Origin of the sequence: Paenarthrobacter sp. NPDC057355, from assembly GCF_042667405.1 — a bacterium.
In the GTDB taxonomy this organism is placed as follows: domain Bacteria; phylum Actinomycetota; class Actinomycetes; order Actinomycetales; family Micrococcaceae; genus Arthrobacter.
Genome location: NZ_JBHVAL010000006.1, coordinates 113582 through 169137 on the forward strand (window position 1 = coordinate 113582; position 55556 = coordinate 169137).

The window sequence follows — 55556 nt, forward strand, 5'->3', positions numbered from 1 at the left end:
CCGGGTTGATGCCCAGCGCCGAGGCCACTTGCGCGGAAGTTTCCAGGGAGGGGCTGCTCTGGTTGAACAGGCGGGCAATGAACTCGCGTTGAATGCTCGATTCTTCCTGGGCCATCCTGACCCGTTCGGTCAGGTAGCTGGTGTGTGTGCGGGTGGCGAATTCATCCACGACGCTCCACACCTGGTCCACCCTGGTGGCCAGCAGGGCGGCGTCTTCGGTGTGCGCGATCTCCAGCAGTTCGGCCCACAGGATGCTGAAGTCCAGGCGAACGGCGGAGGTGAGGGACTCCGGCGGAATGCCGGCCCTGGCGCGCTTGGACCCGAGTGCGGAAGCGAAGTCGAGCAGGCCGTCGCGGCTGTCGATACGTCCATTCCTCAGGCCACTGATCAGCCGCCGAAAAGTCTCCCGTGCTGTCTCCTGGATTTCCAGGACCGTCACTTGGCTTTCGCCGTATTCGGGAATCTCGCGGACCCTCGTGGTGAAGGCTTGCGCCAGGGTGTCCAGCCTGCCCTCAAGCTGATCCACCAGCTCAGTCCACCGAGTGGCGTGCGCAGAAGTATCGGAATTGTGCATTCACACATTCTAGCGCCATGATTCCGTGGTGGATTGCTAGTCATTTTGGGAAAAACTACTGGCACTATGGATTGAGTCACACAAATTTGCCCGGGCACCCCCAACGTCCGGTCCCGTTCGCACTCATGGAGCAACAATGGCAAGCACGGTCAGCGGAGCCACGGACACCAGTCCCACGGCAGTACGCGTCGTCGATGAAAGCGTCACCAAGAAGGTGGCCCTGGCTGCCCTCGTGGGCACTGCGCTGGAATGGTACGACTTCTTCCTTTTCACCACAGCCGCTGCGCTGGTGTTCAACGCACAGTTCTTCGTCTCCCAGGACCCCTTCGTGGCCGCCATGGGTTCCTTCGCCACACTGGCAGTGGGCTTCGTGGCCCGCCCGATCGGTGGCTTCATCTTCGGCGCCCTCGGCGACAAGGTGGGCCGCAAGAAGATCCTCATGGTCACCATCGTGGGCATCGGCATTGTCACCGGCCTCATCGGATTGCTGCCGAACTACATGACCATCGGCCTGGCCGCCCCCATCCTCCTGGTGGCATTGCGCATCGTCCAGGGTCTCGCCGTCGGCGGTGAGTGGAGCGGTGCGGTGATTATCGCCGTCGAGAATGCTCCGGTGGAGAAGCGCGCACGCTACGCCGCCCTGCCGCAGATCGGTTCCCCGATCGGCACCATCCTGTCCTCCGGCGGCTTCTTCGGCATGCTGTTCCTGGTGGGACAGACCAACTTTGACGCCTGGGGCTGGCGTATCCCGTTCATCGCCGCCATCCCGCTGCTGGCCATCTCGCTCTGGATCCGCAGCCGCCTCAGCGAATCGCCTGAATTCGAAGCCCTGATGGAATCCGGCGAGACCGAACACGCGCCCATCCGTGGCGTGCTGAAGAACAGCTGGCGCCAGATCCTGGTGGGCATGTGCTCGGCGTTGCTCGGCATCGGTGGCTTCTACCTCATCACCAGCTTCGTGGTCTTCTACGGCACCAAGGTCCTCAAGCTGCCCTCCGAACTCCTGCTCCTGGGCACCCTGCTTGCTGCGGCGCTTGAGATCGGCGCCCTGATCTGGGCAGGCCGCCTGGGCGAAAGGTTCGGAGCCAGCAAGGTCATCCTGTGGGGCGGCGTGGCATCGGCGCTCATTGCCGTTCCCGTCTTCCTGGCCATCGACTCCCGCAACCCCGTCCTGGTGGTCCTCGGCATGATGATCGGCGTCGCCGTGCTGTCCATCCCTTACGCCGTCTCCGGAACCGCGCTGACCGCCCTGTTCGCCACGAAGGTCCGCTACACCGGCGTCGCCATCACCTCCAACACAGCCGGTGTCATCTCCGGCTTCGTGCCGCTGATAGCTACCGCCCTGGTGGCCGCCAATAACTCTTTCTGGCCCGGAGCCATCATCCTGTTGGTCGTGTCCGCACTGACCGCGCTCTCCGGCCTGTTCCTGCCCGCCCTTTCCATCGACGAAGAAGGAATGAAGCATTGAGCACAACCACCGCCGGCCACTTGATTGTGGGCCAACTCGAACGGGCAGGCATCAAGCGCGTCTACACCGTTCCGGGCGAGAGCTTCCTGGACGTCCTTGATGGCCTGCACGGCTCGCCGATCACCAACGTGGTGGCCCGCCAGGAAGGCGGGGCGGGGTTCATGGCGCTGGCCGAAGGCCGGCTGACCGAGCTCCCGGGCGTGGCCATGGTGACGCGTGGTCCCGGTGCCGCGAACGCCTTCATCGCCATCCACACCGCGCACCAGGACGCCACTCCGCTCATCCTGTTCGTGGGCCTGATCCCGGTGGCAGACCGTGGCCGCGAGTCGTTCCAGGAGTTCGACATCAACGCCTGGTTCGGCAGCACCGCCAAGAAGGTAGTCACCCTCGACGACGCCGCTTCCGCTGCCCGCGTTGTGGACGACGCGATCTTCACCGCCCTCAGCGGACGCCCCGGCCCCGTAGTGATCGGCCTCCCGGAGGACGTACTGGTGCACACTGTCGAGGACGTCACGGTGGAACCCCGCAAGGTGGCTCGTCCGGAGCCGGCCGCGGCGGACCTTGGCGCCTTGCAGCAAAAGCTGCAGAAGGCACGTAAGCCGCTGGTCGTCGTCGGCGGTGAAGGCTGGACGCAGGAATCCGGCGAGCAGCTGGCCGCGTGGGCGAGCCGCAACAGCGTCCCGATGGTGGCCGACTTCCGCGCTTACGACGCCGTTCCGCACCGCAGCGACGCCTACGCAGGCTACCTTGGCTACGGCCGCAATGACGCCAACGCCCAGCGCCTGGACGACGCCGATCTGCTCGTCTTTGTTGGCTGTGTCCGCGGCGATGTGCTGTCCGATGGCTACAAGCGCGGGCTCGACGCCGAAACAGTTGTGGTCAACGCTGACGCCAACCTCCTGGGCCACTTCGGCCGCGTGGACCAGCACATCATTGCTGACGTCACGGCGTTCGCGTCTGCTCTGGCCTCCACCAACGCTTTGGCCTCCACCAACGCTTTGGCCTCCACCAACGCCGCCGGCGAGCGCGAGGAAGGCTGGTTCGCCAGCGCCCGCGCCGAGCAACTCACGTTCTCTACGCCGCAGCCCGACGGCGGCATTGGCGTCGACCTGGGCGTCGCCATGGAGGTCCTCAAGAAGGAAATGGACCCCGATGCCGTCCTTACGTTCGGTGCCGGGAACCACGCCATCTGGCCCGCCCGCTATCTGGATCACAACTCCGCGAATTCCCTGGCCGCTCCCCGCAACGGTGCCATGGGTATGGGCATCCCCGCAGCCGTGGCGGCATCCCTGGCGTACCCTGGCCGCCAGGTGATTTCCGTGGCTGGCGATGGTTGCTTCATGATGAACGGCCAGGAGATCGCCACGGCCATGGGCTACGGCGCCAGGTTCATCGTTCTGGTAGTCGACAACGGCATTTTCGCTACCATCCGCGAGCACCAGGAAGCCCACTACCCGGACCGGCCTTCCGGCACGCACATGACCAATCCGGACTTCGCCGCGCTTGCGCGTTCCTATGGCGGCTACGGCGAGCGCGTGGACCGCACGGAGGACTTCGCAGCCGCGTTCCGCCGCGCCGTCGACTCCGGCCTCCCGGCTTTGCTGCACCTGCCGCAGGACCCCACCACGCGTTCCCCCAAGACTTCAACGAACTGACCGGAGCCTCACTGTGATCCAGCTTCAGAACATCATCAACGGCGAGTCCGCGGAGACCGCGGCACGCTTGCCGTTCTTCGACCCCGCCACGGGCCAGCAGATCGGCACCGCTCCGGACAGTGACGCTGCCGCCGTCGACTCAGCCTTCCAAGCCGCTGCCGCAGCTTTCAAGAGCTACAAGCGCACGACGCCGGGAACACGCCAGTCGCTGCTGTTGCAGCTTGCGGACCTCATTGAGGTCAACGTTGACCGCCTGCTCGAGGCCGAGGTCGCCTGCACCGGCAAGCCCGCGGCCCTGACCCGCGAGCTGGAAATTCTTCGAGGCGCAGACCAACTGAGGTTCTTCGCAGGTGCCTGCCGGGTTGTGTCAGGGACGGCGCAGACAGAGTATGTGGAGGGCTTCTCGTCCACCATCCGGCGCGAGCCCCTTGGTGTGGTCGCCCAGATCACGCCGTGGAACTACCCGTTCATGATGGCCATTTGGAAGATTGGTCCTGCCCTCGCCGCGGGCAACACGCTGGTCCTCAAGCCCGCTGACACCACTCCTTGGTCCACCGTGGTCCTGGCTGAGCTGGCCCAGCAGGTTTACCCGGCAGGTGTGGTCAACGTGGTCTGCGGCGGGCGTGAAACCGGCGCCGCAATGGTGGATCACGACATCCCGGAAATGGTCTCCATCACCGGTTCCACCCGGGCCGGCGCACAAGTCATGTCCGCGGCCTCGAAGACGCTCAAGGATGTCCACTTGGAGCTCGGCGGCAAGGCGCCCGCTGTGGTGTTTGCCGACGTCGACATCCAGCAGACCGCCAGCGAAATCGCCCTCGCTGCGTTCTTCAACGCCGGGCAGGACTGCACGGCGGTAACCCGTGTGCTGGTCCACCAGGACATCCACACGGAATTCGCTGCTGCTTTGGCTGATGCTGCCGCGGCCTTGCGCGTGGGTGAGGACCTGGGGCCGCTGAACAGCGCCGCGCAGCTGGAGCGGGTGGAGGGCTTCCTGTCCCGTCTCCCGGCCAACGCCCGGGTCCTGTCCGGCGGCAAGCGCACCGGCACGGGCTTCTTCTTTGAGCCCACGGTCATTGATGGTGTGTTCCAGACCGACGAAGTGGTGTGCGACGAGATCTTCGGCCCAGTGCTGACAGTCCAGCCATTCGCTACCGAGGAGGAGGCCCTGGAATTGGCCAACGGCACCAAGTACGCCCTGGCCTCCAGCGTGTGGTCCGAGAACCACGGCGTGGTGACCCGTGTGTCCAACGAGCTCGATTTCGGTGCCGTGTGGATCAACTGCCACCAGGTGATTCCGGCTGAAGCGCCGCACGGCGGCTTCAAGCACTCGGGCACCGGCAAGGACCTCTCCGTCTATGGCCTTGAGGACTACACCCGCATCAAGTCCGTCACCACCTCCCACCGCTAGAACCTGACATGAAACTCGACCTCCTCCTGCGCAACGCAGAGATCATCACCATGGATCCGGCCCGCCCGGTGGCCAGTTCGCTGGGCATCTGGCAGGGACGCATCGTGGGCCTCGACGACGAACTGTCCGGTCTGGACGCTGTTGAAGTCCTGGACCTCGGTGGCGCCACCGTCACCCCGGGTTTCATCGACGCGCATTGCCACACCACGTGGTTCGGGCTGGGCCTGGCGGAACTGGACGTCTCCGGAGTCCGCGGCCTGGAAGCGCTCTATGTGTTGCTTGCGGGCGCCGTTGCCAACGCCGGGGCCGAAGATGATGCGTGGCTTTTCGCCACCGGTTTCAGCCAGACCCAGCACGGCGGTTCCTTCCCGGACATCGCTGAGCTGGACCGCATCACGGGGGAGCGGCCGCTGTTCATGCGCCACAACTCAGGGCACATGGCCGTGGTTAACACAGCCGCGCTGCGGCTGGCAGGTGCCGAGTCGCCGTCGTTCCCTGATCCCGACGGCGGAGCCATAGTCCGCGATGCCGCTGGCCAACCCACGGGACTTGTCCAGGAGACGGCGCAGGAACTGATCCAGCAGCTGATCCTGCCGTATTCGCTGGAGGACATCGAGGCCGCCCTTGAACGCGCCACGTCGTACTACGCTTCCGAGGGCATCACGAGTTTCACTGAAGCCGGGGTGGGTGGCGGGTGGATCGGGCATAGCCCGGCTGAGCTTGCCGCGTATCAGGGGGCTGCGGCCAGTGGTCGGCTCCACGCCCGGGCACAGGTCATGCCGGTGCTGGACGTGTTGCATTCCCTCGAAGGACATTCCTCGGATAGCCCCGGCGCGGCTCCGGTCGGACTGGATTTGGGCATCACCAGTGGCTTCGGGAACGAGTATTTGTCGCTCGGTCCCGCGAAGGTCTTCATGGACGGCTCACTCCTGGGTGAAACCGCGGCCGTGAGCCACGAGTTCTGCAGCCACGGCCACAAGGACAACCGCGGCAACATCGGCTACTTCCAGGCAGACCCCGCCCAGCTGCGGAAACGCATTGAGGCCGCCTACGCCGCCGGCTGGTCCATCGCCGCGCACGCCATCGGAGACCGGGCCATCGACCTCGCCGTGGACATCATCACCGAATGCCAAGCCACCTACGGGCCGCGCAGGATTCCCAACAGGATCGAACATGCCTCCATGACCCGGCCTGAGCAACTGGTTCGCCTGGCTGATGCCGGTATCGCCGTCACACCTCAAGCAAGCTTCTTCCGCGACGGCGGCGACGGCATGACAGCGTCCCTGGGCCCGGACCGCCTGCCGTGGGCCTACCGGGCAGCCACTTTCCTTGATGCCGGAGTTGTTGTGGCAGGCAGCTCCGATCGTCCCGTCGCCGACGGCAACGTCCTGCGAGGCATGCAGGCTTTTGTGGACCGCCGAACAGGGTCCGGAGCGGTCTTTGGCAACCCGGATGAGCGACTCACCCCTCAACAGGCGCTTGCCGCCTACACCAGCGGCGCCGCCGCGGCCACGGGGTCACTCGGTGAGAAGGGCACGTTGGAACCGGGCAAACTGGCCGACTTCACCGTCCTTTCCGCTTCACCCCTGACAGCACCCGCCATCAGCGAACTGCAGGTCCTGGCCACCGCCGTCGGAGGCCGCTTCACGTATCAATCAACCGACTTCCACGCTGCAACCCATTTCCACACTGCGCAGTCGCCCCTCGTGACGACCGGCCAAACCCATCAGAGCAATTAGGGGAAACCATGACTACCACCACAAGTTTCACCGCCCGGGACACCGCCTTCGTTCAGGACTTCCGGACCATGAGCGTCTTCGGTGCCACCGGGAACGGCGGCGTGGACCGCCAAGCCGCCACCGTTCCCGACGGAGAACAGCGTCGCTGGCTCACCGGCTTGCTTGAAGAGCACGGCTTCACAGTGAAATTCGACCATGCCGGCAACCAATGGGGGCTCTATGAGGCCGTGCCCGGAGCACCGTTCGTGGTGGTCGGCTCGCACATGGATTCACAGCCGACGGCGGGACGTTACGACGGCGCGTATGGCGTCCTGGCTGCTGCCCACGCCGCGTTCCGCCTGGCAGCCCGCTGGGAAGCCGGCGCCCCGGCACCCAAGTTCAACCTCGCCGTCGTGAATTGGTTCAACGAGGAAGGCAGCCGCTTCAAGCCGTCCATGATGGGGTCCTCCGTGTACACCGGCAAGCTGGAACTTGAGGACGCCCTCAACACCAAGGACGCCGCCGGGGTTACTGTCCGCGACGCGCTGGACTCGATCGGTTGCCGTGGCACGTTCGAAGGGCCGGAGGCTGCGTACTGCGCGGAAATCCACATCGAGCAGGGCCGCAGCATGGAACGCGAGGGCATCACCATCGGCCTGGTCAGCTCCAACTGGGCAGCGAACAAGTACGAGTTCGTGGTCCACGGAGAGCAGGCGCACACCGGTTCCACGGTGATCGCCGACCGCAAGGATGCCCTCCTGGGAGCATCCATGCTGGTGGTTGCTGCCCGTGAACTCGCCGATCGCTTCCCGGGCGTCCTGCACACCTCCGTGGGACAGCTCAACGTATATCCGAACTCACCTGTGGTGGTCCCCTCCCGGGTGAACCTGCTCCTGGACCTGCGCAGCGCTGATGAAGCAGTGCTCGCCGAAGCAGATGCACTGCTGCACGCCCGCATCACGGACATCGAACGGCTCGCCAACGTCTCCGTGGAGAAGAACCACTCACACTCCTGGGCAGTCACCCCGTACCAGCCCGAAGGCGTGGAACTCGCAGCCAAGGTCGCAGCCGATCTGGGACTGTCCAGCAAGGAAGTCATGACCCTCGCCGGGCACGATTCCACCAACATGAAGGACCTGGTCCCCACAGTGATGCTCTTTGTGCCCAGCGTGGATGGCATCTCCCACAATGAGCACGAATACACGAAGGACGAGGACATCGTCGCGGGGCTCGCCATGCTCACCGAGGTTGTTGGCCGGCTCTGTGAGGGGGCGTTGGAGGACTAACTGCGCAGCACTACGATCGACGCCGGCGCCGACCCGCCTGCCGCATCAGGGTTGGCGACGTACAGGACATCGTCCTCGACCCTCGCGTCGACGCCCGCGGTGTGGAGCCGCCCCAGCAAAGGTTCCAGTTCGCCGTCGTACTCGAACGCGAGGTCGCCGTTCCCGCTGTCCGCACCGTGGATGATGCGAAGGATTCCGCCGTTCTTGGTGGTGAACGTGGCTGATTCGTCGTCTTCGGTCCGGGGCCGGGCGCCGATGTTCCGGAGGTCGTTGGCTGCGACACCTACCAGCGGGCTGACCCACGTTGCCACTACGGTGAGGGCGGGATCGGCCTCCGGCGAGGTGGCCCACGAGCCGTCAGCGGCCCGCTGAGCCGGGAAGGCGAAGAACTCGAACCCGTCATCGGCCGAGATCTGCACAGTGGCGCCGTCGGGGGTTTGGTGAAGTTCGGCCTGGGTGCCGTCGTCTTCGGTGCGCCGTGCGAATTCCTCCAGGTCTCCGACTTCCACGCTGAAGACAGTGATGGCGTCCAGGGGGTGGCCGTGATCCACGCGGCCTACGGCAAGGCGGCCGGAACCGGCGTCGAACTCCAGCCAGTCGCCGTCGTCAACGGTCGCTGCCAAACCCAAGGCGCGCAGCAGCGCGGACCATTGTTCCGGCCGTGAGGTGTAGTGGATGGGGCGGGCTCGCAGCATTGGTCCTCCGGTTTCTGGCGGTCAGTTCCCAGCCTATTCCGCGTGGCCGTATCCGTGCCCGTCCCTTCCACAGCAGAATGGGACCATGCCCATCGAGCTTGAGGAAATGATCGTCAAAGACGGTGCCGCGTGGCGCGCGTGGCTCTCCGAGCATGCTGCGGACAGTCCCGGCGTGTGGCTGGTCCTGCACAAAAAGGGCGGCAACGTCACGGAACTGGACTACGACGCCGCCCTTGACGAGGCCCTCTGCTTTGGCTGGATCGACGGCCAGTCCAGGAGCCGCGACGCCGAAAGCTACTTCCAGCGCATGACCCCCCGCGGCCGCCGCAGCATCTGGTCCGCACGGAATGTGGGGCACATCGCCCGGCTGGAAACCGAAGGCAGGATGACCGACGCCGGTCGTGCCGCCGTCGATGCCGCCAAAGCCGATGGCCGCTGGGAAGCTGCCTACGCCGGCCCCGCGGACTCAGTTGTGCCGGATGACCTCGCAGAAGCAATCGCCGCTGTCCCCGAGGCCCAGGCAATGTTCGACGTCCTGACCTCCCAGAACCGCTTCGCCCTGATTCATCGCACTAACCTGGTCAAGCGGGCCGATTCCCGGGCGCGGAAGATCGCCGGCTTCGTGGAGATGCTTGCCCGGCACGAAACGCCGTACCCGCAGCGCAAGAAACCCAACTGACTGGCAGTAGTGGTTGTTTTGAAGCCTCATAACAACCACTACTGCGAGTTAGTTGGGGCAAGCGTGGCGGCGGCCTCGAAAGTCATCCATGCTTGCAGCTGGGTGGAAAGTTCGACGCCGGTACCCGCCGGATATGTTTCGGTCGCAGGCCGAAGCGGGTCGGGGGAGAAGAGTAACGGAGGGTTACCCGTTGCCCGGCTACGCGCCAGTTCCGGTGCTTCCCGGCGGCCCGTCCAGAAGGCCGCGGCCGTCGAAAGAACCATCTCCTTCGCTGTTTCGCGTGTTGTCGCGGGCAGCCGGTTGTCCCGACCCGCCAGGCCCAGGTAGCGGACCAGGATGCCGGTGAAGAGGCCGCCATCGCCGGTCCCATCGCCACGGATCACGCGCGTGCCCGGCACCGTCAACTCGCGGGCGACGGCGTCAACCAGTCGTGCGGCCCGGTCAAGGTTTTCCTGTCCGCCGAGCTCCAGCAAAGCCCCGAGGATGGGTCCCTGGTTATACGTGTACACGGCCTCTTCCAAGACTGTTGCCCCGTTCCGGATCCGGATCCCGTCCTGGTAAACGCCCCGCTCGGCATGAAGGAGCCTTGAGTTGAGCCACTGCACCAGTGCCTGCGCCCGCTCGCGGTGGCCGGTCCGGGCATAGAAAAGGGCCACAGGAGCGGTGGCCGGGGTGTTCTTGAAGTCCCTCTTGGTGCTCCAGAACGTGCCGCCGCCGAGGTCGTCGGTGGAGGCTGAGTCGAACTGCAGGGTCAACCGTTTCCGGATGTACGCATTACGACGTCGGCCCGGTTTCCGGGTTTCCTCCGCCAGCTTTTCGAGCCTGTGCGTTGCGAGGGCCAGCCACGCCATGTCGTCGTAGTAATGGTTCTCGAACCTCAGCAGGTTCCGTAGCCGGATGGTGGTGACCAGCCGTGAAGCGAGCCGGCCTGCGCTCGGGCGGGACTCGCCGTCGAACCTTGTTCCCGTGGCGAGTTCCCGGCGACCGGCGTCCACCAGGCAGTCCACGTAATGCGCCTGCCACCAGTAATGCCACGGACCCAGAAGGCTGCGGGCGCTGCTGCCGGGAATTGTGATGGCCCCGATATGGGTGCCGGGCAGGAACAGGAGCCGCCTGCCAAAGCTGCGGGTCACGGAACGGGCCGCCTGGTTGGCGCGGGCGGCCCACTCGCTGGGGTTCGTTGACGGCTCGGTGCTGCTGGACATGGACCCAGCCTAGCGGGGAGCCGGGGTGCGCTGGCTCACAATTCCAGTTAACATGCATTAACGGATTTCGGCATCAAGGAGGATGGATGGACATCAACGGCACGGTGGCCCTGGTCACTGGCGGCGCGTCAGGTTTGGGGGCCGCTACGGCAAAGCGACTGTTCGACGCCGGGGCCTCGGTGGTGCTGGTGGACCTGCCACAGTCGGCGGGCGAGGCCTACGCGGCGGAACTGAATTCCCGAAGCGTCGGCGGCAAAGCTGTCTTTGCCCCGGCTGATGTCACCAACGAAGCCCAGATACAGTCCGCGGTGGACACAGCATCATCGCTGGGCCCCTTGCGCATCGTGGTCAACTGCGCCGGTATTGCGACGCCGGGCAAGGTTCTTGGGCGGGACGGCGTACTGCCCCTTGAGACTTTCAACAAGGTCATCCAGATCAACCTCATCGGCACCTTCAACGTCATCCGCCTTGCCGCCGCGGCCATGGCGGAAACCGAGCCCGTCTCAACAGAGCTGGGTGGTCCTGAGCGCGGAGTCATCATCAACACCGCTTCCGTGGCTGCCTTCGAAGGCCAGATCGGCCAACCTGCATACGCAGCCTCCAAGGGGGCAGTTGCCGCCATGACCCTTCCGCTGGCACGTGAACTGGCACGGTCGCTGATCCGGGTGGACACCATTGCGCCGGGCATTTTTGAGACCCCCATGATGGCCGGACTTCCCCAGGCGGCGCAGGACTCGCTGGGACAGCAGGTTCCCCACCCGGCACGCCTTGGCAGGTCCGCGGAATACGCCAACCTGGCCGCCCACATCGTGGAGAATGCCATGTTGAACGGCGAGACCATCCGCCTGGATGGCGCTATCCGGATGGGAATCAAATGATGGGTGATTACAGCGGTGCGCCCGTCCCAGCCGGTTCCGTGCCCGCCTCGGTGGCAGGCCTGCCCACGGCGGATTTCTTCGATTTCGAATCGCTGCTCAGTGTGCAGGAACAGCGGAAACTCAACGAACTCCGGGCCTTTCTTACCACCGAGATCGCACCGTACGCCGGGCAATGGTGGGAGAAGGCGGAATTCCCCGAGCACATCCTGCCCAAACTCGCCGCGCTCCGGCTCAGCGCCCCTGCCCAACGCGGGTACACGCACCTTTTCGCGGGGCTCGTGATCGCCGAGATGACGCGTGTGGACACCTCGATCGCCACCTTCTTCATGGTCCACCACGATCTCTTCGTAGAGTCCCTGTACGACTTCGGCAGCGACTCCCAGCAGGACCGCTACCTCGACGACGCCTCGAACCTCCGGACCACAGGGGCCTTCGCCCTCACCGAACCGGATCACGGTTCCGATGTTGCAGGCGGTATGGAAACCACCGCCCGCCGGGTGGAAAGACCAGCCTCCGACGGCGGTGACTACTGGGTGGTCAACGGCGCCAAACGCTGGATCGGCAACGGGACGTTCTGCGATTACATGCTGGTGTGGGCCAAGGATGAAGCCGACGGAGCCATGCGTGCCTTCATTGTGGACGCGTCCTTGCCAGGCATTACCCGCAGCCGGATCGAGAACAAGATAGCCCTGCGGACAGTGCAGAACGCGGATATTGTCTTCCAAGACGTGCACGTTGCCGAGGCAGACCGGTTCTCAGGCATCAACAGCTTCGCCGACACCAACCACCTGCTCCGGGGATCGCGCATCATGGTCGCCTGGCAGGCAGTAGGCCAGCAATTGGCCGCCTTCGACGTCGCCCGGCAGTACGCCGTCGAACGTTTGCAGTTCGGTCGTCCGTTGGCGAGGTTCCAACTGGTCCAGCAGAACCTTGTGGAAATGCTCGGAAACGCAGTTGCCAGCATGGGAATGATGGTTCGCATTGCCCAGCTGCAGGAGGACATCTCCACGGACGCCAATGGAGTCCGGCACGGGGGCGCGGACATGGCCCAGGTGGCGCTCGCAAAGGCCTACTGCAGCGCCCGGATGCGCGACACCGTGGCCCGCGGACGTTCCATCCTTGGTGGGAACGGGATCGTCAGCGATTACCGGATGGCCAAAATCTTTGCCGATGCCGAAGCCATCTACACTTACGAGGGTTCGTACGAAATCAACTCGCTGATTGCCGGCCGGGCCGTGACGGGCGTATCCGCCATCGCCTAGGCTGCGGGAATCTTCTCTCCGGCTTCCACCCGCACATCGATCGAGTTGCCCCGGACGGGCATGGGGCAGGTGCCATACGGCGTGAAGGCGCTCGGGTAGTTGATGGCACGGTTGAAATCGATCACCACTGAGCCATCAGGCCGGGGGCGGGGTATGAAGACTTTGCGCCACTCGTCAGTTGTGTCCCCGTTGGTTTCGTCGTGGAAAGTGACGTTGAGCGCGCCAAGCTTTTCCGCCTCGGCATGGAGGCGGATCTCGTGCCCGATACCCGGGACATGGAAAACAACCTCGCCCACCGAACGGTGCACGCCGTCCACCAGGGGGTTTGCCGTGCCGATGGGGACATCCTGTGGTTCCTCGTAGGGCTCAAAACGGCCACTGATGACCCACGCCGGGTTGTAATCGTAGGTCGGCACGGCCGTGAACTCCGTCAGGACCGGGGAGGCGTCATCGCGGGTGCGGATGGCGTACTTGTCAGCGCGCATGGCCAGTTCCACCACGACCTGCTTGCCGTCAGTCCCGCCGTACTGGACCCACATCAGCGACTCTTCGTCCTCCAGGACTGCGCTGATGGTTCCGTCCACCGCCTCGCCTGTGGCCACTACCGTGAGTCCGTCCTCGGCGCTCGACGTCAGGAAGGCCGTTGTTCCGTCCGTTGACCACAGGCCCGGCGCCAGGTCCACCGGAGACGGTTCCGCGGCAAGCCACTGGAATGACGTCAACGTCAGCCAGCCGTGTTCAGTGGCCAGGGCTGAATTCCGCCCCTCACGGAACCGCTCCCAGCGGGCGATCAGGGGGTCGGTTGCTGTGGTTGGCGAGCTCATGGTTCTCCTAGGCTGAGGGTCGCGCGCTGTGTGCATTCCTCTCAACCATGCACCAGCGGGTTGCATTCCCTTGGAACGGCTCGCGCTGGCCCCCAACCCATGCCAGCGCGAGCCGCGTGTAATGGCACGCCCGGAGAGCCCCGGGAGTGGTCCATCAAAGAGTCAGTGTCAGTTCCCGTCACTTCATGACGCGGCGGATCCTCAGTTCGATTCGAAGAAGGAGACTACCGGGGGCTTGGCTGTGGACACCGGAACAGCATCGGATGCCAGGGGGTAGAACGCGATCCGGACCGGTGCGAGGGCGCCCTCCCCGACAGCTTCCAGGGCCACTTTGCACTGGACCATCCTGGACACATTCTCTTCGCCGACGGGAAAGAGGACGTGGACCGCCGAGTCCTGGTACATGGCGGTTGCCCCGGTCCCTCTGAGTTGTCCTTTGACGGCATCTCCAAGGAGGGCGAGCTGGGTCCAACAGTGGCTGCGGCTTCCACGAAGTCCGGGCATGGAGATGACCGCCAGTGCGTACGCCCCCTGGCACCCTGCGGCGAACCCCGATACCTCGTGGATCCGGCGTTGGAAATGGGCCTTCGTGGCCAGGCCCGTATAAACATCGGTGCAGGAAATGGGCGGCGCGGACTCGGCTGCCTCGGCCCAGCCTTCGGCCAGCGACTGGAGGGCGTCGATGTCCAGGGATTGATTCGCCGCCGTGAAGAGGGCCCTGAAATCCATCATGGTTTCGCTGATGCCCACGCCATTCCTGGCCCGCGCAGCGCCCAGGGATTTGGCCGTGTTTGCCGGAATGACGGCCCTTGTGGCGAGGGAGGTCACCACCGTCCGGACCTCCGGCTGGAACCAATCGGATCGAAACCGCCAGCCTGCCTGATAGCTGGTGGTTTGCCACCGGCGCAGCAAAAGATGCCGCGGAAAGGCGCATTCGGCAAGTGGCTTTGTCCGGAACGATGTCATATCGGAACAGTGCCCACCGACGCCGTTTCGTGACGACGCAGGTCCAAGAGAACGTTCGTAAATATTGTGGACAAAATCGCGTCACGACTCACTGCTGGCCTCCACTTCATCTATATGGGCACGGTTCATTACGTTTTGGGGGCGCTTAGATGGCACGGGGGTCACGCTCGAGCAACAAATCCAACCGTGGAGTCAACGACGACGGACATCTGATTGAGCTGGTCCGCAACGGAGATATGTCGGCTTTCAACCACCTTTATGAGCGCCACGTAGCCATCGCCTCCACCGTTGCCAAACGAAACGTGGACAATCCAAGCGATGCTGAAGACGTAGTAGCCGAAGCCTTCCAATCGGTGCTCCGGAGCCTCGTGGCCGGCAAAGGGCCCGACACCTTCTTCCGGGCATATCTGTTATCCACAGTGACCAGGCTCTCGCACCAGCAGAATCGTAAGAGCGGCAGGCTGCTTCCCAGTGGTGATGAGTCCTTGCTGGACCAATCCATGGCCGAGCCTGACGCCGCCGTCGAGGCTTTCGAATCCAACACGGTGGCGCGGGCGTTCCGGTCGTTGCCCGAACGCTGGCAGGCCGTCCTGTGGTACCTCGACGTTGAACGCATGAAACCAGCGGCAGTTGCCCCGATCCTGGGATTGTCGGCCAATGCCGTCTCCGCCTTGGCCGTACGCGCCCGTGAAGGACTGCGGAGACAGTACCTGCAGTTCCACGTTGCAGAAAAAGGTGATGACAGTTGCGCAGAATTCGCTACGAAGCTCGGCTCCTTCATTCGGGGCGGCCTCGCAACCGGCGCCGCGGCCAAAGTTCGCGGGCACCTGAGCGGTTGTGCACAGTGCACCGCAGCCCTCGCTGAGTTGAAAGATGTTCAGGGAACCATGCGTGCGGTGCTCCTGCCCCTGATCACGGGCATACCGCTGGCAGCGTGGGTGGGAAAAGGGGCCGGGCTTGGGGTGCTGGGTGGGATTTTGCCGGTCAAGGGATTCCTGGCCGTACCCGCCTTGGCACATCCGGCCGCCATGGCACTCACCACGGCTGCCGCCGTCGGATTGGTGCTGGGTGCCGCGGGAATCGTGGACCTCATTGTGCCCGATGCTCCGCCGGAGCCCCAGGCGGTCGAAACGGGTGCCGTATCTCCACAGACGAGTCCGTGGCCGACCCCACCCCCGCCGCCGAGCACCACCACGCCGCCCACCGTTCCTCCGCCTGCGCCCGTGGAAGAGCAGCCGGTGCCTTCCGCTCCGCCGGAGCCGAAGGCCACGCCCGTGCCGGTCCCGACGCCATCCGCTACCACCGCGCCCACCGCGCCCAAACCGCGCTCGACGTCGTTGGCTGCCGTCAGCGGCTCAGCAAAGTGGGTGACCACAACGAATCGTAACGGCGCGCAGACCTCAAGCGTTTCAAGCTGGGATATCACTTTCACCGCATCGGGAACCGAGCCCTTGGGGAGCGGCAAGGTTGTGCTGGCGCTGGATAACGATGTCCTGATCGGAGCCGAGCCCGTGGCGGCTCCTGCAGGCTGGTCGTGCTCGGCGATAAATTCCAGCGCGGTGTCCTGCGTGACGGATTTGGTCCAGAGAAGCAACCTCCACTTCCATCTGGAATCCGTCCCTGGAGATCCCAATTCCGGCGGCCTGCTCAGCTACTCCCTCAGTGGCACAGGCCTTACCACCGCCAACTTTGTTTGCAAATACTGATGGGAGCCGCGATGGTACGGGTAATGGTGACAGGTGTCGGTGGGTCAACAGGGCTTTCGCTGTCACGTCAGCTCAGGGATTTGGGGCACTGGGTTCTGGGCGTCGATATGCGGCCGGTCCATGGTTCGGCGGCAGATGCGGTGGCCGTGGTTTCGCCGGTGGACGCTCCCGGCTACTTGTGGGAACTGCGCGGACTCGTGGCCGCGCACGGCATCGATCTTGTCATTCCGACGGTCAGCGAGGAGTTGGTGGCCGCCGCAGCGGCCCGGAAGGATTTTGCACCCGGAACGGAGATGCTGATTGCAGACCCTGCGCCGGTCTCCATTGCGAACGATAAATACCTCACCATGAAGTGCTTGGACAATGTTGGCGTCGCCGTGCCTGACTTCGGTTTGCCGGGAGACTTCAGCTCCATGAATGAGGCCATGGCCAGGATGGGCGGATGGTTGGTGGTGAAACCACGGGTATCGCGGCGCGGGCGGGGAGTGCAGGTTCTGGAAAGGCATACCGACGGCGGCCGGAACGCTGAACGCATCTGGCGTACCTTGGACGATTCCTGGCTTGTACAGCGCTTCGCTACTGGAACTGAATACGCACCCATGGTGTACCGAAGTGGAGCTGAAGGCGATCACCACGACGTTGTGGTGGTGCTGGAGAAATCTGAACTCAAGTATGGACGCTGGGGCAGTGCCGTCTCGGTCAGGAGGCTCGAGCCGTCGTCGGCGTCCGACGTCGCCGGCACCGCAGCCGCGGCCACTGCGGCCCTGGGCCTGACGGGGGCCGTAGATATGGACATCCGGCGCATGCCTGACGGAACGCCGGTGGTTTTGGAAGTGAATGCGCGGTTCGGCCCGCATAGTGCGTACGCGCCCGAACTCCTGCACCAGGCCATGAAGAGATACGTTGCCGGGCGGGTGTTGGGAGGAGCTGAGTGACTTTACGGCCGGACGCAACAGCGCGTGCCAAATTTTGAGACACATTCTTTGCTGGGGTTGGGGCCGGGTAAGATCCCGTAGGAAACAACAGTAATCCGGCTCACAGTATCCAGCGCAGTGTACGGGCCAACCTCTCCCCGAAGGTATGTATCCATGGTTCACACTGCCCATCAAGACACCGACCTCGCTGCAGAACTGCGCGCCGATGTGCGTCGCGTATCCACCCTGTTGGGGGAGTCCCTGGTCCGGCAACACGGTCCGGAACTGCTCGAACTCGTGGAGCAGGTCCGCTTGCTGACCAAGGAATCAAAGGAAGCAGCGCGGGGCGGCGCTGACGCCACGGGCCCTTGGAGCGCGCACGACGTCGTTGCCCAGGTCCGCGAACTGCTCGCCTCCTTGCCACTTGAGCAGGCGACCGACCTGGTCCGCGCGTTCGCGTTCTACTTCCACCTCAGCAACGCAGCTGAACAAGTACACCGGGTGCGTGGCCTGCGTACACGCCAGGAGAAGGATGGCTGGCTGGCCAAGGCCGTGTCGGAGATTGCCGGACAAGCAGGTCCCCAGGTCCTGCAGGACGTCGTCAACGAGCTGGACGTCCGTCCGATCTTCACGGCCCACCCCACCGAGGCTTCCCGGCGTTCTGTGCTGGACAAGATCCGGAAACTCTCCGATGTCCTGGCCCAACCGACGCAAGAGGGCACCTCCGCCCGCCGCCGCCAGGACCGCCAGCTCTCGGAAATCATCGACCAGATGTGGCAGACCGATGAACTCCGCCAGGTCCGGCCCACCCCTGTGGATGAGGCACGCAACGCGATCTATTACCTGAACAGCATCCTCACGGACGCCATGCCGGAAATGCTCACCGACCTCGCGGAACTCCTTGCCGAACACGGCGTGAAGCTTCCTGCCGCCGGTGCCCCGCTCCGTTTTGGTTCGTGGATCGGTGGCGACCGCGACGGCAACCCGAACGTCACGGCGGCAGTGACCCGCGAAATTTTGCAGCTCCAGAACCAGAACGCGGTCCGCATCGGCATTGCACTGATCGATGACCTGATTTCCGTCCTGTCCAACTCGACTGCCCTGTTCGGTGCGGACCAGGAATTGCTGGACTCGATCGAGGTGGACCTGAAGAACCTGCCGGGCCTGGACAAGCGCATCCTGGAACTGAACGCCCAGGAGCCCTACCGGCTCAAGCTCACGTGCATCAAGGCAAAGCTCATCAACACGGGCAGGCGTATTGCGGCCTCGACCCACCACGAGCCGGGCCGGGACTACTCCACAACCCCGGAGCTGCTGGCCGAGTTCGGACTCCTGGAAACCTCGCTTCGGAACCACTCCGCAGCACTGGTGGCCGACGGTGCACTGGCACGCGTCCGCCGGGCCATCGCCGCTTTCGGCCTCCACCTGGCCACCCTCGACATCCGTGAGCACGCCGATTACCACCACGACGCCGTTGGGCAGCTGGTCGACCGGCTGGGAACTGAAAAGCCGTACGGCGATCTGACCCGCGAAGAGCGGTTCGAATTCCTTGGCGCCGAGCTCGCGTCGCGCAGGCCGCTCTCCGGCCACCCGATCAAACTTGAGGGCACGGCTGACGGTACCTATGACGTCTTCCGCAGCATCCGGCAGGCCCTGCACACTTATGGCCCGGACGTGGTGGAGACCTACATCATCTCCATGACCCGTGGTGCCGACGACGTCCTGGCCGCGGCAGTCTTGGCCCGCGAGGCCGGCCTGATCGACCTCTTCGGCGCAAAACCCCACGCCAAGATCGGTTTTGCTCCGTTGCTGGAAACCGTGGAAGAACTGCGTGCCTCAGCGGAGATCGTGGACCAGTTGCTGTCCGATCCGTCCTACCGCGAACTCGTGCGGCTCCGCGGCGACATCCAGGAAATCATGCTCGGTTACTCGGACTCCAACAAGGAATCCGGCGTGATGACCAGCCAGTGGGAGATCCACAAGACCCAGCGCAAGCTGCGCGATGTTGCCGCCAAGCATGGCGTGCGCGTCCGCTTGTTCCATGGCCGCGGTGGTTCCGTGGGCCGTGGTGGCGGACCCACGTACGACGCCATCATGGCCCAGCCGAACGGTGTCCTTGAAGGCGAAATCAAGTTCACCGAGCAGGGCGAGGTCATCTCGGACAAGTACTCGCTGCCGGACCTTGCCCGGGAAAACCTTGAGCTTTCGCTGGCCGCGGTAATGCAGGGCTCGGCACTGCACCGTACTCCGCGGACCTCCGAAGACGAGCGTGAACGCTACGCCAACGTCATGGAGACCATTTCCGACGCCGCGTTTGCCCGTTACCGCGAGCTCATCGACGATCCCGACCTTCCGGCCTACTTCCTGTCCTCCACTCCGGTGGAACAGCTCGGCTCCCTCAACATCGGATCACGGCCCTCCAAGCGTCCGGACTCCGGCGCAGGGCTCGGGGGTCTCCGCGCCATTCCGTGGGTCTTCGGGTGGACGCAGTCCCGTCAGATCGTGCCGGGCTGGTTCGGAGTTGGTTCCGGCTTGAAGGCCGCCCGCGAGGCCGGCGACACCGGGCAGCTCAGCGAGATGATGGACCGATGGCACTTCTTCCGCTCGGTCATCTCCAACGTGGAGATGACCCTGGCCAAGACGGACATGGAGATCGCGGGGCACTATGTTTCCTCGTTGGTCCCGAAGGAACTGCACCGCTTGTTCCACATGATCCGTGACGAGTACGAGCTCACTGTGGCCGAGGTGGAACGGCTCACCGGCGAGATTGAGCTGCTGGACGCCCAGCCCACGCTGAAGCGCTCCCTGGAAATCCGGGATCAGTACCTGGATCCGATCAGCTACCTGCAGGTGGAACTTCTCCGTCGTGTCCGCGAGGAGTCCGTTTCCGGCTCCGAGATCGACGAGCGGCTGCAGCGGGCCATGCTCATCACCGTCAATGGTGTTGCGGCTGGCCTCCGCAACACCGGCTAAACCCTCTCGCACATCCCAAGCGGTAAATCGGATCCCTCCCTCACCCAGTGAGGGAGGGATCCGTTTAAGGGCGGGGGATGTGAACGAGCGTTAGGGTGGTGGGATGCCGTCGTTCCAAACCAAGTTGAAGATCACTGGCCTCAAACCGGGAAACGCTCCGGAGTCCGTCATGGCCGCAGCGATCGAGGCCCTGGAAACCCGCCACCACGTGGAATCGAACCAGTTGGACATCGTGGGCGGCGTTCCGCAGATCAGCCTTCGCTTCACAGTGAATGACCGCGACTACGCAGGTGAGAACGACGACGCTCTGACGTCGGCCGCAATGATGCGTGACGCCGTCGAACGGGTTGCTGTTACCGGCAGCTTGTATGTGCTGCGTCGCAGTCGTGGACGCTGGTCGCCCGTCTAGCTTTCTTCCGGGCGCGCAACGCTGCCGGACCCGTCGGCGTCGAACGGCTCGTCCACCGGGGAGCGGGTCCCGCGCCGCCGTGTGACGATCAGGCCTACCACCACGCCAATCAACAAACCGACGCCCACTCCGATGAGCGAGCTGGCCCAGAACGGGAGCTTGGTGGCTGATCCGGTGAAGTAGCCCAGTCCCACTTGCCACACCGCCCACAGGACGCCGCCAAGGCTGGCGCAAAAACCGAATCCGCGGACGGAGACGTTGGCGATTCCGGCTGCGGCTGACGTCGCGAGTCGGCCGCCCGGGATGAACCGCGCGCCGATGATTGCACCGTAGGTGGAGGAACGGCCCGCTTTGGCGATCGCTTCATGGATGCCGCGGTGGACGCGGCGGCCCCACGACCACCGGTCCAGGACGTGGCTGATCCTCCGTTTGAACAGCATGAACACCGCCATGTCGCCGAGCCAGGAAGCGAACGCGGCGAGGAAAAGGATCAGCCAAAAGTTGGCGTGCCCGTCGGCTGCGAGCGCTCCGCCGGTGATGACCACCATTTCGGAGGGGATCGGTGGGAAGATGGCGTCGCCCAGCACAATCGGGACGATCCACAGGTAGATTGCGGATCCCCATGTCTCCGGGGCGGTGATGTCCATGCGCACAAAATACCGCACTTGCCGCTTCCGCCGCTCGGACGCGAGACTGTGGGCATGCGCATTGACATTCTTCAGGGGGACATCACCACTCGTTCAGTGGACGCGATCGTCAATGCGGCCAATTCCTCGCTGCTCGGCGGAGGGGGAGTGGACGGTGCGATTCACAGGGCCGCAGGGCCGGAGCTTCTGGAGGCGTGCCGCGAGTTGCGCCGCTCGCAACTGCCCGGAGGCCTCCCGGTGGGCGCTGCCGTCGCGACGCCCGGGTTCAGGCTTCCGGCGCGCTGGGTGATCCATACCGTGGGGCCCAACCGGCATGCCGGGCAGACCGACCCGGCGCTGCTGGAGTCCTGTTTCCGTGAGAGCTTGGTGGTGGCTGCCGGCTTGGGTGCCCGGTCGATTGCCTTCCCGGCGATCAGCGCGGGTATCTATGGTTGGGATGCCCGCCAGGTCGCCGAGGTAGCGTTCGACGCCGTTGAACAGTTTGCGTCCACTGCTGCGGGCGATACGGGGGACGGCCCGCTGGAGTTGGTGGAGTTCGTGCTGTTCTCGGCGGACACGACGGCGGTCTTCCGGTCCGTGCTGCTTTAGGAGGGGTGGGCTTCGCTGAGTTCCAGCTGGCTTCGGTATTCCACGGGCTGCTTGGTTATGGGGTCCACGAACGTGATGCCGCGGGCCAGGAGCTGGAGCGGCTTGCTGTAGTCGTCCGGAGCCTTGTCCAGCAGCTCCGGGTAGAAGGCGTCGTTAACGATTCCCAGGCCGAGCGATGCCATGTGCACACGGAGTTGGTGCGTTTTGCCGGTATGGGGTTCCAGCCGGTACAGCGCGCGCTGCTGTGTGCCGGCGTCGAACGTTCTTAGCTGCTGGATCCGCGTCTCCGCGTTAGGTTCGCCGTCGATGACTTCGGCCAGCAGATAGCTGCGCGACTTGGTCATGCGGTTGCGGACGGTGGCCGGAAATTCGACGTCGGGATAGCCGGCGGCGGGCGTCGCGGCGGACACGCACTCGTATTCCTTCTGGACCTGGCGCTTTTCGAAGAGCACCTGGTACTTGCCGCGGGTCTCCGGGTTGGTGGAGAGCAGCAGCAAACCGGCGGTCATGCGGTCCAGACGGTGCATGGGGATGAGGTCCGGCAGGTCCAGGAGGTTCCGCAGCCGGACCAGCGCGGATTCCTGGATGTAGGTGCCGCCGGGCGTGGTGGGCAGGAAGTGCGGCTTGTCCACGACCAGGATGTGCTCGTCCTGGTGGAGGATACTGATCTCCACGGGCAGGCGGGTTTCCGGGGGTAGGGTGCGGTAGTACCAAATGAAGGTGTGGTCCTCCAGCTTGGTGCTCCGTGTCAGGGGCACGCCGCCTTCGCCCACGATTTCGCCGGCGTCGAAACGGTCCTCGATGCCTTGGGGGTCGATGTGTCCCCAGCGATGCATCATGTAGTCCATCGCCGTGTCCCAGGGTCCCTCGTCCGGAAGGCGGAGGCGGGTGGCGTTGACGCCGTCGCGCACGGGGAGGGGGGATTGCATCACCGGACAATTCTACTTTGCTCGGGTTGCGTCTACTTTGCCGGGGTTGTGAGGCCCGTTCTGCGTCCGATTCGAAGCTCATAGGGCGCAGAGCGGGCCTCGCAACAGTTCCCGCATCCGAACAGAAAAAAGTTCTTGACAAGAAAATTTGTCGGTAGGCATACTGGATGCATGTTGGACATCGAAGTGATCGAGGACGCGGCGGCTGCGGAAGCCTCCCTGGACCCTATCCGGACGCGTATCCTCCAGGAACTCGCTGAGCCGGCTTCGGCCACCCAGTTGGCAGCCAAAGTGGGGCTGCCGCGCCAAAAGGTGAACTACCACCTCAAGGCCCTGGAGCGACATGGCCTGGTGGAGCTGGTGGAGGAGCGCCGCAAAGGCAACGTCACTGAGCGTGTACTGCGTGCAACCGCTGCGTCCTACCTGATCTCGCCGACGGCGCTGGCCTCCGTTGCACCGGACCCTCGCCGTTTCGCGGACCGCTTTTCGGCGTTCTGGCTGCTGGCCCTCGCGTCCCGCACGGTCCAGGAAATGGGCAAGCTCATTTCCGGCGCCGCGGCGGCCAAGAAGAAGCTCGCGAGCTTCGCGATCGACGGCGAAATCACTTTCCGCTCGGCCGCCGAACGTGCCGCGTTCGCGGAAGAACTCGGGGTAGCGGTGACGCGCCTCGTCGATAAGTACCACGACGGCGGTGCCGCCGCCCAGGCGGGTGGCGGACGCAAGCACCGGCTCGTCGTCGTCCTTCATCCCGCACTGAAGACCACACCACAAACCGCTCCCGCAGCAGAACAACCAGCAGACAAGGACCAAAGCAATGACTGACAACCGGAACTTCGAAATCGTGGCGGATACCGAGCTGCCCGGCACCCCCGAGCGCGTATGGAACGCTGTCACCGCCGATACCGCGGCCTGGATGTTCCCCACGGACCAGTGGCCTGCCGTGCGAACTGTGGAGGAGTACCCGAATCACCTCGTGTCGCGGATGGACGGCCCTGATGGCTGGTTCAACCAACTCGAGCACGTTCTTGAGCCGCTCGATGGCGGACGGGCAAAGCTGCACTACGTCCACAGCGGGATTTTCGCCGACAACTGGGACGAGCAATACGACGGCGCCAGCAAGCACACCCGTTTCTACCTGCACACCTTGGGCCAGTATCTGGAGTTCTTCGATGGCCGGCCGGTGGTTTTCACTGACATCCAGGCCCCGGCTTCCTCGCAGACCCCGGAGGGGTTCGTGCAGCTGAAGAAGGCTTTGGCTGTTGATGGCAGCGCAGCCGGTACCCCGGTTGAGCTGGAGCTCGACGGCGTTGGGCGGCTCAGTGGCGAGGTGGACTTCTCGGATGAGAACTTCCTCGGCCTGCGTACCGCAGATGCCATGTACCGCTTCTTTGGCCGCAACGTCTTTGGCGCTCCCGTGGGGATGACCGTGCACGACTTCAGTGGTTCGGCAGACCCGGAGCTGACCGCGAAAACCTGGGATGCGTTCCTGGAGAAGGTGTACGCCTAAGGGCGGGTCCCGCGCCTGGGTACCTCAGGGAGCCCAGGCGCGGGCAACTCCATCAAGGGCGGCGTCGTAGATGGCCGCCCAGTTTGTGTCCGGCTGGTTCATCTGTGCCAACTCCAGGCTTACCAGTCCATGCACCTGGCCCCAGATGGCCATCGCGATCAGCATGGAGTCTCCGGCCCGGAGCCTTCCGGCGCCCTGGGCTGAGGTGACCGCCTCAACGAGGGGAAGCATCGAGTCGGAGGCGACATCCGGCGTCGGGCTGCATTCAACATAGGACGCCAGTGCGCCGCCGAACATGAGCCGGTACAGGGCCGGATGCTCCAAGGCCCAGGTGCGGTAGGCCCGGCCGAGATTCGGCAGTCCGCCTGCTGCTGCCTCGCGCTGGGATTCACCGAAGGACCGGAAGCCGTCGTCGATTGCGGCCGTGAGCAGTTGGGCCTTGCCGCCAAAGAGCGAGTAGATGGCCGACGTCGAGGTTTCCGCAGCGGAGGCGACGTCGCGCAAGGTGACGCGGGCGGGGCCATCCCGGTCGACGAGATCGGCGGTGACTGCCAGGAGCCGTTGCTGGACGAGGTGATCGTGGACGATGGGTCTTGCCATGTCTCCCATTGTTTCATAACATCGTTTCATAACGCTGTTATGAAACTGGATTTGAGAATCCACTAGCTAAGGATCGTCATGGCACAGGAAATCTTCTCCGGCCGCTTTACGGCGGACGTCGGGCGCAACGAAGTGACCGTGTTCCTCATCGGAATGCGGGCCAACAGGTGGTGGAAGATTGGCAGGCTTGCCCAAGTGGCTTCGGCAATGCCCGCCATGATGCGGCACCTTGCCACCAACCCGGACGCAGGGCTGCTCGGCAGTGAGCAGTGGTTCGGGCGTACCACGATCATCGTGAGCTACTGGGAAAGCCCGGAACACTTGAGGCGTTTCGCCGCGGACCGGGACTCACCCCACCTTGGGCCGTGGCGGAAGTTCATGAAGGAGATCGCGGGCAGCGGAGACGTGGGCGTGTGGCACGAGACGTACCAGGTGCCGGCGTCGGGCATTGAAGTGGTGTACAACGGCATGCCGGCCTTCGGGCTGGCGAAGGCGACATCGCATGTTCCGGTTGGCCCGGGCACCAACACGGCAAAACAGCGGATGGGCGCATCCTCCGCCTCACCCAAGTAGGTAACAGCAAACGTCGCTACGAAGCCTCATTGGAGCAAGAGCTGTCACCTAGTTGGGCGGCGCGGGGGGTTAGGCGACGGCGGCCGGGCGCCCGGGTTTGAGGGTCCGGCGCAGCTGGGGAGAACTGTCGAGCTTCTCTTGGGCGGCACGCAGGGCCTGGACGGCAACCTCGAGTTGCTCCGGGGGAAGGGTGAACGGGACGCGGAGGTAGTGCTCGAACGCTCCGCCCACCCCGAAGCGCGGACCTGCAGCCAAGCGCACGCCGAAATCGGGGGCCAACACCGTCAGGGCCGTGCTGCAGGGGCTCGGCAGCCGGCACCACACCGTGAGACCACCTTGGGGCCTTTCCACCTCCCACCCCGGCAGATGGTGCTCGAGGAGGCCCAACAGCGACTCCCGGTTGCGGCGGAGCTCCCCGAGCCGGGCTTCCAGGGGTTCGGAGAAGGACCTGATCAGGCGCGCCGCCGCGAGCTGTTCCACCACAGGACCTCCCAGGTCCATCACGGTCCTTGTCGCAATGAGCCGCGGGATCAGTGCTTCGTCTGCGCGTATCCAGCCGGTCCTGAGGCCGGCCCAGTGGGACTTGCTCAGTGACCCGATGGAAACCACAGCGGAACTGAATACTGACATCGGGGAGGTGCGTACGCCGTCGAGGTTCAGGCCACGCAGCGTCTCATCCACCACCAGGACCGTGCCGGCGGCTGCGGCGGCGCGGGCCAGCCTCCTGCGCTGGAGGTCGGACATGATGCGCCCTGTCGGGTTGTGGAAGTCCGGAACCAGGTAGGCCATCGCTGGCCGTTGCTGGCTCATGGCCGCCACCATCGCATCGATGTCCCAGGCGGGCGAGGTGCCCGGCGGCAGCGCCACCGGCAGGATCCGGCATCCCGCCGCGCGAATGGCGTCCAGTGCGTTGGGGTACGTGGGGTGTTCCACCATCACCCTGTCCTGCCTGCCGGCCAGGGTGCGCAGCACGATGTTGAGCGCGTGCTGCGCCCCGGAAGTGACCAGGATTTGCCCGGGGGTGGTCGGCACGCCGTCGGCCGTGTACTTGTCCGCGACCGCTTCTCGCAGGGCGGTGACGCCCATGGCGTCGTATCCGAACCCCGGCAGGAGCGCCGGCAGTTCGGTGAGCGCGTCCGCGAACGAACGGTGGACCGCTTCGCCCGCCGCGGGCAAGGAAGCATAGGCCAGATCCAGGAGGCCCTCCGGCGCGGCCAGGCCAGGCATGCTCGCCGGCGCCGTACGGTGCGGAATGCAGGTCCGCCCGCGGCTGCCCTGGCCCGCCGTGAGGAAGCCCTGCTCGCGGAGGCTCGCGTAGGCGGCTGTGACGGTCGTCCGGCTGACGCCCAGGGTCTGGGCGAGTGCGCGCTCGCTGGGCAAGGCGACGTCCAACGGGATGCGGCCGTCCATCACCAGCAAACGCACGACGTCGGCAAGCTCGCGGTAAGCGGGCAGGGCTCCGGTGTTCCACTGCCCCAGGAGGCGAAGCAGCGCGGTGGGATTCAAGGAGGGAGCCATCAGACCAGTATTCCAAACTGGCTATGGAATACAAGGCCAGTTTTGCTGGACGATGGACATCATGATGACCCGCAGAATCACGCAGCTCCTGATCGGCCTGGCAATGTACGGTGTTTCCTTGGCCATGTTCATCCGGGCCGGGCTCGGTTTGGACCCCTGGGACGTTTTCCACCAGGGCGTGGCAGGCAAAACCGGCCTGAGCATCGGCGTCGTGGTTATCGCGGTCAGCTTCCTTGTGCTGCTGCTCTGGATTCCCCTCCGGCAGATGCCGGGTGTGGGAACCATCGCCAACGCGGTTCTGGTGGGCCTCTTCGCGGACCTGGGCCTTTGGCTCATCCCGGAGTTCTCGCATCTGGGCGGACAGATCGCCATGCTGGCCGGTGCGGTGATCCTCAACGGCATCGCATCGGCCTGCTACATCGGAGCCCGCCTGGGCCCCGGTGCCCGCGATGGCCTGATGACAGGCCTGGTCCGGCGTACCGGATGGTCGGTACGGCTGGTCCGCACCGGAATCGAAGTGGTTGTCTTGGCCGTTGGATTCCTGCTGGGCGGTTCCGTTGGCGTTGGGACTGTGGTGTACGCCCTCGCGATCGGCCCGATCGTGCAGGTGCTCCTGCCCAAGTTCATGGTGCCGGAGCGGGCAAAGGAAACGGCCCCCACCGAATCCGTGGAGGCCGCAACCGCTGCCTGATCCTAGTCCTTGATGGCGCCCATCGAAAGGCCGGACTGCCAGTAACGCTGAAGGCTGAGGAACGCGACAATCAACGGGATGATCATCAGCAACGAGCCAGTAATCACCAGGTTCTGGATCAGTTCTCCGTTTCCGGCCGTGGAGCCAAGCTTGTTCCACTGGTTGATGCCGATCGTCAGCGGATACCACGCCGGATCCTTCAACATGATCAGGGGCAGGAAATAGTTGTTCCAGATCGATACGAAGGAAAAGAGCAACACTGTCACTGTGGCTGGGGCCAGCAACGGAAATGCGATCCGCAGGAAGATGCGCAGCTCCCCGGCGCCATCAATGCGGGCGGCCTCGATGAGCCCCGTGGGCACTGCCTGATCGGAAAATACCCACATGAGGTAGAGCCCAAAGGGATTGATGAACGACGGGATGAGGACCGCCCACGGCGTATTGGTGATCCCGAGTTGGGCGAACAGCAGGAACTGCGGGATGGCCAAGGCGATGCCTGGAACGGAAATGGACCCGAGCACGATGAGCAGGAAGGCGCGCCGGCCAACGAAGTCATGCTTGGCCAGCGCGTAACCGCCCATTGCTGCGAGGAACGTGGACACCACGGCTCCGACCACTACGTACAAGACGGTGTTGAGGAGCCAGCGCGAGAAGATCCCGTCCTGGAAGGTGAAAACCTGGACGACGTTGTCCCACAGCGCGAACCGGCCGCCAAAGCCAAGCCCGAAGGTGGACACGAAATCCTGCTGGGTTTTGCTCGCGTTGATGACCAGCCACGCCATGGGAACGATGCAGTACAGCGCGAACAGCCCTGTCACGAGGGTCAGCGTCAGGCTCTTGCGGGGGTTCGCCAAGGTGTAGAGCTTGCGGGGCCGTTCCGTGGGCAGTCCCGGCGCCGCTTGTGCGGTTCTGGTGGCTGATGCAGTGGGGCTACTTGTTGAAGGCATTCTTCATTCCCTTGATTTGAACTGCGTAGGCAATGGCGATGGTGAAGACAGCCATGACCAGGGCAAGCGCCGCCGCATATCCCTGCTGGGAACCGGTAAAAGCAAGGCTGTAGGCGTACATGTTCGGCGTGTAGTAGGACGTTATCCCGCTGTTCGACACGAGCGTGGTGAGGATGTTGGGCTCGTTGAAGAGCTGGAAGGTGCCGATGATCGAGAAGATGATGGTGACGATGAGTGAACTGCGCAGTGCGGGGAGTTTGATGTGCCGGACGATCTGGAACTCGCTGGCTCCGTCGATTGCCGCGGCCTCGTAGAGTTCGCGGGGCACAGCGCGCAGGGCTGCGTAGAAGATCAACATGTTGTAACCGGTGAAGCCCCACGTGACCATGACGCCAATGGAGATCATGGTTGTTTCCGGTGCGAACGGATTGAACGAGGTTCCGGCTGCCTTGTTGAGGCTTCCAATAAGTCCGTAACGGATGCCAAGCATGAATCCCCACATCAAGGTGGAGACAATCGCGGGTATGGCGTAGGGAAGGAACACGATGATGCGGAAGAACCTTGTTCCGTGAAGCCGCAGTGAATCGATGGCCAAGGCCAGGGCGATGGCGCTGAACAGCATGATGGGAACCTGGATTGCAGTGAAAAGCACCACCCTGATCACGCCGTCGTAGAACTGGGAGTCTTGGAAGAGCTTGATGTAGTTGTCGAACCAGATGAAGACTTTGCCGCCGATCAGCTTGTTCTGGAACATGCTGATGTAAGCCGAGTAGCCAATGGGGACAATGAAGACGAAGAGGAACAACACACTGAACGGTGCGATGAACGCCAATCCAACGTTCCTGCGTTTTGGTTTACGGAGGGTTTGGTGATCGGCTGCAACGTCTGGCACCGACGTTTGATGGGTGAGCAGCTGTCGGCTCATGGTGGCCCTGCTTTCATGGTTCAACTGGTGTAACGGGATAGGTCCGGTGCCGCACGATCTGCGCGCGCGGCACCGGTGGCCACTAGCGGACCGAGAATCCTTGTGCGTTTCCGTACTCGATGCTCCGCTGCTTCCAGGTCTCCAGGACGTCCGCCAGCGTTCCTTGCTTGCTGTCGTACAGGGGAGCCGAGACATCCTCATAGCTGGTGCGGGCCCAGCCGAAGAACGGCGGGTACTGCCAGCCTGTTGCCACGTTCTTGGACGCATCGGCGAGGACCTGGTTGTACTTCTGGTCTCCGAAGAACGGGTTGGTGGTGCTCAGGAACTTGTCATTGTTCAGGTTCGAAAGGTTCGGGACGAAGGCTCCTGCGTCGATGCGCGATTGCAGACCGTCACCGTGGGTGAAGTACTCCAGGAAGGCGTAGGCGGCGGCCTTGTTTTGCGCCGCTGCCGGAATCGCCATGGCACTGCCGCCGTTTTCGGCACCGGAGGTCTGGCCGGCCTCCCACTGCGGGAGTGGTGCCACCCGGAAGTTGCCGGATGCTTTTGGTGCCCGTTCGGGAAGTGTCGAAGTGAACCAGCCGCCGATCAGCTGGGTAGCAAGGGTTCCCTCGTTCAATCCGCGGTTCCAGTCATCTGACCAGTTGGTGATTTTGGTGTTGACGAGGTCTTCGTCCAGGAGCTTCTGCCAGAAGGCGACAGCGCGGCTGCTGCCGGGATCCTTAAAGTCGATGGTGACGTCGGTGCCGTTGACCTTGAATGGACGTCCTCCGCCTTCCCACATCAGGGACATGAGCACAAAGATGTCCGCGGAGTCGTTGGTGATGTAATGGTCACCGCCCAGTGCCCGCACTTTCTTGGCGGCGTCGTAGAACTCGTCCCAGGTCGCCGGAGGTGCGCTGACACCGGCCTGCGTGAGCACCGCCTGGTTGTAGAACATTGCAGCCGGGCCGTAGTCGGAAGGGAGCCCATAAGGTTTTCCGTCCATGGTCACGTTGCCCCAGGCCGCAGGTACGTAGTCGGATGCCAGATCCTTGGCCCCGAACTCAGACAGATCGCTGAGCTTGCCCGGAATGGCGAACAGGGGGAGGGAGAAGTACTCGAACATCGCGATGTCGGGAACGCCTGATCCAGCCTGGATGGCGTTGTCGAGGGCCGTGTACTCGTCGGTGGATGATCCGGCGTTGACCGCGTTGACCGTGATGTTGGGGTGGAGCTTTTCGAACCCGGCTACGGCTTCCTTGACCGTCCCATCCCAGCTCCAAACGGTGAGCGTAATGGGTTTGTCGGTGGGAACTTCGGTGTTGGTCGAGGCTTTTTCTCCGCCCGAGCAACCGGCCAAGGCCATGACCGATGCAGCAATCGCTGCCGCGGCCCTTAGACGTTTCTTCGGCATTCCGTACTCCTTCGTATCGACGATCCTTTGACCAGGAACCGCCAGCGCTGTCGTGGTCGAGGAATGTACAACGTTGTACCTATAACGCAAAAAAGAAGGCCGGGTAGCGGCTTGTGGCGTGGCGTTCCGGCATCATCCCAGGCTGCTTCGCGGGGCAGCGCTTTTGATCTTTGTGGGGTGGATCACTGATTGGGTACAACGTTGAACCTCATGCTAAAACGGACCATATTGGACCGTCAAGGAAATGACGGAAACTGCGTCACAGCTATGATCTAGGCAGTGCCCCTGACGGAGATACTGCGGGGTGGGAAGGACGCGGATGACTGTGAATCCGACGATTCATGACGTCGCCCGGGCGGCAGGGGTTTCCATCAAGACGGTGTCGAATGTACTCAACGACAACCCGAAGGTCGGGCCCGAAACCCGGCTCAGGGTCAGGCGTCTCGTCGAGGAAATGGGGTACCGGCCCAACCTCTCGGCCCGCGGACTGCGCTCAGGCAGGACCGGGGTGATCGGTCTCGCAGTTCCATCCCTCCGTGAGATGTACTTCGCCGAACTAGCCGACTCAGTAATACGTGCTGCCGCCAAACGCGGTCTGCGCGTGGTCATTGAGCAGACCAACGGCGATCGTGATTTGGAGATCGCCACACTCTCGGGTGGGCAGATGCGCTTCATCGACGGGCTGCTTTTCAGTCCGGCAGCCATTGGCCAGCAGGATGTGGACGTCTTGACCACCAGTGATCCCTTGGTCCTGCTCGGCGAAAGGATTTTCGGCGGACCCACGGACCACGTGACCATGCACAACACATCCTCTGCCCGGGCCGCCGTCGAGCACTTGCTGGACATCGGCCGGACCAGGATCGCCCTGATTGGGGCACCTGACCAACCGGCCGACGAGGCGAGCTCGGCAAACCTGCGCGAGCGCGGCTACCGCCATGCACTCGAACATGCAGGCATCGACATCGATCCGCGGCTTGTGGTCAGGGGCGGGACCTGGATCCGCGAAACAGGAGTGGCCGGTATCCGAAGGCTCCGCGAAAGCAACGTGGAATTCGACGCCGTTTTCGCCCTCAACGACACCCTCGCTTTGGGTGCGCTGCGGGCATTGGCCCAGGACGGACTGCGTGTCCCGGAGGACGTAGCTGTCATGGGGTTCGACAACCTTGATGAAGGCCGTTTTTCGCTTCCCTCCCTGACCAGTGTTGATCCGGGCAGGGACGAGATTGCCGAAACCGCGGTGACTCTGCTTGTGAACCGGATCCAGGAAAAGGACGGCAAAGCAGCACCCAAAACCGTCAAGTCCAGCTTCAGTATTGTTCGCCGGGAATCTACGGGATTTGCGGACACCCCCTAGCGGCACGCCTCCAAATCCTCGCCGTACCGCAACCAGTCCGGCAGGTCCTGAGTCAGCGCGTCCCGGATGGCGGGCGATCCAGCGCTCCTCCAGTCGACGTCGTCGTTAATTTCGATCTCGTACTTTTTCCACTCGAACCAGTTGATCATTTTCAGCTGCGGATACTTTTGATGGGTTTCGGCGGAGAAGACCTGGCGCCACCAGGTACGCTTGACGTCCAGTTCCGAGGCGCCGTTGCGGGCGGGCGTGAAGATCGCCGCTGTCTCCGGGATGGCCACCGGACGGTCATGGTCCACGCCGTACACCTGGTAGAAATCGGGAACCGGACTGTCGTTACCGGCCGTGCCGTTGTACGTTCCAGTGAGCATCGCCAGGAATTTGCCGGGCTCGGCTATATCGTTGTTGCCCCAAGGGCGCTGGTTCCCCCAGTGATACAGCGAGACTCCCACCCAATCCACAGCGTCATCCCCGGGATAGTAGGGCGCGTAGGTGTCATCGGCCATGGTGAGGGTGCCGTCGTGGTCGGTGTCCAGAGCGGCGAAATCCGGCGTGCCGGGACGGGCCGCGTACTGCCCGCCGGTGAACGGATAGCCGCCCCCGTAGTTCGGCGCCCACATCATGGAGGTGCCCGGCGCCTTGGTATGCACTGCAGCGGCCACTTTGCGGAAAACTTCTACGTAATGGATCGGCTGCTGGCCCCAGGCGTACCAGGAACCGTTCATCTCGTGGGCAAAGCGTACGACGACGGGCGTCCCCTGATCGTTGACGGCACGTAAGTCGGTGGCCAGCTTGTCGATGACTTCATCACTCATGGTCGCCAGGCCGCCGTGCGGCTCGAGGGTCAGGAGCAGCACGCCACCCGTGGTGCGGACCTGTGTGACGGCGTTGGTGGTGTGCGACCATGTTTCGTCGTCGTACGGGATATCGGAGAACTGCACCACCACCGCAGGATTGTGGCCCAAATTGGCAGTGTGCTCTGCAAGGGTCTCTGAGTCCCAGTCCAAGTTGACGCCCATGAGCACGCCGTCCTTGGGGATGATCGATGCCGCATCACTGGCTTTGCACAGTGATAGAGCCTGGACGATGGGGACCACCTCTTTGGAAGCGAAACCGAGTCCGGTGGCTGCCAAGGCCGTCACCAGCAAGGGAGCCAGCAGGCTCGCGCGCCTGCGTTTACGGTTGGGATGGCCGGCGAAGGTCGGAGGCGTTGCTTTCTGCCGGGACGGGCTCGGCATCATTGTGGATGTCCGGGCCATGTCAGCCCCAACCAAAGGTGCGATGCCGGCGAGTGAAAAGATTGCGCACATCAAACCGGGGTGTCAGGCGACGCGCACGCATTGGTGTCCGGACGCCGTCGACGGCTTCCTCCCGGCTTCCATAGATGCGGGCGACCTGCCCAAGATGGGCCTGGAGCCGGGTGTCTTCAAGTGCCGTGGAACTGCCGAAAAGCCGGGGATCTCCACCGCGGGCCCGCAGGAGGTGCAACACCTCCAAGAGCCCGACGACGCCGGAAGCGCCAACGCTGCTGAGTGCGGTCACGTCCAGCAGGACAAGGACGGGACCGTCGGTTGCGGCCTTGGCGGAGTCGTAGCGGATGGCCAGGACAGTTGCTGCGTCCAGGGCGCCATCGAGGGTCAGGTCGAGTGATTTCAGAGACGTGGGCGTGCTGTTTGAGACATGGGAAAGCGTGGACAGGGTGGTCGCTCCTTGCTGGGGGATGGAACGGCGTTTTATTTGTGGGGTATGTCTGGTCAGCGCCTGGTGGCAGGCGGGGCGAGCGAATCTGTGCCAAGGGCGTTGGTGAGTTCGGCGGGGATCGGCATGGGATCCACTTCTTCCTCTCCTGGTCCGCGGTACCGGGCGGCGCCGATGACTACGCTGAGCAGGGCAAGGTCCAAGGCCACCCAGGCGAGGGTGATGAACGTGGGATAAAGGGGGGCCGCACCAGTAGCCGCGCGGGCTATGCCCACCCCGGAGGAAACGATCAGGACGGCCATCGCCAGCAGTTGGAGCCGGACGTGGCGGAAGCCGTGGCCTGCCGCTTGCTTGCTCTTGGCCGTGACGGAGAACGTCAAGTGCTTGCCCAGGAAGACCGCCGCAGCACCCGAGCAGGTGGCAGCAATCCAGGTGGGAAACAGTGCGAAGGACCATTGCTGGCCACGCCAAAGACCCCGTGAGCCTTTGCCTGCAACCTGGAACAGCAACTGGCATGAGACGAAGAACGGCAGGAACAGGCAGAAGAACACCACGGGACTTGCCGTGAGGGGGTACGTGCCGGCAATCAGGAAAACCACCGGGGCGGCGATGTAGCTCAGGGCCGCGAAGCCGTTGAGGTAGCTGGTCATGGTGCCCAAGTACATGAGCCGTTGTGCCAGGGTCAGCCCGCGCAGGAACAGCGGGTTGTCGTTGAAAAATACCTGCATGGTCCCCGCTGCCCACCGGTGCCTCTGCGAGAGCATGGTGGACACGTCCTCCGGGGCCAGCCCGTGGACCAGGACCTCGTGGTGGTACACGCTGCCCCAGCCCATGGCGTGAAGGTGCATGGCCGTGGCCATGTCCTCCGTGATGGTGGTGGTGTCCATCGGATGAATGGCCAAAGCCTGGTCGGTATGGGCAACGTCCACGGATTCCAGGACCGCGTCCAGTTCCGGCACGACGTCCTCCATGGCATCCGGAACAGCCAACGCGGCCGTATGGAAAGAGACCCTGAGCTCGAACGTGATTTCCGCCAGCACATCACCCCGGCGAAGCTGTTGTTCCGCCCGGGTGATCGCCGTCAGGGCTTGTTCCACCACCGGCATCGCAGCTGGATGCCGACGACCCAGTTCACCCAACAGGTCCTGCAGCCGCGAGCGGCCGCGGCGCAACGCACTCCAGGTGTGCTCGGTGGCGGTCCGGGTATAGCGTGTCAGGCCCAAGGCCATGAGGGCTTCCCTGCGCAGGACGGCGTTGGAACCGCAGAAGAACGCAGCATCCCACCCGTCCTTGCCCTGCTGGATGGGACCGTAGAACAGTTCGGCCTGGCTGCCCAGGGGATCACGGTCCGGAACATTCCAGAAATGTTGCGGGGTCTGGACGAAGGCCACTTCCTCGGCGTCGAAGTAGCCAAGGACGCGGTCAAGGAACCGGGGCTCCGGGACCTGGTCGGCATCCAGGATGGCAACGAATTCACCCGTGGTCATGGACAGGGCGTTGTTGACGTTTCCGGCCTTCGCGAACCTCTGCCGGCCGTCCCACTCGGGACCCCGGGTGATATAGCCGACGCCGATCTGCCGGGCCGCGCTCGCGAACGCGTCGCGGTTTCCGTCGTCGAGGATCCACGTTTGGTGGGGGTATTCCATGTCCCGGGCCGCGATGGCGGTCTTGAGGACGAGCTCGAGGGGTTCGTTGTAGGTGGCTATGAACACGTCCACGGTCCTGCCCGGCAGGGCAGGCGGGGGCGGTGGCCGCCGTCGTGCATTCCACATGGTGGCGGCGTAGAGCGCCGACTCGCCCAGGCTGTATGTCTCTGCTGCAACAAGCGGCAGGGAGATCCACCACGCATCCCACGCAACGGTCCCTGACCAGCGCCAACTGATGTAGACCAATCCAAACGACACCACCAGGACCGCAAGGATCCTGACCAAAATTTGCTGGCGAATGCCCATATTTAGCCTCCGGTAACTGCTGGGGAAAAGGCAAAGGCGCGACAGCGTGTCCTGACGCCTTCACGGCGAAAGTTGGGAGGACACGGCTGAGGCGCCTGGAGCATGCATCGTCGATGCTCAGAGGAAGGAATCCAGTTGCGAACGGAAGTTCCTTATCCCACTTTCTCCCGCCTGCGTTTCGTCGTCGTTACAGGCTTGCTAAGTGCTTTCGCGTTGATTATTTCCTTCCAGTGACGTTTCGCGTGTCCCACCCAATGGCCCTTGCGCGCCGGATGCAAAGGCGGTCAGAGTGGCAGTCATGAAGCGAAGACTCACGCCCTGGGTGATGGTCATCGTCGGATTTACCCTCATGGGGACACTCATCGCCCCCGAGCCACCGGCGCTGGCAGCAACCGGCATGCCCGCTCCCGGTGCACTGGTATGGAGCGATGAATTCAACGGGCCTGCCGGGACCGCCCCGGACAACAGCAAGTGGGTTCATGACGTTGGCGGCTCAGGCTGGGGCAACGGAGAGTTGCAGTACTACACCGGCAGTACGCGGAACGCCGCCATGGATGGGAAGGGAAACCTGGCCATCACCGCACGCCGGGAAAACCCCGATGGCTACACCTGCCACTACGGACCATGCCAGTACACCTCCGCCCGCCTCACAACAGCGGGGAAGTTCAGCCGGACCCAGGGCCGCTTCGAAGCCCGTCTCAAGCTGCCCAAGGGACAAGGAATGTGGCCTGCCTTCTGGATGCTGGGTGACAACGTCTTCACCGATGGTTGGCCCAACAGCGGCGAAATCGACATCATGGAGAACATCGGCAAAGAACCCGGAACCGTCTGGGGGAGCATCCACGGCCCGGGCTATTCCGGCGCCAACGCGGCCAATGGCAGCTACACCCTGCCCAACAGAAAGGCCTTGGGCGATGCGTTCCACACCTACACCGTGGACTGGGGCCCTGACTCCATCACCTGGTACATCGACGGCATCGCTTACTCACGAAAGAGCGCGGTCGCCGTTTCCGGCACGTGGGCCTTCGACCACGATTTCTTCCTTCTCCTGAACCTTGCCGTCGGTGGCTTTTGGCCAGGCGCTCCGGATTCAGGGACGGTGTTTCCGCAGTCGCTCCTGGTGGACTACGTCCGCGTGTACGACCTTGCGCCGTCGCCACCTGACACAGCGGCTTCTGTGCGGATCCAGGGCTATGCCGGCAAGTGCATTGACATCGCCGGACGCCAGGCAATTGACGGTTCCCAACTGCAATTGTGGGATTGCAACGCCGCGGCCTCCGAGCAATGGACTTTCGCCAGCAACGGAACCATTCGATCATTGGGCAAATGCATGGATGTCGCCTGGGGTTCCACTGCCAATGGCGCGCGCATTCAGCTGGCTACGTGCAACGGAAACGCGGCCCAACAATTCGTGCTGACCTCCACCGGAGATTTGGTAAATCCGCAGTCCAACAAATGCGTGGATGTGGCGGATTGGGGGTCCGTGAATGGTTCACGTCTGCAATTATGGGATTGCGCCGGTTCCGCCAACCAGAAATGGTGGCGGATGGCGTAGAAAAAGCGTCCGACGGCGGCGCGCAGCAAGTGCGGGTCCGGCGACTGTTGCTGGGGCGGCTGGGGAGCTTCCTGGAGTAGTCGGCGGGACCTTGCGCCGGGCGCGCGTCGCCGTCGCGGCGGTTACCGCTGTGCCCGGCCGGGCCGGAGATCACTCACCCGGCCGGGCCGCGGTTTCGAACGGGCCGTTGCAGCTGCAGGGGTCGTTGCAGCTACGGAGGCCGGCTCAGCTGCGTGGCCGTTTCAGCTCGGGGCCGGCTGGCAGCGCGGGCAGAAGTAGATATCGCGTTCTTCCGTGCCGTCGGGTCCCGCGAGCAGCCCGCGCCGGATCGTGGCTCCGCAGCGTCTGCACGGTTGGCGCTCCCGTCCGTATACCCAGTAACCGGGGCGCAGGGCACGTGGACCCAGCGTGGTCCGGCGTCCCGGGCCGAGGTTTTCGCCCAAAAGGCGTTTGGCATCCCGGACGATCTTTGTCAGATCAGGGACGTCACCCACTGGCAGGGCAGGATGAACGCCGGACAAGAAGCATGAGTCGCAGCGGTAGATGTTGCCGATCCCGGCAAGTTTCCGCTGATCCAGCAGGGCGAACCCAACAGTAACGTCCGGCTCTGCCTTCAGCCTGCGCAGCGTCTCCTCTTCGTCCCAGTCCGGTCCAAGGAGATCCGGTCCGAGGTGTCCAACGATCTTGTCTTCCTCCGCTGTGGGCACTACTTCAAGGATGCCCAGGGAGAACCCCACAGCATCAGCAGTTGCTGTGCGAAGGACACAGCGGGCCGTGTGCCCGGGCTTGGTCCAACGGCCCCCCGGCGGATAGATCATCCAGTTGCCCTCCATCTTGAGGTGCGAGTGGATGGTCAGCGCACGGGGTTTCCGGCTGGCTCCGGGCCCGGTGTCCTCCGGACCGGTCAAGCGCATGAGCAGGTGCTTGCCCCTGGGAACCACCTCGGCCATGGTCCAGCCCGCGAGATTCAGTGTGGCGAAGCGGGGTACGCGGAAGTCGGAAGCTGTGATGACCTGGCCTGCCAAGGCCTCGTGCAGTCTGTGGGCAGCCCGCCAGATGGAATCGCCTTCAGGCACGGATCCGTAGTCCCTTCGGGGTTGAGTATGCACCCGCGGCCGCCAGCGCAGCAGCAACGGGGGTGTCCAGGAGGTCGTGGCCGTTGACCTTCTCCATGAAGAGTTTGTCCACGGCACCGCGACGCACCACATCAACCAAGGCCTGGGCGGCTACTGCCAGCACTGCCTCGTCCTGGTTGAAGGTGAGCAGCGTCTTGCCGCCGCGTTCGACGTAAAGGACCAGGGCGCCGTCGACCATCACTACCAGCGCTCCCGCCTTCCGCCCGGGACGATGCCCCGAACCGGCGTCGACAGCCAGCGCCGGCCAAGGGAGCGCGGCACCGTAGGGGTTGGCTGGATCCGTTGCCGCGAGCGCCAGCGCGACGGGTTCCGCCTTTGCTATGCGGGCATCCTCCGTGAAAGACCTGAGCCGGTCCACAGTTGCCGGAACGGCGAACTGTGCCGCTCCAAGGTGTTCGATGAAGTAGCCGCGGCGGCACCTGCCTGCTTCCTCCAGCCGGGCCAGCACCTTGTACATCAAGCCGAAGCCGCCAAGGATGTTCTCCGCCATCACGGATCCGCGGGTCACTACGCCGTATCTGTCGAGCAACAGTTCGGCGGTGCCCCGGGCGTGGATGGTGGGGTCCAGCTCCGGCGCGGGCAAGGCAGACCAACGGCCGACGGCGGACGGCGGCGCAGGCGCGATGCCACCCGATACCGAACCGTAGCGTCCGCCGGTGAGGCCGGGCGAGCCAAGCAGTCCGGTTCCGTGCGAGCGGCCGAGCCTGCTCATCCGTGGGGCCCTCGCGCGTGGAGCCTTGGCGACCTGCCGGTGGGCTGTCTTGCCTCCGGAGATCATGGCGCGCACGGGAGCGAAGGTATCTCCTGTGACCCGCCCCGCCCACACGAGATCCCACAGCGCGGTGACGACGGCGTCGTCACTGAGCACCGCATCCATGCCCCCTGCCACCTCGGTCAACTGCCGGAAGAAGTAGCCACCCCCGGCGTTGAAGTGTTCAAGGAGCCGCTGTTGGGCATCCCCGGGTTCGAACTCGGGGTCCGGGTTGAGGGTCAGCTCGGCGGAGTCGGCCACGTGGAGGCTGATCCAGCCGTCGTTGCCGGGCAGGGATCCGGCCCCGGACCATAGGAGCTCGCCGGCGGCCATGAGTTCATCGAGCATGGCGGGCTTGTAGTCGGCCACCCGGCTCGCCAACACCAACGGTTCCCACGCCGACGCTGGAATAGGAACACCGGACAGCTGGTCCACTGCCGTGATGATGCCATCGAGCCCGCGCAGCGCCTGGCTTCTGGACTTTCCCGGTGCGGTCACGTTCTGCCAGGCGGGGAGGAACCGGCCATAGGCGGCGGTGTCTGCCGGCTCCACCTCGGCCCGCAGCGCGGCAAGGGAACGACGCCGGAGCTTCCTGAGCACTTCGGCATCGCACCACTCGCTGGACGGCGGAGCGTCAAGGCTCATGAGTTCCGGTTCAACACCCTCGGTGGGCTGCTCGGCGACCGCGTGGGGGCGGAACTCACCTTCGACCACCCGGCCATCTCCGGCCAGCCGCTTCAGTGCCGTATTGACGACAGCGACGCCCAGTCCCAGCCTCGCCGCGGCTTCGGCCGCCGTGAAGGGGCCATGGGTACGGGCATAGCGGGAAACGAGGTCGCCCAGGGGATCGTTCACCGGTTCGATGAACGCCAGGGGAACGCCCATAGGGAGCGGAACGCCGATGGCGTCGCGGAGCCGGGCGGCGTCTTCCACTGCCGCATAGCGTTCGACGCCGCCGATGGTCACCTTGAGCGCGCGGTTGGCTTTGTGCAGGGCGACAAGGTGGGCCGTGGCTTCCGCTGCGGTGCCGTGTGGCGCGACAGACGGCGTTTCCTCGACGTAATCCGGTGAGTCGGGATCCATCGGCTGATCCAAAGCGGCCAGCGGGGCGGCTGCTTCCGCTTGCTCCGTTCCTTGGAGCCGTTCCGCTACTTCTTCAACACTGAGCGGTCCGAGCAAGCGAAGGAGATCGGCGACCCCTTCCATCCCACGGACGCGGCGGTCCGGGGCGAGCCGTTGCAGTTCCATTTCGGTGGAGTCGATGACTGCGGCGTCCAGGAGTTCCCGGAGTTCCACGCGGCCCAGGAGCTCGTTGAGCAAGGTGGAGTCCAGGGCCAAGGCAGCCGCCCGGCGTTCGGCCAGCGGGGAGTCGCCCTCGTAAAGGAACTGGGCCACGTAGCCGAACAGGAGTGACTTTGCGAAAGGTGAGGGCTGCTGCGTGGTGGTTTCCACGATCCGCAGTTCCCGGCGTTCCACGGATGAGGCAATGTCTTTCAGAGCCGGAAGATCGTACACATCCTGCAAGCATTCACGCACAGCTTCAAGCACGATGGGAAACGAAGGGTACTTCTTGGCGACGTCCAGCAACTGTGCCGAGCGCTGGCGCTGCTGCCACAAGGGCTGCCGTTTCGCTGGATTCTGTCGGGGGAGGAGCAGAGCCCTGGCCGCACATTCGCGGAACCTTGAAGCAAAGAGGGCGCTGCCGCCAACCTCGGCTGTGACAATCTGCTCGAGTTCTTCGGGGTCAAAGAGGAACAGCTCGGCTCCTGGTGGCTCGTCCTCCATCATGGGCACGCGCAAAACGATCCCGTCGTCCGCGGCCATGGCCGAACCGTCCAGTCCGTAGCGCTGCTGCAGGCGTTGTCCCACAGCCAGTGCCCACGGCGCATGGACAGGCATGCCGAAGGGACTGTGGAGGACCACGCGCCAATCGCCGAGTTCATCGTGGAAACGCTCCACCACCAGAGTGCGGTCGCTCGGGACGATTTCCGTGGCTTCTTTTTGTTCCCGGAGGTACTGCAGGAGGTTGCTGGCTGCGAAGGCATCAAGGCCGCTGGCTTGGCAGCGTTCCATGGCGGGTGCCTCATCTGCAGCTGACAGTTCCCGGATGAACGCGCCCAAGGCCTTGCCGAGGTCGACGGGACGGCCCAGGGAATCCCCCTTCCAGAAAGGGAGCTTGCCCGGCTGGCCGAAAGCAGGAGAGACCAGCACGCGGTCATGGGTGATGTCTTCGATCTTCCAACTGGTGGCACCGAGGGCGAAGACATCTCCTACCCGGGATTCGTACACCATTTCTTCGTCAAGCTCGCCAACGCGGCGGCCGCCCTTCGCCGCGCGGGCAGAGGCCGTGGGTTCGCTGCCGTCCCCGCTCGCTGGAGAGGACGAGCCCTCAACTTCCGTGCCGATGATGTACACGCCGAACAGGCCACGGTCCGGGATGGTACCGCCGGAGGTCACGGCAAGGCGCTGGGCACCTGGCCGGCCCTCAATGGTTCCGGCATGTCTGTCCCAGATGATCCGTGGACGCAGTTCAGCGAACTCGTCGGAGGGGTAACGTCCGGCCAACAGATCCAACGTGGCCTCAAACGCGGAGCGCGGAAGGCTGGCGAACGGAGCCGACCGACGCACGGTGGTGAACCATTCCTCGACGTCGATGCTGCCCAGGGCCGTTGCGGCGACCGTTTGCTGGGCCAGAATGTCCAGCGGGTTGGCAGGGATGCTCAACCGCTCGATCTGGCCGCTGAGCATGCGTTCCACGGTGACGCTGGTGTGCAGGAGATCAGCACGGTGCTTGGGGAACAGCACGCCTTCGGAGATTTCGCCCACCTGGTGTCCGGCACGTCCCACCCGCTGCAGGCCGCTGGCCACCGAGGGTGGGGATTCCACCTGGATCACTAGGTCAACGGCGCCCATGTCGATGCCAAGTTCCAGTGAGGACGTGGCAACAACGCATCGCAGCCGGCCGGATTTGAGGTCGTCCTCGATCATGGCGCGCTGGTCCTTGGAGACCGAGCCGTGGTGTGCACGGGCAAGCACGGGATCTGCCCCATTGGTGCTTCCGGCCTGCGCCATCATGTGTGCCGGCGTTGCCGTGGAAGCCGGAACGCCCGGGTTTGCCTCGGAAGAGCCCCATTCGCCGCCGCCCACGGCCATCAGCTGGCGTTCGGCATAGATTTCGTTGAGCCGGGCCGTCAGCCGCTCTGACAGCCTGCGTGAATTGGCAAAGACGATGGTGGATTGCTTGGAAAGGACCAGATCCACGATCTGTTCCTCCACGTGCGGCCAGATGGACGCTTGTGGCTGGAGCCCGGACGCCGGGCCGGAATCGAACGCGCCCGCCGCGCCCTGCAGGTCCGACATGTCCTCCACAGGCACAGTGACGGTGAGGTTCCAGTTCTTCTTGGAGGGGGGCGCGACGATCTCCACCGGAGCTTGGCCGGCCAGGAACTGGGCCACCAACTCACGGGGCTGGACCGTGGCCGAGAGCCCGATCCGCTGGGCAGGCTTGGGGAGTAACGCGTCCAGGCGTTCAAGGGATACAGCCAAATGCGCGCCCCGCTTGGTACCCGCGACGGCGTGGACCTCATCGATGATGATGGTGTCCACTTCGCTGAGAGTTTCCCGGGCACGGGAGGTAAGCATCAGGAACAGTGACTCCGGAGTGGTGATGAGGATGTCCGGAGGGTTGGTCAGCAGCGTTCGGCGATCCGCCGCCGTCGTATCGCCTGAACGGACACCCACCGTCACCAGCGGTGCGGGCAGCCCCAAACGCTTTGCGGTTTGGGTGATGCCGATCAGTGGCGAACGAAGGTTCCGTTCGACGTCGACACCCAACGCCTTAAGAGGCGAGATATAGAGGACGCGGGTTTTGGTTTTGGGGCGCTTGGCCCGCCCTTTGCCGCTGGCTGGCACGGACTCAAGGCCCGGGAGGGTGTCAGCCGGGGTGGAGTGCAGCCGGTCCAGGGCCCACAGGAAGGCCGCGAGCGTTTTGCCGGAGCCCGTTGGCGCCACGACCAAAGCGTGTGAACCCGAGGAGATCGCGTTCCAGGCACCGTCCTGCGCGGGTGTGGGCTCGGAAAAAGCGCCGAGGAACCATTCCCTGGTTGCCTGGCTGAAACGGCTGATGGCGCCATCGGGCGCCTGCGGCTCCTGCATTCATCCATCATGCCCCACGGCTCCGACAGAATAAGCCGGAACCGTGGGGGACGGCATCAAACAGCCTGGAAAGCGGTGACTGTCAGCAGCTTGATGCCGGCGTTGCTGCAGGCGTCGTGCGGCTCGGCGACGAACAGGGAAGCCGTGTCGTTGGGCGGGTAGATACGGAAGCCGGCTGCGGGGACTTTGGTGCAATCACCGTAGTTGCCGGCCTGCGTGTAGCGGATTTCGGCCCAGGCTGCCTTGCCCGGAGCCAGCTCGATCTTGGTGACCGGGGTTGTGGACTCGCGCGTTGCAGGTTCGCCGATTGGCTCACCGTTCGCGTCAGCCGTCAGGGAAACTCCCGCGAAACCCTCGATAACGCAGGGCGCTGTCCCCGAGTTCGTCAGGATCAACTTTTCGTAGACACTTCCGGCAGCGCCGCCGCCGGTGGAATCGGTGGTCGCGGTCAGCGAGCCGGCCTTGCATTGCCCGACTGCTGCCGGTGGCTCAGGGGTGGCTGTGGGGGTGGAAGTCTGCGATGGCGTCGTGGTGGCCGACGCAGACGGGGAAGCCGACGTCGCGGACGCTGAAGGTGTGGAAGAAGATGGCGGGGCACTGCTCGAGTCCGCCGGGCTGGGGCTTGGTCCACAAGCCGCCAGAAGCAGCAGCGAGGCGGCCGCCGTCGTCGTCACAAGACCGGTTTTGATGCGCTGAGTCCACATGGGCACCAGCCTTGCCCCGGCGGTGGCGCTAGTCAATTCAGCCACGGGTTACGACGCGGATTGGCGCCCGGATCGTGATCTTTCCGGGCGCCACCTGCGTTGTTACTTCGTATCTGCCTTCACGGCGGCGGGCTTTGCGGAGCGGCTGCGGAAGAACGCCGCACCACCAAGGCCGAGCCCTGCGATACCGGCGATCAGGCCGGCCCAGCTCCGGGCCTGGGAACCGTCGTCGCTTACGGCTGCTGCCTGCTCCGTGGACTCGGTGGATGCTCCGTGGTGGTCACCCGCCGCTGCTGCCGGGGTGATGGCGATGGCCGGTGCCGGCGACTTCAGGTCGTCCTCGCTCTGGCCGTCCTTGGGGATCTCGATCCAATCCGTCTTGCCCGTTTCGCAGGTCTGGTACGTGGGGAAGTAGATGGTCTTGCCAGCGGCGACCGGCAGCTTCACCGAAAGGACCAGTGCATCGCGCATGTGCGGATCCAGCGGGGCCTTGGCCGTGTACACGATCTGGCTGGTCCGCTTGGTGATGGACGTGCCATCCTCCAGCTTCTTGGGCTCGGCGAGGGTTTCGGTCACCTTTTCCACGGTCCAGTTCGGGTTCACCGTGGGGGTCGCATCCGTCAGTTCTTCAGGCAGGCTGATGGCCACTTTGGTGGTGCCGGACGTGCCGCAGCCGTGGGGAACACTGAAGGTCAACAGGGCGTAGGAGTTTGCCGCCGTCTTGTTCGGATCGACTGAGACGTGGGCCGAGGCACCGGCGATTCCGGCCATCATCAGGGCTGCGGTTCCGCCGGCGACGGCGGTAGCTGAGAGGGTACGGCGGAGCGTGGACTTCTTCATGGGATTGCCTTTCGGGTGCGCCTTCTGAGGCGGCGCGGGGTACGGGTTTGAAGCCCGTCACCGTGCAAAGGCTTTTTGCAGCGTTGGTGCCGGGCGGAACTAGGTAACAACGACGACGGCGGGCGGGCCGCGGCGGCTGTCTTGCCTAAGGTTCCGCCAGGGGCGGGGGATAAAGACGTCAGGTGCGCCAACTGCGACAGGCGAGGCACCGGCGTCGGGCCTGAAGAGCAACGCGGGCAGGGCGACCAGCGGGCGCAGCCAGGCGGCAAGCTGCCACAGGGCGTCCTCACCCTTGGCCAGAAGGATCGAAGATCCAAGCGTGGCCGCAATGTGGGCAAGCAGCATCAGGACGCCCACGGTGGTGCCAACCTCGTGGGTGTGTTCAGTGACTGTGTGCAGGGCCGGATTCAGTGGCTCGTTGCCGAGGTGGTGCGCTGCTCCCGTTGTGCCGGCGGCTACCGGCCCGAGTGCGGTGAAGGCCTCGTGGAGTGCAACCTGCCCTGCGCCCAGTAGTGCTGCCATGGTGACAAGGTTCAGCTTGAACCGGGTTGCCAACGTGGTTGCCAACGCCGTGAGGGCGAGCAGTGCCAACAGGACCGGGGCCATGGGCAGCAAACCGCCGCCGACCACGTGGGCGCCGGCCGCCAAGGCCACGATGACCAACGCTATGGCGCCGGACCGCAACGCATGGAAGGGCGCCCGGGGCTGTGAAGTGCGCACGGTTCCTCCCTTTCCTTATCGCGTTGGCTTGTTGAGGCGTCTTGATTCTATCGGGAGTTCGGTGCCGGTCCGGCCCCGGATGGGTTGCTATGTGGATAATGACGCCGAGAGCTAACTCCTCGACGGCCGGACGAAGGTGGGTCCCGGTGGCGGCGGCACGCTGCCCGCCGAACCGGAACGACGACGGCGGAGCTCAAGTTTCAGGCTTTCCTCACCTCGGGCCATGGCCCAGTGGTGGTTCGCCGAGAACGCTGGTTTGAGGAGCCAACTCAGTCTGCGAAGGAGAGGTTTGGCGGTGCTGACCCGCCAGTCGTAGGTGATGACTGTTTCAGGGCCGTCCGTCGCAAAGGTCCAGCGTCCCGTGCCGTTGAGGTCGCCCACGGCCGTGAGCGCGAAGCCATCCAAGGTCACCGGTTCCGTCACGGTGAGCCGCCAACGCAGGGTGTAGGGGAGCCAGCCTTTGGTGTGGAGGTTGAAGGAAGCGCCCACTCCATCGGGGCCGCCCGGGGTTACTCTCGTAACGTTCAGGTACACCGACGGCCACCACTGTTTCAGCGTCCCGGCATCTCCGAGGACGTCCACCACTTCCTCACGCGTCCCCGCCACGCGCCAGACAGTGACGAATTCGTAGTCGGTGCTCTTGCTTGTCTTGCTGGTTGACCGGGCCATTGTTGCCTCCACCGTCCGCGCGGCTCCGAGGGTGTCATTTCGGCATCCGAGAATAATGTACCGCGCTGCGGCGGGTGCCACTACGGGGTTGAAAAACGGAAATATGCTGCGTAATTCTCTGAAATTAGGCACCGTACGAGTTGGCGCAAGCAAAATCAGCAACATATTTCAGAAACGGCCAGTTAATGGATGACGTCAAGGCTATTGGTGTGAACATCAGGAATGCCCGGAAGGTCGCCGGTATCACACAGGGCACGCTTGCGGATCTGATTGGCACGTCCGCGCGTACTATCCACGCCATTGAAACAGGGAAGGGTAATCCATCGCTGCAGACGGTTGTCGCGGCGGCCAATGCTGTGGGCCTGCGACTGGGGACCATTGATGGCTGAGGATCTGGCCCGGCTGAAGTTCGTCCGAAAGGCGCATGTCTACAAATCGGGGGTACTGGCCGGCCACTTGGAACGCACGCAGCGCGGCAGTGTGGTCTTCGGCTACGTCCCGGACTACACAGCCAGTCCCGTCGCGAGTACGCTGCCTTTCGCGCCTGATCCGGTCGAATCCCCGAACGGCGCGCTGCCGGCCTTTTTCGCCGGTCTTTTGCCCGAGGGGCACCGCCTGACCGTCCTCAAGGATGTCGTAAAGACGAGCCTGGCGGACGAACTCAGCCTGCTGTTGGCCTGAACGGGACAATAAGGGAGCTACGGTTCCGCCGCGCCGAGCTGACGCCTTGACCTTGTTCACGGCCCGCCACTCATCTCGCGTGAGCATTGGCGTTCAGGCGTAGTCGCAACTGCACAATGAATCCACCGTGGAGCTCCTGAAAATGCAGAGAACCCCCGGTTTCCCGGGGGTTCTCATTGGCGGTGACGGTGGGATTTGAAACCTCTCCCGCGCCATACTGTGGTGCAATTCCCCCTAGAATCCGCGGTTTTTCCCTAACGATGCATAACGATTAATCAGGTGCGATGTGGGCAAAATGTGGGCAAGTTGTGGGCGGCTACTTCTGCCATGCTCTCTTTGCCCTGGTTCCTATGTGCGGGCCGCGCTTCGCCGCTACGCCGATTCTTGGTGCCTCGCTCGGATCGCGGCGAGGTGGCGCCTGATTCATCTTCTGAATGGCAGCCACATCTTCTAGAGAAAAGCGAACTCTGGTCCCGTAGACCTGATGGGGCCAACCCTGTTGATCTTTCAGGCGATAGACCGTGGCGCGACTTATCTGCAGAAGGGAAGCCAGGTCATTCATAGTGAAGAGCTGATAAGTGCGGTCAATGTGAGTGCTCATGACCTGTAGGCTAGCGCCCCTTAAATCTAGCGCCCCTTAAATGCTGAGAGGGTCCGTCGCCCACCACGGCAACGGACCCTCCTAAGCTTCACCAACCAGCAAGTTGATCTGAAACCAGATTAACAGAAATGCAGATTGATGCAAGCCCAAATCTGTTTGATGTGCAAATTTATGCAGTCAGTCCCGCACCTTAGCGGCTTCCTCAAGCTCGGTGACCTTTTCTGCGACGAGATGCAGCGACTCCCAAATGCCCTCAAACTCGTTGAGCAACCGGTCACCAAGATTCAGCTTGTCCTGCGCATTCAGTTCGTCATTCGCCGCTCTAACCCGGTCATCAATGGCTTTGACGTCGTCCTTCAGTGTCCCCATGCTGGCCCCTCCCTAGTGCGTGGAAGGGCCAGCATATAGGGCTACCGGCCTACGCGCATGAACGGCGACGCTGAATCAGCCGCCGCAATAGCACCCTCAGCTCGAGCATCAACCTGAGCCAGCAAGTACTTTCCGGTGAACGGGTTCTGCACGTACACGGCAGGAACCGCGGACGCAACAGCAGCCGCCACAGGACGCGCCGTAACAGCAGGAGCCGCAGCCGGCGCATACTGATAACCCATCGGCCTGATCGGAGTAACATCCCCGCCATTCAACCGGTCAAGGGTTCCATAGCCGATCTTCTGAGCAGCCTTTGCCGTCAACACATACTCATCCTTAGACAGGCGAGCATCAATCGAATCAGACGTTGTGGTGCCAGGACCATAGACCCGACCACCAGTCGCGTAAGAACCCATGCGGCCAGTGCCAGAAGCGCCGCCGTTCAGATCAGGGGCCACGGAACGGCGATCAACACTATCGAAATACTCGGTCGTGTAGATGCCAATCGTGACTTTCTTGCCGTCAAGCCCATCAGCTTTCCCCTTGATCCCATCCAGCGTGGCTGACGCGTGATCAGCGATCCACGCATCAATATTCACGTTCTTCGGGATGCCCAGAGCCTTACGGGCCATCGTGTCCGCCGCGTCACCAGTGATACCAAACTGGCCGGCAGCGGTAATCAGGTCGTTGTAGCTAGTGCGAAGACCGGCCTGCAACTGAGCCTGCGCAGCAGCGGACCCCTGCGTCTTCAACGTTTCCTCAGCCGTAGCAGTAGCCGAAGTCATAGCTGCCTTCGCAACATCATTGAAGGCTGACTGGTTAGCCCGCCCAGCAGCCGTGTTGATGTCCAAAGTCGTGCCATTCTTAGCCACAGACTCCGTGAGCTTATCAATCGAATCTTGGTAAGCAATCGATGCATCAGAAGCAGACAGAGACAAGATCCCAGCCGCGAACAACGAAGCCGTGAACGCCTCGATATTCGTGATAGCACCTGAAGCACTAAGACCAACGTCCTCAAGTGCCTTCGACATTTCCTCAGTCACAGGCGCAGAGTTACCAACCTTGGTTGTGTATGTCTCTACTGAATCGCCCGCAGACTTCATCGAGTTCGGGATGTTTCCCATCGCGAAGTCAAGCAACTCCTGCTCAGTGAGGGTCACCCCAGCTTGGTTGGCGAGTCCCTGCAAGGCATCTTTGTAACCCGGGAGGTAATCAAGCGCTTCCTTCGCGCCTTTGCCGTTCTTCTGGAACTCGGCAGTCAAAGCCTGGAACGACTTCGCAGCAGTCTCGCCGGCGCCGTTCTTTGCCAAGTTCCCCATCTCGTCGCCAAGGCCCCTGAGACGGTCCTCCAACTGCCCAATTTCGCCCTTCGGCAAGCCGAGAAGGTTCGTAAACCCCTCGAAGAACTTGTTACCGGAATCATCAAACGTCTGGTTAGTCAGGCGCCTAACGGCTTCAGCCATGTTGTCGATGTTGCTGACAGCCTGACCGTTGACCACATCGAAGTCACCCACGACAGAGTCAAAGCCGCTGATGGCGTCTGCCCCCGAACGGGCAAGATCCTGAACCTTCAGGAGCGCCTGACCGTAATCCTCCGTGGACTTTGTGTGCTTCTCTGTGAACACCGCAGCGGCGATTTGTAGCGCAACCAACCCTGCGACAGCCCCACCCGCGGCCTTACCCACGTTTGTAATAGCAGCACGAGCACGCGACCCAGCAGGGGCGATTTGATTGAGGGAAGAATGAAACTCCACTAGCCGTGGAAGGGCTGTCAGGAGAGCGCCACCCAGCAGTAACGCGCCACCAGTCATGCCAGCGATACCGACAGCAGCGTTCAGAATCGGGGTAGGGATTTTTCCAAGGGCGTCAACCAGATCCTCAGCACCTTGCACGATCCCGCGCAACGCCTGAGCCGCGCCGCTACCGCCCTTGATCAGCACAGAGTCGAACGAGCCGCCGAGCTTCTCAAGGTCACCAGCCAGGTTGTCCTGCTTGATGCTCGCCGTGACAGCCGCATATCCAGCCTCGTTGACCTTATCGATCCAACCCTGAATGCCCTTCGCGCCCTGTTCGTAAAGAACGTTAGCGCCGCGAATCGCATCTGTGCCGAAAATCTGGGCAAGAGCAGCGTCACGCTGAGCCTGTGTCAAACCGCCAAGCTTGGTCTTCAACTGCTCAGCCAGGTTCGTGATACCAACGAACTTTCCTTGTGCATCATAAGCCGAGATGCCCAGCTCATTCATCAGGCTCTGCGTTTCCTTAGCCGGGTTAGCCAGCGACAGAAGCATCGTCTTAAACGACGTGCCGGAATCGGATCCCGTCAGGCCAGCAGAAGCGAAGGCGGCCAGCGTGCCAGTTGTATCCTCGACGGATAGCCCAAACTGAGAAGCCACAAGACCCGACTGCTTCAACGCATTCCCGATGTCCTCAACCGAACCCTGAGCCTTACCAGCACCAGCAGCCAACAAATCTGCAAGGTGCGGGATGTCCTGCCCGGACAGCTTGAACTGCGTCAACGCAGTAGCCGCTATCTCAGCCGCGTCAGCAACCTCAAGCGAACCCGCCGCAGCCAACGACATTGCACCCTTAAGGCCACCATTCAGGATGTCCTTTGTGGACACACCAGCCTTAGCCAGCTCATCAATCGCCTGCGCAGCTTCCTTAGCCGAAAAGGAAGTGTCCGCCCCAGCCTCGATGGCTGCATTACGGAGCAAATCCATATTGCCCGCAGTCTCATGCGTTGACGCCTGAACCTCGGACATCGCGGCGTCGAACTCCATGAACCTCGCCACCGCCAGACCAAACCCGGCAAGCAACGCCCCACCCATAACCATGCTGGCCTTACCAACACGGTCAAAATGTTCCTCATTGTCCTTCGCGAACTTCGCAGTACGAGAAGCAAAATCAGAAGTTGCCTGCTGCGCCGTCCGAAACCCAGCAACAAAGTTAGATACCTTCGCCTCAAGGGCGATGCTTATAGATCGATCCGCTATGGGGATCACCTCTTTCACAGAGGATCCAAAAACGCGTTTTGGACACTAAAAAACCCGCCATGGCGGGCCACATATGTATTGCATATTCAGTTGTCTACCGCTCCCGACCGCATGCCCAGGGAGGGCTTTACTCTGTCGGAGTTATCGAGGCCAAAAGCGCGACCTGGAAAATTTTGAACCCTCCGCGCACTTAAACGCCCTCACCGGCGGTCTGAGAGGCTCCTTAAGCCAGCTCCCCCCGGGTGGGGGTGCGGGGCCGCAACAATCGCGGTGAACGAGTGCGACCCCACACCTGCCCGAGCCTGGTTACTGTTTGGTTCCCTCGTAGGTGTTGCCGGGGGTGTCTTCCGGGTCCACGATGTAGGGGATGCTGCCGCGGAAGCCCTGCCTGTACTTGGTTTCAAGTTCCATCGGACGACGATAGAAGCTGTACTTGTCCAGGTCCGGGGCTCCGAGCTTCACGCCAATCTTGAGCAGCGCACCCCATCGGCCCGTGCGTCCTTCGGTTGTCTCCCATGCTTCCCACACTCGGCGGCGGTGAATGCTGCCAGGGTTGGTGGTAAGTGCAAGGTGGGCGTCGTTGTTTGGGATGGTCGCGCCTGCAAGTTTCGCCGCGGTCTTGAGTGCGTTGATCTGGGCGTTGAGTTCTGCGGCGTGGATGGGTGCGTCTGCCCATGCCTGCCGTGCCTTCGCTGGGGCGGTCATGAGGTCTTCGGGTCGGGCGTCCGGGTCCACTGTGCCGAGTGCTGCGGTGAGCTTCGCGGCTGTCTCGTTGAACCTTGCGCGAAGGGTGTTGTAGTTCGCCATGGCGGTCTTCTTGGCCTCGTTGTGGAGGGCGGGGTAGACCTGTTCGGATACCTTGATGCGCACGTCTCCGACTGTCTGAGCGCTTGCTTCTTCCGCTAGCGCGAGGGAGTACAGGGTGTCGAAGTCTTCGCCGTTGATGATGGCATCTGCGAGGCGCTGGGCTGCCGTGCGTTCCTGGTTGAGCAGTGCGTTCCAGCGGTCAATGATCTGCTGGTATTCGCTGGTGGTGGATCCGCCGGCGTCTGTGACGGTCTTAACGTCGAGGATGAGTGAGCGGGTGATGTCGATCATGGTTGCCATGTGGTGGTTTTTCCTTAGAGTTCTGTGACGATTTCGGCGCCGCCGAATTTTGCGGCAAGGCTGTTGACGAGTGCGTCTGAGCCGAGACCTAACGGTTCACCCGCGGGGATGGACTCAACGGCTGGGGGCTCTGGGGTTGGTGGTGTGATGCAGGGGCCGTCTCCGCGGCTGAGTTCACACATGATGATTTGTTTGATTTCGGTGCAAGTGCAGTCGGTCATTTGCGGAACTTTCCGGTTGGTGTGTTGAGGATGCTTACGGCGGCGAGTCCTCGGGCGATGAGGGTTTGTGCCAGGTAGTCGGTGTCTTCCGGCGTGCGGGGGATTTGTCGCCTGCCGCGCTTCTGGTGGCCGATGTCGTGTTTCTGCTTACCCATTGGTTTGCGTGCTTTCTGTTGCGTCGATGAGTTCGTTGCTGATCCGAACTGCGTCCTCGATTGTGAGGACGGACAGGACGTACCTATCGCGGAAGATGATGACCGCTGGTGTCTGGGTGCCATCGGGCTTCTCTTGGATGCCGGGCCGTGCGAAAGTTCTTAAGGCGCCGTCCAAGTTTTCCCAGTAGCGTCCAGCGCGGGCTATGAAAGGGTTGTCGAATTTCATTTGTCTGACTCCAAGTCACTGAGCCGTTGGCTGAGGATTCGGATTTGCTGGTAGGCGCCGGCTGCTACTGCGATCCAGTGCCCTATTTCTTCGTCTTTGCTGGCGTCCGCGTGGGGCTGGTTAGCCTTTAGGGCTTCAAGCACGTCGGGTTGCATGACTTTGAGCACGGTTGGGTGTGAGAAGAACGCGTGTGTCATGCTGCGGCCTTCTGCTTGGTGGTCAGGGCTTCGTAGCGGCGTTGCCAGTAGCGGGCTCGCGCTGCCTCGTGGTTAGCGACTTGCTGGTAGTAGGTGGTTTGTGCGGGCCAGTCCCAAAGAGAGACGGCGGTGGGGTTGTATTCGTATCCGGCCATTACTGCGCCGCCTTCCTGTTTCGTTCTCGATCAACCGAGGCTGCTGCCGCGTGGCCCGTTGGATCCTTGTGAAGTGTTGTTCTGCCGTGATGCTTCTCAGGCAGATTCTTGGTTGCCAAGAGAGCTTGGTGGTAGGTGAGTGCGAGGTTCCGCCAGTGAATGGCTTGGAACCTGTAGTAATCCGCGAGTTCCGTTGAGTCGGTCACGCAGCCTCCCCAGATAGGGGTGTCACATGTGTTTCTTGTGTTACTTCTCCAAATAACTCAGGCTCGGAAGTAACACTCGTAACAGATGTAACAGGGGCATAGAGGCCTCTAGATGGGTTGCTGATACGCCCTGCTTCGTAGGCTCTGCGAAGGTATACGCGAGCCGTGGGGTCGTCTAGATGCAGGAGGGTGGCTACGTCCTTGGCCTTCATCCCTTCCGGGTACTTGTTGACGAGCTGAATCACTTCGGCCATGCGGTCGTTCACACCGTCCGTGGTCCTTGCGTCTATGGCGGCTTTGGCAGCTTCGGCGCGGGATCCGCCAGCAAGCACCCATTTGCCAGTACCGGATTGCTCCATGATGTACTCGCCCTCGGCGGCGTCTCGGCTGGTCACCTGGAGCTGCGCCTGTGTTTCGTGCCTAGAGCGCTTTAGGAGAAGGATCGTGTCAGCGGCGCCGGCTATGCCCTGGGTGCCGCTGACAGCGTCCAGGAAGTCCGCACCGTCCATCTTGCGGGTGTGGTGCACGACGATGATGCTGGAACCGGGGTTGTCGTCTGCCAGACGTTTAAGCGAGCCCATTACCCGATAATCACGGTCATATTGGGTTTCGCCTCCCACTGCTGACGGCATCGCCTTTCCTAGCGTGTCGAGTATGACTAGTGGGTTTTCGCCGGGGTGACGGTCCATGAACTCCCGGATGGTTTCAACCATGTCGCCGCGTGGAACGTCTGTGATGAATGTCAGATTGTCGCTGAGGCTGGTCACGCCCAATGTCCGAAGCCTCGATTGCAGGCGCCTGGGGCCGTCTTCTAGTGCGAGGTAAAGCACGGGAGCGGATTTGGTGGTGAGGCAGCCGAGTACTTTTTGTCCCGTGCTGATTGCTATGGCGATTCCGAGGACCAGCCAGGATTTCCCGATCTTTGGCGCCGCGACCAGAAGCGTGAGGCCCTCAGGGATGATGCCGTCCACGACGTAGACCAGTGCAGGGAAGACTTGCTCAAGTAGCCATGAGCCGGTGAATGCTTTTTTGAGCTTGGATGGCGACTCGTCTTCATACGTGTCGGCCCGGAAATACTCGGGGATGTGGTGGGTGGGGTTGAGCTGCGGGTTGGTCAAGTTCAGTCCTTGCGTCTGATGTGGTCTGTTCCATCGGTGTTGCGAGGGGGCCGGCGCGGGTTGCTCATGTCCACGCCGGCCCGAAGGTCGGCTATGCAGCCGGCCTGTGTTGCTGTGATATGCGGAAGTGGTCTAGGAAGAGTGCTTCCCATTCGCTGGCTATTTCGTTGGAGTCAGCGGTGATGATGAGGTTGAAGTCGGGGCGCGCCCAGGCGTGAGGGTCGGGGAACCTGTCCCGCCCGCCGTATTCGCCGGGGAACCGAAAGGGCCTGTAGCCGTGTACGAGGACTTCTAGGATTGAACCCTGGGGAAGCCGCGAGACGTCCCATGCATGGACTCGGTCCAGCTCGGAGGGATCGTAGGCGACGGATCCGCGGGCGCTCCGGTCGAACCTGGCAACGTCGATAGTGATTTTCTTGCTGATCATCGGTGGCTTTCTGCTGGCAGTGATGAGTAGATGTCTGCGCACATGGGGCAGATGACAGCCTTGGACTGGCTGGGGTTGGCGGTGGCGCCGTAGTTAGTGGCGTCGGCTGACCATTCGATGCCACAAAGTGCATTCATGGCGTTGCCCAAAACGGCGGATTCAGCGATCTGGGCTTTCAGGACGTAGTGAAGGATGACGGGCGGGTACACAGCTTCCCGAGCGGTTTTCGGGCGCGCTTGTGTGTTCGTTTGCATTGGGAGACCTATCTTTTGCTGGTTCTTGGTGACTTCTCGGACAGTCGCCCCCGTGGCTGAGCCATCCGAGTCTTTTGTGGCCCGGTGTGTGGTGGTGGGCCATGAATTATGTGGGGGAGTAGTCCCTCTATGCTGCTGCGCCTGTTTGTTGGCGGGTCTGCTGATCCAACCAAGCCTCTACGTCTGTGACGCGATAGCGAACAGCTTTAGGTCCAAGCTTGATGAAACGCGGGCCGAGACCCTGATATCGCCAATTTGCGAGGGCTGCCGTGGATTTTCCTAGCCGCTTCCCCAACTCGGGGGGTGTGATGAGTTCGGTGTTCATTGCACCTCCAATCGCTTGCTTCATGGTGGGACAGTAGTGCGGTTAT

53 protein-coding genes (1 of these 53 cut by a window edge) are annotated in these 55556 nt (G+C 63.2%); 21 read left to right on the plus strand and 32 right to left on the minus strand.

Annotated features, from left to right (window positions below):
* Positions 1-574: the 5' end (the start) of a PucR family transcriptional regulator gene (locus tag ACFUOZ_RS09465; protein WP_377547188.1), read on the minus strand. It extends 638 nt beyond the left edge of the window; the window shows 574 of its 1212 coding nt (coding positions 1-574); it begins with the start codon at positions 572-574; its stop codon lies beyond the left edge, outside the window.
* Positions 575-710: 136 nt separating this feature from the next.
* Here ACFUOZ_RS09465 and ACFUOZ_RS09470 point away from each other — a divergent pair, with 136 nt between their 5' ends.
* Genes ACFUOZ_RS09470 through ACFUOZ_RS09490 form a run of 5 tightly spaced genes read left to right on the plus strand, consistent with a single transcriptional unit; the run spans position 711 to position 8112 of the window.
* On the plus strand, positions 711-2042 hold the full coding sequence (locus tag ACFUOZ_RS09470; protein ID WP_377547191.1) for an MFS transporter: 1332 nt from the start codon (positions 711-713) through the stop codon (positions 2040-2042).
* Positions 2039-3697 carry a thiamine pyrophosphate-dependent enzyme gene (locus tag ACFUOZ_RS09475; RefSeq protein WP_377547193.1) on the plus strand — a complete coding sequence of 553 codons (1659 nt, stop codon included), beginning with the start codon at positions 2039-2041 and terminating at the stop codon, positions 3695-3697. Before ACFUOZ_RS09470 ends, ACFUOZ_RS09475 begins: the two co-directional genes overlap by 4 nt.
* A gap of 13 nt (positions 3698-3710) precedes the next feature.
* The gene (locus ACFUOZ_RS09480) at positions 3711-5108 is read left to right on the plus strand and encodes a gamma-aminobutyraldehyde dehydrogenase (protein ID WP_377547196.1); all 1398 of its coding nucleotides are present in this window, start codon (positions 3711-3713) and stop codon (positions 5106-5108) included.
* A gap of 8 nt (positions 5109-5116) precedes the next feature.
* Complete coding sequence (locus ACFUOZ_RS09485) at positions 5117-6847, plus strand: amidohydrolase (protein WP_377547198.1); 1731 nt, start codon at positions 5117-5119, stop codon at positions 6845-6847.
* 8 nt (positions 6848-6855) lie between these two features.
* Positions 6856-8112 (plus strand): M20 family metallo-hydrolase, encoded by a 1257-nt coding sequence (locus ACFUOZ_RS09490; protein ID WP_377547200.1) that lies wholly within the window; start codon positions 6856-6858, stop codon positions 8110-8112.
* Here ACFUOZ_RS09490 and ACFUOZ_RS09495 read toward each other — a convergent pair.
* Positions 8109-8807, minus strand: a complete 699-nt coding sequence (locus ACFUOZ_RS09495; protein ID WP_377547203.1) for a hypothetical protein — start codon at positions 8805-8807, stop codon at positions 8109-8111. The two genes, ACFUOZ_RS09490 and ACFUOZ_RS09495, sit on opposite strands and share 4 nt — an antisense overlap.
* A gap of 85 nt (positions 8808-8892) precedes the next feature.
* Here ACFUOZ_RS09495 and ACFUOZ_RS09500 point away from each other — a divergent pair, with 85 nt between their 5' ends.
* Positions 8893-9486, plus strand: coding sequence for a YdeI family protein (locus ACFUOZ_RS09500; RefSeq protein ID WP_377547205.1), 594 nt, complete (start codon positions 8893-8895; stop codon positions 9484-9486).
* A gap of 38 nt (positions 9487-9524) precedes the next feature.
* Here ACFUOZ_RS09500 and ACFUOZ_RS09505 read toward each other — a convergent pair whose 3' ends face one another.
* On the minus strand, positions 9525-10691 hold the full coding sequence (locus ACFUOZ_RS09505; RefSeq protein ID WP_377547208.1) for a glycoside hydrolase family 76 protein: 1167 nt from the start codon (positions 10689-10691) through the stop codon (positions 9525-9527).
* A gap of 86 nt (positions 10692-10777) precedes the next feature.
* On the opposite strand from ACFUOZ_RS09505, the gene ACFUOZ_RS09510 reads away from it, so the two are divergent.
* Together ACFUOZ_RS09510 and ACFUOZ_RS09515 are read left to right on the plus strand one after the other, a co-directional pair.
* Positions 10778-11569 carry an SDR family NAD(P)-dependent oxidoreductase gene (locus ACFUOZ_RS09510; protein WP_377547211.1) on the plus strand — a complete coding sequence of 264 codons (792 nt, stop codon included), beginning with the start codon at positions 10778-10780 and terminating at the stop codon, positions 11567-11569.
* Positions 11569-12831, plus strand: coding sequence for an acyl-CoA dehydrogenase family protein (locus ACFUOZ_RS09515; protein WP_377547405.1), 1263 nt, complete (start codon positions 11569-11571; stop codon positions 12829-12831). The genes ACFUOZ_RS09510 and ACFUOZ_RS09515 overlap by 1 nt, the downstream gene beginning before the upstream one ends.
* On the opposite strand, the gene ACFUOZ_RS09520 is transcribed toward ACFUOZ_RS09515, so the two are convergent.
* On the minus strand, positions 12828-13655 hold the full coding sequence (locus tag ACFUOZ_RS09520; RefSeq protein ID WP_377547214.1) for a DUF1684 domain-containing protein: 828 nt from the start codon (positions 13653-13655) through the stop codon (positions 12828-12830). The genes ACFUOZ_RS09515 and ACFUOZ_RS09520 overlap by 4 nt on opposite strands.
* 201 nt (positions 13656-13856) lie before the next feature.
* Positions 13857-14486, minus strand: a complete 630-nt coding sequence (locus ACFUOZ_RS09525) for a hypothetical protein (protein WP_377547217.1) — start codon at positions 14484-14486, stop codon at positions 13857-13859.
* 284 nt (positions 14487-14770) lie between these two features.
* On the opposite strand from ACFUOZ_RS09525, the gene ACFUOZ_RS09530 reads away from it, so the two are divergent.
* From ACFUOZ_RS09530 to ACFUOZ_RS09545, 4 genes are all read left to right on the plus strand, one after another.
* Entirely contained in the window at positions 14771-16327 is a 1557-nt protein-coding gene (locus ACFUOZ_RS09530; protein ID WP_377547219.1) for a sigma-70 family RNA polymerase sigma factor, read from the plus strand.
* Positions 16328-16350: 23 nt separating this feature from the next.
* Positions 16351-17262 (plus strand): ATP-grasp domain-containing protein, encoded by a 912-nt coding sequence (locus tag ACFUOZ_RS09535; protein ID WP_377547222.1) that lies wholly within the window; start codon positions 16351-16353, stop codon positions 17260-17262.
* Between the two features lie 153 nt (positions 17263-17415).
* Positions 17416-20214, plus strand: coding sequence for a phosphoenolpyruvate carboxylase (ppc, locus tag ACFUOZ_RS09540; protein WP_377547225.1), 2799 nt, complete (start codon positions 17416-17418; stop codon positions 20212-20214).
* Between the two features lie 103 nt (positions 20215-20317).
* On the plus strand, positions 20318-20623 hold the full coding sequence (locus tag ACFUOZ_RS09545; RefSeq protein WP_144661514.1) for a hypothetical protein: 306 nt from the start codon (positions 20318-20320) through the stop codon (positions 20621-20623).
* On the opposite strand, the gene ACFUOZ_RS09550 is transcribed toward ACFUOZ_RS09545, so the two are convergent.
* Positions 20620-21270, minus strand: a complete 651-nt coding sequence (locus tag ACFUOZ_RS09550; RefSeq protein ID WP_377547229.1) for a DedA family protein — start codon at positions 21268-21270, stop codon at positions 20620-20622. The genes ACFUOZ_RS09545 and ACFUOZ_RS09550 overlap by 4 nt on opposite strands.
* Before the next feature lie 54 nt (positions 21271-21324).
* On the opposite strand from ACFUOZ_RS09550, the gene ACFUOZ_RS09555 reads away from it, so the two are divergent.
* The gene (locus ACFUOZ_RS09555; RefSeq protein ID WP_377547231.1) at positions 21325-21858 is read left to right on the plus strand and encodes an O-acetyl-ADP-ribose deacetylase; all 534 of its coding nucleotides are present in this window, start codon (positions 21325-21327) and stop codon (positions 21856-21858) included.
* Here ACFUOZ_RS09555 and ACFUOZ_RS09560 read toward each other — a convergent pair.
* A complete protein-coding gene (locus ACFUOZ_RS09560) occupies positions 21855-22787 on the minus strand; it encodes an RluA family pseudouridine synthase (protein WP_377547407.1) in 933 nt (310 codons plus the stop codon). The genes ACFUOZ_RS09555 and ACFUOZ_RS09560 overlap by 4 nt on opposite strands.
* A 171-nt stretch (positions 22788-22958) precedes the next feature.
* On the opposite strand from ACFUOZ_RS09560, the gene ACFUOZ_RS09565 reads away from it, so the two are divergent.
* Positions 22959-23609, plus strand: coding sequence for an ArsR/SmtB family transcription factor (locus tag ACFUOZ_RS09565; protein ID WP_377547233.1), 651 nt, complete (start codon positions 22959-22961; stop codon positions 23607-23609).
* Entirely contained in the window at positions 23602-24294 is a 693-nt protein-coding gene (locus ACFUOZ_RS09570; RefSeq protein ID WP_377547235.1) for an SRPBCC domain-containing protein, read from the plus strand. The genes ACFUOZ_RS09565 and ACFUOZ_RS09570 overlap by 8 nt, the downstream gene beginning before the upstream one ends.
* A 24-nt stretch (positions 24295-24318) precedes the next feature.
* Here the strand turns inward: ACFUOZ_RS09570 and ACFUOZ_RS09575 are convergent, their stop codons facing one another.
* Entirely contained in the window at positions 24319-24894 is a 576-nt protein-coding gene (locus ACFUOZ_RS09575) for a TetR/AcrR family transcriptional regulator (protein ID WP_377547238.1), read from the minus strand.
* Between the two features lie 78 nt (positions 24895-24972).
* On the opposite strand from ACFUOZ_RS09575, the gene ACFUOZ_RS09580 reads away from it, so the two are divergent.
* Positions 24973-25467: a DUF4188 domain-containing protein gene (locus ACFUOZ_RS09580; RefSeq protein ID WP_377547241.1), complete on the plus strand. Its 495-nt coding sequence runs from the start codon at positions 24973-24975 to the stop codon at positions 25465-25467.
* A gap of 69 nt (positions 25468-25536) precedes the next feature.
* On the opposite strand, the gene ACFUOZ_RS09585 is transcribed toward ACFUOZ_RS09580, so the two are convergent.
* Positions 25537-26985 carry a PLP-dependent aminotransferase family protein gene (locus tag ACFUOZ_RS09585; protein ID WP_377547244.1) on the minus strand — a complete coding sequence of 483 codons (1449 nt, stop codon included), beginning with the start codon at positions 26983-26985 and terminating at the stop codon, positions 25537-25539.
* A 61-nt stretch (positions 26986-27046) separates the two neighbouring features.
* Here ACFUOZ_RS09585 and ACFUOZ_RS09590 point away from each other — a divergent pair, with 61 nt between their 5' ends.
* Complete coding sequence (locus ACFUOZ_RS09590) at positions 27047-27676, plus strand: YitT family protein (RefSeq protein WP_377547247.1); 630 nt, start codon at positions 27047-27049, stop codon at positions 27674-27676.
* 2 nt (positions 27677-27678) lie between these two features.
* Here ACFUOZ_RS09590 and ACFUOZ_RS09595 read toward each other — a convergent pair whose 3' ends face one another.
* From ACFUOZ_RS09595 to ACFUOZ_RS09605, 3 genes are all read right to left on the minus strand, one after another.
* Entirely contained in the window at positions 27679-28623 is a 945-nt protein-coding gene (locus tag ACFUOZ_RS09595; RefSeq protein ID WP_377547250.1) for a carbohydrate ABC transporter permease, read from the minus strand.
* A complete protein-coding gene (locus ACFUOZ_RS09600) occupies positions 28607-29548 on the minus strand; it encodes a carbohydrate ABC transporter permease (protein ID WP_377547252.1) in 942 nt (313 codons plus the stop codon). The genes ACFUOZ_RS09595 and ACFUOZ_RS09600 overlap by 17 nt, the downstream gene beginning before the upstream one ends.
* 82 nt (positions 29549-29630) lie before the next feature.
* Positions 29631-30944 (minus strand): ABC transporter substrate-binding protein, encoded by a 1314-nt coding sequence (locus ACFUOZ_RS09605; protein ID WP_377547255.1) that lies wholly within the window; start codon positions 30942-30944, stop codon positions 29631-29633.
* Positions 30945-31263: 319 nt separating this feature from the next.
* Here ACFUOZ_RS09605 and ACFUOZ_RS09610 point away from each other — a divergent pair, with 319 nt between their 5' ends.
* Entirely contained in the window at positions 31264-32298 is a 1035-nt protein-coding gene (locus tag ACFUOZ_RS09610; protein WP_377547258.1) for a LacI family DNA-binding transcriptional regulator, read from the plus strand.
* Here ACFUOZ_RS09610 and ACFUOZ_RS09615 read toward each other — a convergent pair.
* The 3 genes from ACFUOZ_RS09615 to ACFUOZ_RS09625 are packed head-to-tail and all read right to left on the minus strand — an operon-like array spanning position 32295 to position 35945.
* Complete coding sequence (locus ACFUOZ_RS09615) at positions 32295-33554, minus strand: glycoside hydrolase family 26 protein (protein ID WP_377547261.1); 1260 nt, start codon at positions 33552-33554, stop codon at positions 32295-32297. The genes ACFUOZ_RS09610 and ACFUOZ_RS09615 overlap by 4 nt on opposite strands.
* 1 nt (position 33555) lies before the next feature.
* Positions 33556-34053, minus strand: a complete 498-nt coding sequence (locus tag ACFUOZ_RS09620; protein ID WP_377547409.1) for an STAS domain-containing protein — start codon at positions 34051-34053, stop codon at positions 33556-33558.
* A complete protein-coding gene (locus ACFUOZ_RS09625; protein ID WP_377547263.1) occupies positions 34050-35945 on the minus strand; it encodes a glycosyltransferase family 2 protein in 1896 nt (631 codons plus the stop codon). Before ACFUOZ_RS09625 ends, ACFUOZ_RS09620 begins: the two co-directional genes overlap by 4 nt.
* 298 nt (positions 35946-36243) lie before the next feature.
* On the opposite strand from ACFUOZ_RS09625, the gene ACFUOZ_RS09630 reads away from it, so the two are divergent.
* Entirely contained in the window at positions 36244-37500 is a 1257-nt protein-coding gene (locus ACFUOZ_RS09630) for a ricin-type beta-trefoil lectin domain protein (RefSeq protein ID WP_377547265.1), read from the plus strand.
* A gap of 242 nt (positions 37501-37742) precedes the next feature.
* Here the strand turns inward: ACFUOZ_RS09630 and ACFUOZ_RS09635 are convergent, their stop codons facing one another.
* The 6 genes from ACFUOZ_RS09635 to ACFUOZ_RS09660 form a co-directional block, all read right to left on the minus strand.
* Complete coding sequence (locus ACFUOZ_RS09635) at positions 37743-38576, minus strand: DNA-formamidopyrimidine glycosylase family protein (protein ID WP_377547268.1); 834 nt, start codon at positions 38574-38576, stop codon at positions 37743-37745.
* The gene (locus tag ACFUOZ_RS09640) at positions 38569-43542 is read right to left on the minus strand and encodes a DEAD/DEAH box helicase (RefSeq protein WP_377547270.1); all 4974 of its coding nucleotides are present in this window, start codon (positions 43540-43542) and stop codon (positions 38569-38571) included. The genes ACFUOZ_RS09635 and ACFUOZ_RS09640 overlap by 8 nt, the downstream gene beginning before the upstream one ends.
* Positions 43543-43598: 56 nt before the next feature.
* Positions 43599-44246, minus strand: coding sequence for a DUF4232 domain-containing protein (locus ACFUOZ_RS09645; protein WP_377547272.1), 648 nt, complete (start codon positions 44244-44246; stop codon positions 43599-43601).
* A gap of 102 nt (positions 44247-44348) precedes the next feature.
* Positions 44349-45086 (minus strand): YcnI family protein, encoded by a 738-nt coding sequence (locus ACFUOZ_RS09650; RefSeq protein ID WP_377547274.1) that lies wholly within the window; start codon positions 45084-45086, stop codon positions 44349-44351.
* Between the two features lie 99 nt (positions 45087-45185).
* Positions 45186-45806, minus strand: a complete 621-nt coding sequence (locus ACFUOZ_RS09655; protein ID WP_377547276.1) for a hypothetical protein — start codon at positions 45804-45806, stop codon at positions 45186-45188.
* 111 nt (positions 45807-45917) lie between these two features.
* A complete protein-coding gene (locus ACFUOZ_RS09660; RefSeq protein WP_377547278.1) occupies positions 45918-46475 on the minus strand; it encodes an SRPBCC family protein in 558 nt (185 codons plus the stop codon).
* A gap of 185 nt (positions 46476-46660) precedes the next feature.
* On the opposite strand from ACFUOZ_RS09660, the gene ACFUOZ_RS09665 reads away from it, so the two are divergent.
* Together ACFUOZ_RS09665 and ACFUOZ_RS09670 are read left to right on the plus strand one after the other, a co-directional pair.
* Positions 46661-46864 (plus strand): helix-turn-helix transcriptional regulator, encoded by a 204-nt coding sequence (locus tag ACFUOZ_RS09665; protein ID WP_377547280.1) that lies wholly within the window; start codon positions 46661-46663, stop codon positions 46862-46864.
* Positions 46857-47156 carry a HipA N-terminal domain-containing protein gene (locus tag ACFUOZ_RS09670; protein ID WP_377547283.1) on the plus strand — a complete coding sequence of 100 codons (300 nt, stop codon included), beginning with the start codon at positions 46857-46859 and terminating at the stop codon, positions 47154-47156. Before ACFUOZ_RS09665 ends, ACFUOZ_RS09670 begins: the two co-directional genes overlap by 8 nt.
* 316 nt (positions 47157-47472) lie before the next feature.
* Here ACFUOZ_RS09670 and ACFUOZ_RS09675 read toward each other — a convergent pair whose 3' ends face one another.
* From ACFUOZ_RS09675 to ACFUOZ_RS09725, 11 genes are all read right to left on the minus strand, one after another.
* Positions 47473-47757: a helix-turn-helix domain-containing protein gene (locus ACFUOZ_RS09675; protein WP_377547286.1), complete on the minus strand. Its 285-nt coding sequence runs from the start codon at positions 47755-47757 to the stop codon at positions 47473-47475.
* 177 nt (positions 47758-47934) lie between these two features.
* On the minus strand, positions 47935-48126 hold the full coding sequence (locus ACFUOZ_RS09680; RefSeq protein WP_377547289.1) for a hypothetical protein: 192 nt from the start codon (positions 48124-48126) through the stop codon (positions 47935-47937).
* A gap of 41 nt (positions 48127-48167) precedes the next feature.
* Positions 48168-51137: a phage tail tape measure protein gene (locus ACFUOZ_RS09685; protein ID WP_377547291.1), complete on the minus strand. Its 2970-nt coding sequence runs from the start codon at positions 51135-51137 to the stop codon at positions 48168-48170.
* Between the two features lie 288 nt (positions 51138-51425).
* Complete coding sequence (locus ACFUOZ_RS09690) at positions 51426-52226, minus strand: hypothetical protein (RefSeq protein ID WP_377547294.1); 801 nt, start codon at positions 52224-52226, stop codon at positions 51426-51428.
* 217 nt (positions 52227-52443) lie between these two features.
* Positions 52444-52602, minus strand: a complete 159-nt coding sequence (locus ACFUOZ_RS09695; RefSeq protein ID WP_377547296.1) for a hypothetical protein — start codon at positions 52600-52602, stop codon at positions 52444-52446.
* Positions 52595-52828, minus strand: coding sequence for a hypothetical protein (locus ACFUOZ_RS09700; protein WP_377547298.1), 234 nt, complete (start codon positions 52826-52828; stop codon positions 52595-52597). Before ACFUOZ_RS09700 ends, ACFUOZ_RS09695 begins: the two co-directional genes overlap by 8 nt.
* A 193-nt stretch (positions 52829-53021) precedes the next feature.
* Positions 53022-53180 (minus strand): hypothetical protein, encoded by a 159-nt coding sequence (locus tag ACFUOZ_RS09705; RefSeq protein ID WP_377547300.1) that lies wholly within the window; start codon positions 53178-53180, stop codon positions 53022-53024.
* Positions 53181-53382: 202 nt separating this feature from the next.
* A complete protein-coding gene (locus ACFUOZ_RS09710) occupies positions 53383-54504 on the minus strand; it encodes an AAA family ATPase (protein ID WP_377547303.1) in 1122 nt (373 codons plus the stop codon).
* 91 nt (positions 54505-54595) lie between these two features.
* A complete protein-coding gene (locus tag ACFUOZ_RS09715) occupies positions 54596-54931 on the minus strand; it encodes a hypothetical protein (protein ID WP_377547306.1) in 336 nt (111 codons plus the stop codon).
* The gene (locus ACFUOZ_RS09720) at positions 54928-55185 is read right to left on the minus strand and encodes a DUF3039 domain-containing protein (RefSeq protein WP_377547309.1); all 258 of its coding nucleotides are present in this window, start codon (positions 55183-55185) and stop codon (positions 54928-54930) included. The genes ACFUOZ_RS09715 and ACFUOZ_RS09720 overlap by 4 nt, the downstream gene beginning before the upstream one ends.
* Before the next feature lie 127 nt (positions 55186-55312).
* Entirely contained in the window at positions 55313-55534 is a 222-nt protein-coding gene (locus ACFUOZ_RS09725; RefSeq protein ID WP_377547311.1) for a helix-turn-helix transcriptional regulator, read from the minus strand.
* Between the last annotated feature and the right edge of the window lie 22 nt (positions 55535-55556).

Excerpts from the sequence above, each read along its gene's own strand:
- ACFUOZ_RS09470 (WP_377547191.1), top strand. The coding sequence starts at position 711 with ATGGCAAGCACGGTCAGCGGAGCCACGGACACCAGTCCCACGGCAGTA.
- ACFUOZ_RS09485 (WP_377547198.1), top strand. The coding sequence starts at position 5,117 with ATGAAACTCGACCTCCTCCTGCGCAACGCAGAGATCATCACCATGGAT.
- ACFUOZ_RS09490 (WP_377547200.1), top strand. The coding sequence starts at position 6,856 with ATGACTACCACCACAAGTTTCACCGCCCGGGACACCGCCTTCGTTCAG.
- ACFUOZ_RS09495 (WP_377547203.1), bottom strand. The coding sequence starts at position 8,807 with ATGCTGCGAGCCCGCCCCATCCACTACACCTCACGGCCGGAACAATGG.
- ACFUOZ_RS09500 (WP_377547205.1), top strand. The coding sequence starts at position 8,893 with ATGCCCATCGAGCTTGAGGAAATGATCGTCAAAGACGGTGCCGCGTGG.
- ACFUOZ_RS09505 (WP_377547208.1), bottom strand. The coding sequence starts at position 10,691 with ATGTCCAGCAGCACCGAGCCGTCAACGAACCCCAGCGAGTGGGCCGCC.
- ACFUOZ_RS09510 (WP_377547211.1), top strand. The coding sequence starts at position 10,778 with ATGGACATCAACGGCACGGTGGCCCTGGTCACTGGCGGCGCGTCAGGT.
- ACFUOZ_RS09515 (WP_377547405.1), top strand. The coding sequence starts at position 11,569 with ATGGGTGATTACAGCGGTGCGCCCGTCCCAGCCGGTTCCGTGCCCGCC.
- ACFUOZ_RS09520 (WP_377547214.1), bottom strand. The coding sequence starts at position 13,655 with ATGAGCTCGCCAACCACAGCAACCGACCCCCTGATCGCCCGCTGGGAG.
- ACFUOZ_RS09530 (WP_377547219.1), top strand. The coding sequence starts at position 14,771 with ATGGCACGGGGGTCACGCTCGAGCAACAAATCCAACCGTGGAGTCAAC.
- ACFUOZ_RS09535 (WP_377547222.1), top strand. The coding sequence starts at position 16,351 with ATGGTGACAGGTGTCGGTGGGTCAACAGGGCTTTCGCTGTCACGTCAG.
- ppc (WP_377547225.1), top strand. The coding sequence starts at position 17,416 with ATGGTTCACACTGCCCATCAAGACACCGACCTCGCTGCAGAACTGCGC.
- ACFUOZ_RS09545 (WP_144661514.1), top strand. The coding sequence starts at position 20,318 with ATGCCGTCGTTCCAAACCAAGTTGAAGATCACTGGCCTCAAACCGGGA.
- ACFUOZ_RS09550 (WP_377547229.1), bottom strand. The coding sequence starts at position 21,270 with ATGGACATCACCGCCCCGGAGACATGGGGATCCGCAATCTACCTGTGG.
- ACFUOZ_RS09555 (WP_377547231.1), top strand. The coding sequence starts at position 21,325 with ATGCGCATTGACATTCTTCAGGGGGACATCACCACTCGTTCAGTGGAC.
- ACFUOZ_RS09560 (WP_377547407.1), bottom strand. The coding sequence starts at position 22,787 with ATGCAATCCCCCCTCCCCGTGCGCGACGGCGTCAACGCCACCCGCCTC.
- ACFUOZ_RS09565 (WP_377547233.1), top strand. The coding sequence starts at position 22,959 with ATGTTGGACATCGAAGTGATCGAGGACGCGGCGGCTGCGGAAGCCTCC.
- ACFUOZ_RS09570 (WP_377547235.1), top strand. The coding sequence starts at position 23,602 with ATGACTGACAACCGGAACTTCGAAATCGTGGCGGATACCGAGCTGCCC.
- ACFUOZ_RS09575 (WP_377547238.1), bottom strand. The coding sequence starts at position 24,894 with ATGGCAAGACCCATCGTCCACGATCACCTCGTCCAGCAACGGCTCCTG.
- ACFUOZ_RS09580 (WP_377547241.1), top strand. The coding sequence starts at position 24,973 with ATGGCACAGGAAATCTTCTCCGGCCGCTTTACGGCGGACGTCGGGCGC.
- ACFUOZ_RS09585 (WP_377547244.1), bottom strand. The coding sequence starts at position 26,985 with ATGGCTCCCTCCTTGAATCCCACCGCGCTGCTTCGCCTCCTGGGGCAG.
- ACFUOZ_RS09590 (WP_377547247.1), top strand. The coding sequence starts at position 27,047 with ATGATGACCCGCAGAATCACGCAGCTCCTGATCGGCCTGGCAATGTAC.
- ACFUOZ_RS09595 (WP_377547250.1), bottom strand. The coding sequence starts at position 28,623 with ATGCCTTCAACAAGTAGCCCCACTGCATCAGCCACCAGAACCGCACAA.
- ACFUOZ_RS09600 (WP_377547252.1), bottom strand. The coding sequence starts at position 29,548 with ATGAGCCGACAGCTGCTCACCCATCAAACGTCGGTGCCAGACGTTGCA.
- ACFUOZ_RS09605 (WP_377547255.1), bottom strand. The coding sequence starts at position 30,944 with ATGCCGAAGAAACGTCTAAGGGCCGCGGCAGCGATTGCTGCATCGGTC.
- ACFUOZ_RS09610 (WP_377547258.1), top strand. The coding sequence starts at position 31,264 with ATGACTGTGAATCCGACGATTCATGACGTCGCCCGGGCGGCAGGGGTT.
- ACFUOZ_RS09615 (WP_377547261.1), bottom strand. The coding sequence starts at position 33,554 with ATGGCCCGGACATCCACAATGATGCCGAGCCCGTCCCGGCAGAAAGCA.
- ACFUOZ_RS09625 (WP_377547263.1), bottom strand. The coding sequence starts at position 35,945 with ATGGGCATTCGCCAGCAAATTTTGGTCAGGATCCTTGCGGTCCTGGTG.
- ACFUOZ_RS09630 (WP_377547265.1), top strand. The coding sequence starts at position 36,244 with ATGAAGCGAAGACTCACGCCCTGGGTGATGGTCATCGTCGGATTTACC.
- ACFUOZ_RS09640 (WP_377547270.1), bottom strand. The coding sequence starts at position 43,542 with ATGCAGGAGCCGCAGGCGCCCGATGGCGCCATCAGCCGTTTCAGCCAG.
- ACFUOZ_RS09645 (WP_377547272.1), bottom strand. The coding sequence starts at position 44,246 with ATGTGGACTCAGCGCATCAAAACCGGTCTTGTGACGACGACGGCGGCC.
- ACFUOZ_RS09650 (WP_377547274.1), bottom strand. The coding sequence starts at position 45,086 with ATGAAGAAGTCCACGCTCCGCCGTACCCTCTCAGCTACCGCCGTCGCC.
- ACFUOZ_RS09660 (WP_377547278.1), bottom strand. The coding sequence starts at position 46,475 with ATGGCCCGGTCAACCAGCAAGACAAGCAAGAGCACCGACTACGAATTC.
- ACFUOZ_RS09665 (WP_377547280.1), top strand. The coding sequence starts at position 46,661 with ATGGATGACGTCAAGGCTATTGGTGTGAACATCAGGAATGCCCGGAAG.
- ACFUOZ_RS09670 (WP_377547283.1), top strand. The coding sequence starts at position 46,857 with ATGGCTGAGGATCTGGCCCGGCTGAAGTTCGTCCGAAAGGCGCATGTC.
- ACFUOZ_RS09675 (WP_377547286.1), bottom strand. The coding sequence starts at position 47,757 with ATGAGCACTCACATTGACCGCACTTATCAGCTCTTCACTATGAATGAC.
- ACFUOZ_RS09680 (WP_377547289.1), bottom strand. The coding sequence starts at position 48,126 with ATGGGGACACTGAAGGACGACGTCAAAGCCATTGATGACCGGGTTAGA.
- ACFUOZ_RS09690 (WP_377547294.1), bottom strand. The coding sequence starts at position 52,226 with ATGGCAACCATGATCGACATCACCCGCTCACTCATCCTCGACGTTAAG.
- ACFUOZ_RS09695 (WP_377547296.1), bottom strand. The coding sequence starts at position 52,602 with ATGGGTAAGCAGAAACACGACATCGGCCACCAGAAGCGCGGCAGGCGA.
- ACFUOZ_RS09700 (WP_377547298.1), bottom strand. The coding sequence starts at position 52,828 with ATGAAATTCGACAACCCTTTCATAGCCCGCGCTGGACGCTACTGGGAA.
- ACFUOZ_RS09705 (WP_377547300.1), bottom strand. The coding sequence starts at position 53,180 with ATGGCCGGATACGAATACAACCCCACCGCCGTCTCTCTTTGGGACTGG.
- ACFUOZ_RS09715 (WP_377547306.1), bottom strand. The coding sequence starts at position 54,931 with ATGATCAGCAAGAAAATCACTATCGACGTTGCCAGGTTCGACCGGAGC.
- ACFUOZ_RS09720 (WP_377547309.1), bottom strand. The coding sequence starts at position 55,185 with ATGCAAACGAACACACAAGCGCGCCCGAAAACCGCTCGGGAAGCTGTG.
- ACFUOZ_RS09725 (WP_377547311.1), bottom strand. The coding sequence starts at position 55,534 with ATGAAGCAAGCGATTGGAGGTGCAATGAACACCGAACTCATCACACCC.